The organism is Parahoeflea olei (genome assembly GCF_001703635.1).
GTDB lineage: Bacteria > Pseudomonadota > Alphaproteobacteria > Rhizobiales > Rhizobiaceae > Hoeflea > Hoeflea olei.
Window position 1 is genome coordinate 416163 of the sequence record NZ_LQZT01000001.1, and the last position, 57671, is coordinate 473833.

A 57671-nucleotide genomic window follows, 5' to 3' on the forward strand; every position below is an offset into this window, starting at 1 on the left:
CAATGACGGCGATCAGCCGCTTTTCCTCACCGCGCCGGAATTCGGATTGATAGAGCGTCTTGCAGTGACCGCCGGTGGCGGCCTCCTCGCCCGGCAACAGGCTGGCCGGTGCGAACATCAGGGCGGCGGTTCCCGAAGCACCGAGCACGAGCAGGAATCCGCCCGACAGAAGCGCGAGCTTGCGGGAAAATCTGAACGCATGGAACAACCGGCGCTTTGCAGCGGCCATACTCGAAACACCTTGTACGCATAACTACTCCACGCATCCTACACCTGCGCGCTTTCACAATCGTTAACCCGCTCACAGGCCGACCGGCGGCCCCGCGTGTCAAGTTGGTGCAGGTACCCTGAAACGGCGATCGATCTCGCCTTCCCGGCCCGGCAGATCGAGCCGCATCGGCGAGCGCATGCGCCGGGCGATCACCCTGCCCCGCGCCATGACCAGGAGCCGGTCCGCCCTCAGGCGAATGGCTTCGACCGGATCGCCAGCATCGAGCACCACCAGATCCGCGCGCTTGCCGGTCTCGAGCCCGTACTCCTCAAGCCCCATGATCGCCGCACTCTGGCTCGTGACCATCTCGTAGCAGCGGCGCATCTGAGCAGGGCTCGTCATCTGCGCCACGTGCAGGCCCATGAAGGCCACGTCCAGCATGTCGGCGGTGCCGAGCGAATACCACGGGTCGAGCACGCAGTCCTGCCCGAAGCCGACGCGGATGCCGTGGCTCAGCATTTCCGGCACCCGTGTCATGCCGCGCCGCTTGGGATAGGTGTCATGGCGGCCCTGCAGCGTGATGTTGATCAGCGGATTGGGGATCGCCGCAACTTCGGCCTCGGCGATCAGCGGCAGCAGCTTGGAGACGTAGTAATTGTCCATCGAATGCATCGAGGTCAGGTGCGAGCCCGCCACGCGCCCCTGAAGCCCGAGCCGCTGGGTCTCGTAGGCCAGTTGCTCGATATGGCGCGACAGCGGATCGTCGGTCTCGTCGCAATGCATGTCGACCATCAGCCCGCGCTCTGCCGCGATCTCGCAGAGGTCGGTGACCGAGGCACGGCCGTCGGCCATGGTGCGCTCGAAATGCGGAATGCCTCCGACCACGTCGACGCCGAGATCGAGCGCGCGAATGGTGTTCTCGCGCGCGCCCGCCGAGCGATAGAGCCCGTCCTGCGGGAAGGCGACCAGTTGCAGGTCGATATAAGAGGCGATCTCCTTCCTGACCTCGAGCAGCGCCTCGACCGCGAGCAACCGGTCGTCGCAGACATCGACATGGGTGCGGATCGCGAGCAACCCCATGGAGGCCGCCCAGTCGCAATAGGCGAGCGCCCGCTGCTTCACCGCCTCATGGGTCAGAAGCGGCTTGAGTTCGCCCCACAGCCCGATGCCTTCGAGCAGCGTGCCCGAGGCATTGATCCGCGGCAGGCCGTAGGACAACGTGGCATCCATGTGGAAATGCGGATCGACAAAGGGCGGCGACACGAGGTTGCCTGCAACATCGATGATCTCGCCCGCCTCACCTTCGAGCGAGGGCGCAATCGCGGCGATGCGGTCGCCCGAAATGCCGATATCGGCCGTGGTTCCGTCCGGCAGCATGCCGCCCTTGAGCAGGATATCGAAACTCATCTTTCGCCTTTCTGGTAGGGGGTCATCAGCGCCTTGGGGTAGCTTGCCCGCCGGGCAACGACCACAAGCGCCACGATCGAGAGCACGAACGGCATCATCAGGAAGATCTGGGAGGGAATGACCCCGCCGGTGATCTGCTGCAGCCGAACCTGATAGGCATCGAAAGCTGCAAACAGGATGGCGCCGAGCAGCGCCTTGCCCGGCCGCCAGGAGCCGAACACCACCAGCGCGATGGCGATCCAGCCGCGGCCGTTGATCATCTCGAAGAAAAACGAGTTGAAGGCGGACATGGTCAGGAACGCGCCACCGACGGCCATCAGCGCCGAGCCCGCCATCACTGCGCCCATGCGCACGGCGGTGACCGAGATGCCCTGCGCTTCCACCGCAGCGGGGTTTTCCCCCACCGCCCGCACCGCCACGCCGACGGGCGTGCGGTAGAGCACGAAGGCCACAGCCGCGACAGAGAGATAGGCGAGATAGGTGAGCGGGGTCTGGTTGAACAGCGCCGGACCCAGCACCGGAATGTCCGACAGCACCAGCACGGGGAGCGGCTGGAACGGCTCGATCTTCGGCGGCGAGGTCACTTCCGGCAGCAGGATCCGGTAGGTGAAATAGGTGAGGCTCGAGGCCAACAGCGTAATCCCGATGCCGGTCACGTGCTGCGACAGGCCGAGCGGTACGGTCAGGAACCCGTGCAGGAACCCGAAGGCGGCCCCAGTCAACGCCGCGACCAGCACGCCGGTCCACAGGTCTCCGCCCATATAGACGGTAAACCAGCCGGTAAACGCACCGGCCACCATGATCCCCTCGATGCCGAGATTGAGCACGCCCGCGCGCTCGCAGATCAGCTCCCCCATGGTGGCAAAGATCAGCGGCGAGGCGATGCGGATGGCGGCGACCCAGAAGCTGACGGTGAACAGGATGTCGAAGGCTTCGCTCATGTCACCTCCAGCGCACGCGGTAGCGCATCAGCATGATCGCCGCGACCATGGTCAGGAGCGAGGTCGCCACCATCACCTGGGCGATGTAGCTCGGCACATTGGCGCTGCGGCTCATGGCATCGGCGCCGACGAAGATGCCGGCCACGAAGATCGCAGCGGCCACCACCCCGAGCGGATTGAGCATCGCCAGCATCGCGACGACGATGCCGGTGTAGCCGTAGCCCGGCGACAGATCGAGCGTGAGATTGCCCTTGAGCCCTGCGACCTCCGAGAAGCCAGCGAGCGCCGCGAGCCCGCCCGACAGAAGCGCCGTCTTGACGATCACCCGGTTGACCGGGATGCCGGCGAAGCGGGCGGCTTCCGCGTTGTGGCCGACGGCGCGCATCTCGTAGCCGAGCACGGTCTTCTTCATGATCACCCAGACCACGATCGCGGAGGCCAGCGCGAGGACGAAGCCGAAATGCAGCCGCTTGCCCTTGATCAGACGCGGCAGCTGCGCATCCGCAATCACCCGCTGCGACTGCGGCCAGCCGAGCCCCATCGGGTCCTTGAGCGGGCCTTCAAGCAGCATCGAGACGAACAGGAGCACGATGAAATTGAGAAGCAGCGTCGTCACCACTTCGTCGACGCCGAACCGGGTCTTGAGCACCGCCGGGCCGAGCAGCGCCAGCGCGCCGGTGAGCATCGCGGCGATCATGATCAGCGGGATCAGGCCGGCAGACGGCATCGCGACCGCGCCGGTGCCGAGCACCACCGTCATCACCGCGCCGAGATAGAGTTGCGCCTCGGCGCCGATGTTCCAGAGCCGCGCGCGGAAGGCGACGGCCACCGCGAGCCCGGTGAAGATCAGCGGCGTGGCACGGGTCAGCGTTTCGAGAAGCGCAAACTGCGAGCCCGCCGCCCCCTTGAACACCAGCCAGAACACCGTGAGCGGCGAGGCGCCGGCGAGCATCACCAGCAACGAGGAGATGAGCAGCGTCGCCACGATCGCGCCCGCAGGCCACAGCAGGGTCGCGGCGGGCGAAGCCGATGCCCTCGGTTCAAGCCGCATGGGGCGCTCCCTCGTCAGGGCCGTGGCCGGCCATCAGTTCTCCGAGTTCCATGACGCTGAGTTCGCCCCGGGCGGAAGGTTTCGAGAGCTGCCCCCGATGCATCACCACGATCCGGTCGGACAGCGTCTGGATCTCGTCGAGATCCTCGGAAATCACCAGCACGGCCGCCCCCCGGTCGCGCGCCTCGATCAGCCGGGCATGCACATAGGCGACCGCGCCGACGTCGAGCCCGCGCGTAGGCTGGCTTGCGAGGATGATATCCGGATTGCCGTCGAACGCGCGGCCGAGGATCAGCTTCTGCATGTTGCCGCCGGAAAGGAGCCGCACCCGCGCATCCGCGGACGGGCATTTGACGTCATAGGCCCTGATGATCTCGTCGGCGAAGCCGGAGGCGGCTTTCCAGTTGAGAAAGCCGAAGCGGGAGAAGCGCGGGCTGCGATAGGCTTCGGAAATCACGTTCTCGGCCACGCTCATGTCGCCGATCATGCCGGTGGCGTGGCGGTCTTCGGGAATGCGGCCGAGCCCGTTGTCGAGCGCCGCGCGCGGCGACCACTCGCCCACATGTGTGCCGTGCACGACGATCTCGCCCTCGCGCGCGTCGAGCGTGCCGGAAATCAGCGCCGCGAGCGCCGCCTGGCCATTGCCCGAGATTCCGGCAAGACCGGTGATCTCGCCGCCGCGAAGGCTGAGCGAGACCTGTTTGAGCGCAGCGCCACCGAGGGCCGGCGTGGAAACACCCTTGAGTTCGAACAGAACGGCGCCAGGATGGGGCGGGCCGATCTCGTTGACCGGCAATTGTCCGCCGACCATCAGTTCCGCGAGTTCCCGGCGTGTCGCCTCGGAGGTCTTGCGTTCGCCGGCAAGCCTGCCGCCGCGCAGCACCACCACCCGGTCGGAGACCGCCTGCACCTCGCCGAGCTTGTGGGAAATGAAGATCACCGACAGGCCCGCCGCCACCAGCTTCTTGAGCGTGGCAAACAGCGCGTCGGTTTCCATCGGCGTCAGCACCGCCGTGGGTTCGTCGAGAATGAGGATGCGGGCTTCGCGGTAGAGCGCCTTCAGGATTTCCACCCGCTGGCGCTCGCCCACCGACAGATCCGTGATCATCCGGTCGGGCTCGACCTCAAGCCCGTAATCGGCCGCGAGCTTGCGGATCTTCGCCCGCGCCTGCGCCTTGCCGAGCGAGAGCGACCAGATCGGCCGGGTGCCGAGCACGATGTTTTCGAGCACGGTCATCTGGTCGGCGAGCGTGAAATGCTGGTGCACCATGCCGATGCCGGCGCCGAGCGCCGCATGCGGGTCGCCCGGCGGCAGCGGCTTGCCGAAGGCCTCGATTTCGCCCTCGTCGGCCGTGTAGTGCCCGAACAGGATGTTCATCAACGTGGTCTTGCCGGCGCCGTTTTCGCCAAGCAGCGCCACCACCTCGCCGCGCCGGAGCGTGAGCGAGATCGCGTCATTGGCGACGAGCGCGCCAAATCTCTTGGTGATGCCCGAGAGGCGGAGAACCGTCTCCGCCTCCGGGCTCTGACTGGTGTCCATCAGTTGGACTTGGGCTCTTCGTCGTTGATCTCGACCACGAAGGAGCCGTCCTTGATCGCGGCTTCCCGCTCGGCGACCAGCTTGAGCGCCTCTTCCGGCACCTTGCCCTCGAAGGTTCCGAGCGGAGCGAGCGAAGAGCCGCCTTCCTTCATGAAGGAATAGACGCCGTAGTTCTCGGCCTTGAACGTGCCGGCCTTGACCATCTCGATGGCGTGGTCGAGCGTCGGCTCGAAATGCCACAGGGCGGAGGCCACCACGGTGTCGGGATAATCGGACTGCGTGTCGATCACGTTGCCGATCGCCAGCACGCCCTTTTCCTTGGCCGCATCGGACACGCCGAAACGCTCCGCATAGAGGATGTCGGCACCACCGTCGATCTGGGCGAAAGCGGTTTCCTTGGCCTTTGGCGGATCGAACCAGGAACCGATGAAGGCCACCTGGAATTTGGCGTCCGGCGCTGTTTCCTTCACGCCGGCCATGAAGGCATGCATCAGGCGGTTGACTTCCGGGATCGGAAAGCCGCCGACCATGCCCATGTTCTTCGACTTGGACATGGCGCCGGCGATGATGCCGGACAGGTAGGAGGCATCCTGGATGTAGTTGTCGAACACCGAGAAGTTCGGCACATCGTCCCGCGGCATGAAGCTCGAGCCCATCAGAAACGCGGTCTCCGGATAGTCTGCGGCGACTTGCCGCGCGGCTTCCTCGACGCCGAAGACTTCGCCAATGATGAGATCATGGCCGGCCTCGGCATATTCGCGCATGACGCGCTCGTAATCGTTGTTGGAGGTGTTTTCGGAAAACACATACTCGATGTCGCCGCGCTCGACCGCGGCATTGGCGGCCTTGTGAATGCGGCTCACCCATTGCTGTTCGACCGGCACGGTGTAGATGGCGGCCACCTTGACCGGGCCTTCGGCGCGGGCCTTGGCGAGGCCTCCGGGCAATGCGAGGGCCGCAGCCCCCGCAGCCGTCCCGGCCAGCATCTGGCGGCGGGTAAGCGAAGGGAAACGGCTGGATCTGGGGAATGTGGTCATGGCTGACGCTCCTGTTGAACGGTGAGGTATCTGAACCCGCCTTGTTTTTTATCAAACGTTAAAACGCGCCAACCCGCTTTGGCAACAGGAGTCGCGGACACGGCGCACCGGAGCTGTGCACAAGTCGCCGGGCCGTCCGCCTGCCAGTGCCGGCCCCTGTGCCAGCCCTCGTGCCGGGCCCGGTTCCGGCCCGCGTTCCGCGCCTCGGGCAATCGTGTCCCGGCTGCCCGAACTTGCCCAGGTGATCGCGGCGGATTTGGTGGGCTGGTCGCTTCCAATCGGACGCATCAGACAGTAGACAACAGGGCGGGAGGGGCGGTGATCGTCCCCATGACCTTGGATGCCGGCGCAAAGCCGGCCACTGTGAGCAAAAAGGACGCGACACAGATGAGCGATAGCGCCTGCCCTGGCCTGCTGGCCCTCAACTGCGGTTCATCCTCGATCAAATACGCGGTTTTTGCGCCTGACATGCGGCGGACGCTTTCGGGGCTGGTCGAGGCCATCGGCAACGGTCAGGCGCCCAGGCTGGTGCGGCCCGGCGAACGGCCCGTGCCTTTCGGCGCTCCCGAACACACCCACAAGGACCTGCTCCCGAAACTGATCGAGGAGATCATCCTGCCGCAGGCCGGCACGATCGCCGGTGTCGGCCATCGCGTGGTGCATGGCGGCGATCGCTTCCACGCGCCTGTCGCCATCGATGACCGCAACCGGGCGGAGATCGCCGCGCTGTCGCCGCTGGCGCCGGGTCACCAGCCGCACAATCTGGCCGGGATCGACGCGGCCAAGGCGGCACTGCCCGGTGTGCTTCAGGTCGCCTGCTTCGACACGGCCTTCCATGCAAACGTGCCGGCGGTGCGCCGCGAGATGCCGCTGCCGCGCAGTTATGCCAAACAGGGCCTGATCCGCTACGGATTTCACGGCCTGTCCTACGAGCACGTCGCCGACACCCTGCCCCGCCTCGGCCTCGCCGAGGGGCGCGTCGTCGCCTGCCACCTGGGCAACGGCTCCTCGATCAGCGGCATGATCGACGGCGTCAGCCGCTGGACCTCGATGGGCTTCACCCCGCTCGACGGGCTGATGATGGGCCAGCGCCCTGGCAGGCTCGATCCCGGCGCCATGCTCTGGCTGCTCGAAGATTTCGCAGGCGACACCGCAAAGCTCAGTTCGCTGCTCTATCACAAATGCGGGCTTTCAGGCGTTTCCGGCATTTCCGGTGACATGCGCACCCTGCTTGCCAGCGCCGAAAGCGATGCCGCCTTTGCCGTCGAAATGTTCGTGGACCGGCTGGTCACGGAAATCGGCGGGGCGGCCGCCAGCCTGGGAGGGATCGATGCGCTGGTCTTCTCCGGCGGCATTGGCGAAAACGCAAGCCCGATACGCGCCATGGCGCTCTCGCGCCTGGCCTGGCTCGGCTTCACCCTCGATGCCGCAGCCAATGATGCCGGCGCCGAGCGTCTGACGACCGGCGACAGCCCCCGGCACGCCTATGTGGTCAAGGCCGACGAGGAAGTCGTGATCGCCACGGCCGTGGCCCAGATGCTGGGGCAGCACGTCGTGGCCTGAGCCCGGGCGCAGTCCTACGGATCCGAAAGTTCCGCCAAGTCCGACAAGGCCGCAACCTGCGGTCGGGAATCTGCATCTTGCGCTACCTGAATTTTCGGGGTCAAATCGCCCCATGAGCCACCGGCAGCCCAGCTTCACCCTTGGCGTCGAGGAGGAGTACCTGCTCGTCGACCGTGACACGCTTGAACTCGCCGCGGCGCCCGAGCGACTGATGGCCGATTGCGTGAAGGAGCTCGAGGACCAGGTCAGTCCGGAATTCCTGCAATGCCAGATCGAGGTCGGCACGCGCGTGTGCAGGACGGTGGCGGAAGCCGGGGCCGATCTCGCCCGGCTGCGCACCGTGATCGCGCGCATCGCCGGCGAGCACGGGCTGGCGCCGCTGGCGGTTTCCTGCCACCCCTTTGCCGACTGGCACACCCAGCATTTCACCGACAAGCAGCGCTACCGGGAGCTCGAACGCGACCTGGGCAGCGTCGCGCGCCGCATGCTGATCTGCGGCATGCATGTGCATGTGGGTCTCGACGACGACGAAACCCGCATCGACCTGATGGCGCAGTTTCCCTATTTCCTGCCGCATCTGCTCGCGCTGTCGACCTCCTCGCCCTACTGGAAAGGCGACGACACGGGTTTGAACTCCTACCGGCTGACCGTGTTCGACAACCTGCCCCGCACCGGGCTGCCGCCGCGCTTCAGTTCCTGGTAGGAGTACCAGCGCTCGGTCCAGGTGATCATCGACACCGGCCTGATCGAGGACAGTTCCAAGATCTGGTGGGACCTGCGCCCCTCGGCCCGGTTCCCGACGCTGGAATCGCGGATCTGCGATGTGTCGCCGCGGCTCGACGACGCGCTTGCGCTGGTGGCGCTCACGCAATCGATCATGCACATGCTCTGGCGGCTCAGCAGCATCAACCAACGTTGGCGCATCTACGACCGGTTCATGGTGGGGGAGAACCGCTGGCGCGCCCAGCGCTACGGCTGCTCCAACGGGCTCATAGACTTTGCCCGCGGCGAGGTCGTCGATTTCTCCATCCTGCTCGAGGAGCTCATCGATCTCGTCAAGCAGGACGCGGACGCGCTTGGCTGCTCGCGCGAATTGTTCGCGACCCGCCGGATCGTGGAATCGGGCACCAGCGCCGATCGGCAACGCTCGATCCATGCCCGCGCGATCGCCGCCGGCGCCAGCGCCAGCGAAGCCCGGAAAGAGGTGGTCCGCGCGCTGATCGCGGAATTCACCGAAGGCCTTCACGCCCACCTGCCGGGCGAGGCGAAACCGGCGCAGCCAGCCTGAAGGCGCCTCCGCCGCGCCTCAAGCCTTGACGGCGTCGCCCTCCGCGTCCGGCGCCTCGTCCACGGGCTTTTCGACCCGGAACACCGCCAGATACAGGGCCGGCGCGAAGAACAGCGTGATCAGCGTGCCGGCGATGATGCCGCCCATCATCGCATAGGCCATCGGGCCCCAGAAGATCTGCCGCGAGATCGGGATCAGCGCGAGGCTCGCCGCCGCGGCCGTCAGCAGGATCGGCCGCGAGCGGGCATCGGAGGCGTGGAACACCGCGTCCCAGGCCGAAAGCCCGCCGGCGCGCAGCACTTCGATCTCGTCGATCAGGATGATCGAGTTGCGGATCAGGATGCCGACCAGCGCCAGAACGCCGAGGATCGCCACGAAGCCGAGCGGGGCGCCCGAGGGAAGCAGCGCGGCCACCACCCCGATCAGCCCGAGCGGCGCCACGCAGACCACGACGAAGGCCAGCCGGAAGCTCTGCACCTGCATCATGATCAGCGTCAGCATGATCAGCAGCATCAGCGGTACCACCGCCACGATCGGCGCCTGGCTGTCGGCGCTTTCGGCCACCGATCCGCCGACCTCGATGCGGTAGCCGTCGGGAAGCCCTGCCGCGAAGGCGTTGACCTGATCGCGAAGCGCGGCAACCACTGTGGCGGGCTGGTCGTGCGTCGCAATCGCGGCCTTGACGGTGATGGTCGGCATGCGGCCGCGCTGGTTGATCACCGGCGGTTCGGTCTCGTAGCTGAAGGTCGCCACCGACCTGAGCGGAATCGTCACCGACCCGGACCCCGACAGCTGCAGCGTTTCGAGCGCCTGCACGGATTGCCGCGAGGCGGCATCGCCGCGCCCGACGATGTCGACGAGATAGGAGCCATCGCGCAGCTGGGTGATGGTGGCGCCGTCATAGATGGCGTTCAGCGCCGCGGCGATGTCGCGCTGGGTGACGCCGAGCTGGCGCGCCTTGTCCTGGAGCAGGTTGACCCGGACCACGCGCGCAGGCTCGTTCCAGTCCATGATGATGCCTTCGAGCCGCGTGTCGGAGGCGACGAGGGCGGTCAGCGCCCGCGCGTGATCGCGCAACTGCTCGATGTCGGGACCGGAAATCCGGTACTGAACCGGCCGTCCCACGGGCGGGCCGATTTCGAGCAGCTTGATGAACACGTCGACACCCGGAAACTCGGTGGCGGCGGCTTCGGTGAGGTCAGCCCTGAGCGCGTCCCGCGCTTCCACCGAAGGGGTCTGGATGACGATCTGGCCGATATTGGGCGCCGGCGTTTCCACGTCATAGGCAAGCAGGAACCGCGGCGCGCCACGCCCGATATAGGAGGCAAAGTGCAGCACCCGGTCGTCGCCATCCAGGCGCTTTTCCATCCGCGCCATCTCGGCCGCGGTATCGGAAATCGTCGAGGTCTGCGCGAGCGTGAAATCGAGGATCAGTTCCGGCCGGTCGGAACTCGGGAAGAACTGCTGCTCGACAAAACGCATCCCGAACACGGACACCGCAAACAGCGAAAGCGTGAGCCCGATGGTGATCCAGCGGTGCCCCATCGCGGCATCGAGCAGCGAGCGGAAGATCCGCCGCACGCGCCCGGGCTTGTCTGCGTGGTGCTGCATGGTCTTGGGCAGAAGGGTGACGCCCAGAAGCGGGGCGAACAGCACCGCGACGATCCAGGAAATGAGCAGCGACACCGCGATGACGACGAACAGCGAGAAGGTGAATTCGCCGGCCGCCGAACTGTTCAGGCCGATCGGAATGAAGCCCGCCACCGTCACAAGGGTACCGGTGAGCATCGGGAACGCGATCGAGGTCCAGGCATAGGAGGCGGATTTGGTGAGGGAATCCCCCTTTTCGAGCCGCGAGATCATGGTCTCGATCGCGATCATCGCGTCGTCGACGAGCAGCCCAAGTGCGATGATGAGCGCGCCGAGCGAAATCCGCTGCAGCGTGAAGCCGGAGTAATCCAGGATCACGAAGGTGATGGCGAGAACCAGCGGAATGGTAAGCGCCACCACCAGCCCGGCCCTAAGCCCGAGCGAGATGAAGCTGACCGCGAGCACGATCAGCACCGCTTCGAGCAGCGCGCGCAGGAAATGCCCGACGGCGTCGTCCACCACTGCGGGCTGGTCGGCGACCTGGTGGATCTCGAGGCCGATCGGCAGCTTGGCCTGGGCCTCGGCCATCACCGTCTCCAGCTCGGTGCCGAAATCAACGATGTTGGATCCCTGGCGCATGCCGACCGCAAGACCGACGGCCTCCTGGCCGTTGTAGCGGAACAGCGCGGCGGGGGGATCTTCATAGCCCTTGCGGACTTTGGCCACGTCGGTGAGGCGGAAGAACCGGTCGCCCACCCTCAGATTGATGTTTTCGAGGCTCTCGGAGCCCGAAAACTGGCCGCCGATCCGCACCATCACCCGCTCCGGGCCGGTATCGATGCCCCCGGAAGGCACGATCGCGTTCTGCGCCGACAGCGTCGCCTGCACTGCCTGCTGGTTGAGGCCAAGGGCGGCAAGCCGCTCGGTCGAGAATTCGAGATAGAGCACTTCGTCACGGGTTCCGAACAGCTCGACCTTGCCCGCATCCGGCAGCGCCTGGACCGAGCGGCGCACCGTCTCGGCATAGTCGCGCACCTCGCGCGGGGAAAACCCGTCGGAAGTGAACGCATAGAGATTGCCGAAGACGTCGCCGAAACTGTCGTTGAACTGGAAGCCCGAGAATTCCGAGGGAAAATCGCCGCGGATGTCATTCATCATGTTGCGCACCCGCTGCCAGATCAACGGCAGGTTGCGCGCCTTGGTCGAGGGCAGCAGATTGACATAGACGATGCTCTCCCCCGGACGCGTGACGGATTTGGTGTAGTCCAGCTCGTCGAGATCCTCGAGTTTCTTCTCGATCCGGTCGGTGACCTGCTCCAGCGTTTCGCGCGTATCCGCGCCCGGCAACGCGGCCGAGATGATCATGGTCTTGATCGCGAAATTCGGGTCTTCCTCGCGGCCGACCGAGAAATAGGACAGGGCCCCCGCCGTCAGCGAGACGATCATCAGGAACCAGACCAGCGACCGGTGCTTGAGTGCCCAGTCGGAGAGATTGAAAGTCTTCATGGCGTCACCCGCGGGCCCACGGCCTGCCCTTCCGTGAGCGAATGAACGCCCTTGATTACCACCTCGTCGCCATCGGACAGGCCGCTTTCGATCACCACCAGCTCCTGCGCGGCTCCGCCGACCCTGACCGGCGTCAGCGACACCGTGTTCGTGCTGCGGTCGACTGTCCAGACCGCGGGCGGCTCGAGCAGGGCCGATCTCGGCAACACCATGCCGGACGCGCCGTCGACAGCCGGGCGGACATGGGCGAGCGCGCCGAGCCGGAATCCGTCCGGCGGCTGATCCATGCGCAAATGCAGGCGGAAGGTGCGGGTGGCCTGCTCCGCCACAGGGTCGATGCGGATCAGCACGGCCGCCGTTTCGATATCGGGGCGGGCAAGCAGGCTCGCGGTGAAACGGTCGCCGGTCTCGCGCAGGCCGGCTTCCGCCTCGGACACATCGATGACGATCTCGCGTTCTCCGACACCCGACAGCTTGAGAACCGCCTGGCCGGCCGACAGCGTGGCGCCCGGCTCGGCATAGACGTCGGTCACCACCCCGTCATAGGGCGCGGTGAGCGTCGCCAGATCCAGATTGTCGGCGGCCCGCGCCCGCGAGGCCTGGGCCTGGTCGAGCTGCGCCTGCGCCGAAACCAGCGCGCGTTCCGCATCCTCGAGCCTGGTGGCGCTGCCGACGCCGCGATCGGCAAGGGTCTTGGCACGATCGCGGGCGTCGGTCGCCGAGCGCAACTGCGCCTCGGCCACCGTTACGCCGGCATCGGCGGCGCGCAGGTCCGCATTGAGGTCCTGGGTGTCGAGACGTGCCAGGACATCGCCCTTCGCCACCACCTCGCCGACCTTCACCGGTCGGGCGGCGATGGTTCCGATCATCGGAAAGCCGAGCGCGGTTTCGGTGCGGGCGACGACGGTGCCGGTATAGCTCAGCGCCATGTCGCTGTGGGGGCCGACCAGCACGGATACGACCGGGCGCAGCGCGGGCGCGGCGTCCCCATCCTGTCCTGCGGCGGCGGTCATGGTCAGGGCAAGGCCCACGAAAACGGCGAGAGCCCTCATTGTCCTGCCTCCACGCGCTGCACGACCCGTCCGGGATAGAGCAACTGCACGCCGGTGGTGACCACCAGGTCGCCCTCGGCGATGCCGCCATCAAGCAGGATCTGCTCGGTGGTGTAGCGCTCGATCTCGACCTCCTGAAGCGTGACCTTCATGGTCTCCGGATCGACGCGCCAGACGGCAGGGCCCTTTGCCGAGGCACTGATGGCGCTGTAGGGAAGGCTGATCCTGTCGGCCGCGGGCAGCGACACCGAGCCGCGAACGGGTTCGCCGAAATTCAGCCCCTCGGGCGGATTGAGAACATGCACGGTCACCTCGACTGTGCCGGTTTCCGCGTTGATCAGGGGCGAGAGTTCCGTCACCTTCCCCTCGAAGGTGCTTTGCGGCCTGTCCAGACGGGAAAGCGAGATCGGCAGATCCCCCGGAGCCTCGATCAGCATGGCTTCCGGCACCTCGAAAACGGCCTCATATCCCTTGTCGAGCGCGAGTTCGACTGCGGTTTGGGCTGCCCCGATGATCTGCCCGGGCTCAACCAGCCGTCCCGTCACGGTCGAGGCGGAAGGCGCGCGCAACACGGTATCGGCAAGCGCTTTCCTGGCGCGGTCGCGATCGGCCTCCGCCTGTTCGAGCGCCCCTTCGGCGCTGCGCAGCGCATCCTCCGCGGCATCGCGCACGGCGCGTGTGGTCGCCCCGCTCTTCAGCAACGCCTCGGCGCGCTCGAGATCTTCCACCGCCTGGACATGGTCGGCGCGCGCGGTGGTCAGTCCGGCCTCGGCGGTCCTGAGCGCCAGTTCCTGCTGGATCGAATCGAGCCGGGCCAGCGGCGCATCGGCCTCGACCTTCTGCCCGGCCTCCACCAGCACCTCGGTCACGCGCCCGCCGACGGGAAAGGCGGCAAGCACGGTTTCCTTCGGCCGGATCTCACCGGTCAGGGCATAGGATTGCTCCCCGGTGCTTTTCGCCGCGACCACGATGTCGACGATCAGCGGCTGCTCCGCATGCGCGGCGCTCGCCGTCATGGCCGACAGAAGCATTGACAAGAGGATGAGTGAAGCTCTCAAGGTGACATCCTGACCCGGTTCGACACGTAACCATTGCTACTACCTCGCTTCCTAAAGAAAAAGGTTAAATGTCCCGTAGCGGCGATGCCGACACGTCGTGGCAGGGCTTTCGCTTCCCTTGAGGGACGGCCGTGGCGGCGCGGGGCGGGGCATGCTATCGCTCGCGATGAACCGGAAAGGGACAAGACGCTGACACCCCCAACCCCAGAGCTGATCATCTTCGATTGCGATGGCGTGCTGATCGACAGCGAGGTCATCAGCGCGCGGGTGCTGATCGATGCGCTCGTAAGCGTCGGCGTGCATGTCGACACCGCCCATGTGCAAACCCATTTCCTCGGGCGGAGCTGGGCCAAGGTGGCAGCCGAGATCCGCCACTCCCACGGCTATCTGCCGGGAACGGATTTCGAGGAGAAGTACCGCAGCGAGCTGCTCGCCCGGTTCGAGCGCGAACTGAGCCCGACGCCGGGAATCAAGGCGCTGCTGCCGCGGCTTGCGGTCAAAAGCTGCGTCGCCACCTCCAGTTCCCCCAAGCGCGCGACACGGTCGCTGGAACTGAGCGGGCTCGACCGTTTCTTCGGCGCGCGCGTGTTCACCGCCTCCGAGGTCGAAAGGGGCAAGCCGGCGCCGGACCTGTTCCTGCACGCGGCGCGGAAAATGCAGGTCGACCCCGCAGCCTGCCTCGTCATCGAGGACTCCCTGCCCGGCATCGACGCCGCGTTCAATGCCGGCATGCAGGTCCTGCGGTTCACCGGCGGAAGCCACCTCAGCGGCATGAGCGACGAAGCGCTCACTCTCGGCGGCCGGGTCAAGTGCTTTGACAAATGGGATCATTTCTTTGCAATGATGCCCGATCTGGAGACCTCGGCCGAGCGCCGGTCGGATGAACGGATGGAAAAATGAGCAGTGCGGGCGATCAGGAAACCAGCCGTCTCGATGATGCGGCGCGCGCCGGCTGGCTCTATTACGTCGCCGGCAACACCCAGGACGAGATCGCCCGCAAGCTCGGTGTCTCGCGCCAGTCGGCCCAGCGGCTCGTCTCGCTGGCGGTCAGCGAAAAGCTCGTCAAGGTTTGGCTCGATCATCCCATCGCCCGCTGCATGGAACTGTCCCGGGATCTGGCCGACCGGTTCGGCCTCGCCTCCTGCCAGGTGGCGCCGAGCGATCCCGACGCCCCGGCGGCACTGACCGGGGTCGCACAGCTGGCGGCCGGCGATATCGAACGCATGCTCAAGTCCGACCACCCGAAGATCATTGCGCTCGGCACCGGACGTGCCCTGCGCGCCAGCGTCGAGCAGCTTCCGAAAATGGACTGCCCGCAGCACCGCATCGTCTCGCTGCTCGGCAACATGATGTCGGACGGCGCGGCCACGCCCTACAACGTCGTCATCCGCATGGCCGACCGGGTCAATGCACGTCATTACCCGATGCCGCTGCCGGTGTTCGCGCGATCGATGGAGGAAAAGCTGCTGCTGCAGCAGCAGGAGGCCGTGCACAACATTCTCGAACTCGCCCGCCAGGCCGACGTCACCTATGTCGGCATCGGCAATATCGGCGACACCGCACCGCTGCTCGTCGACGGTTTCGTCAGCCGCGAGGAGACCCGCGCGCTGATCAAGGCCGGCGCCGTGGGCGAGATCACCTCCTGGGTGTTCGACCGCTCGGGCCGGCTTATCGACGGCCTGACCAATGACAGGGTCGCGAGCGCGAACCTTGAGGTTTCACCGGCCAAACCGGTGATCGCGATCGCCGTGGGGATGCTCAAGGTCGATGCCATTCTTGCCGCCATGCGCGGCAGGCTGATCAACGGCCTGATCACCGACGAGGCCACTGCGGAGCATCTGCTCACGCACTGAGCAAATCGGCAACGACGTAAATCACTGTTATTTATAGCTTATTATTGGTGCCGGCTCTCCAATGAGCAGGTGCAGCATCGATTCTGCATTGACTCGGTGCCGACTCTGACTGAATATTTGCCCGTCTAATTGGCATTTGCCCAATAGGGGCACTGGGAGGAATTCATGAAGAGATTTGCACACGCACTTCTGTGCGCGTCGGCATTGTCGATGCTCGGCACGGCGGCCCTGGCCGAAACCCTGACGATCGCCACCGTCAACAACGGCGACATGATCAGGATGCAGGGCCTGACCGACGATTTCACGGCCAAGCACCCCGACATCGAGTTGAACTGGGTGACGCTTGAGGAGAACATCCTGCGCGAGCGCGTGACGACGGACATCGCCACCCAGGGCGGCCAGTACGACGTGATGACCATCGGCACCTATGAAGTGCCGATCTGGGCCAAGCAGGGTTGGCTGCTGCCGCTCGACGGCCTCGGCGACGACTATGACGTCGACGACATCATCCCGGCCATCGCCGGCGGCCTGTCCTACGAGGGCAAGCTCTATGCCGCACCCTTCTACGGCGAAAGCTCGTTCGTGATGTACCGCACCGACCTGATGGAAAAGGCGGGGCTGACCATGCCCGACGCCCCGACCTGGGACTTCATCGCCGATGCGGCGCGCAAGATGACGGACCGCGAAAACGGCATCAACGGCATCTGCCTGCGCGGCAAGGCCGGCTGGGGCGAGAACATGGCATTCCTGACGGCACTGTCGAACGCCTTCGGCGCCCGCTGGTTCGACATGGACTGGAAGCCGCAGTTCGACCAGCCCGCCTGGAAGAACACGCTGCAATCCTATGTCGACCTGATGAACGAGGCCGGCCCCACCGGCGCCTCCTCGAACGGCTTCAACGAGAACCTGGCGCTGTTCCAGCAGGGCAAGTGCGGCATGTGGATCGACGCCACGGTTGCGGCGTCCTTCGTCTCCAATCCCGCCGATTCCACAGTCGCCGACAAGGTGGGCTATGCGCTCGCACCCGACACCGGCCTCGGCAAACGCGGCAACTGGCTCTGGGCCTGGTCGCTGGCGGTCCCCGCCGGCACCAAGAAGGCCGAGGCGGCGCAGACTTTCGTTTCCTGGGCAACCTCCAAGGCCTATCTGGAACTGGTCGCCTCCAAGGAAGGCTGGGCCAACGTGCCGCCCGGCACCCGCACCTCGCTCTACGAGAATCCGGAATACGCCAAGGTGCCGTTCGCCAAGATGACGCTGGACTCGATCAACGCGGCGGACCCGAACAAGCCGACCGTCGATGAGGTGCCTTACGTCGGCGTGCAGTTCGTGGCCATTCCCGAGTTCCAGGGACTTGGCACCACGGTCGGCCAGCTGTTCTCCGCAGCGCTCGCAGGCCAGATGTCGGTTGACGACGCCCTGGCCCAGGCCCAGTCGGTGGCAACGCGCGAGATGACGCGCGCCGGCTACATCAAGTAGCAGCACCCCTCCCGGGGCACCTGGCCGCCCGCCTGATGACGGGCGGCCCATTTCCCCCACGCATCCTGGCCCGAAGGCCGAAACGGCAGGGAGACACGTCATGGCCACCCGTCAAACCCAAAGCCTTGCCACCCTGATGCGGGCGCCGGCGATTATCCTGCTGCTGATCTGGATGGTCGTGCCGCTGGGGATGACGCTCTACTTCTCCTTCCTGAACTACAACCTGTTGAACCCGGCCAACACGAGCTGGGCCGGGTGGTTCAACTACCGCTATTTCTACACCGATCCCGCCTTTTTCGAATCGATCTGGAACACGCTGGTCCTGGTGCTCGGCGTTCTGCTGATCACGGTCGTGGGCGGCATCGCCATCGCGCTGCTGATCGACCAGCCGATGTTCGGCCAGGGCATGGTGCGCATCCTGGTGATCTCACCCTTCTTCGTCATGCCGCCGGTCGCGGCACTGGTGTGGAAGAACATGATCATGAGCCCGAGTTACGGCGTGTTCGCGGACATCGCCCATTTCCTCGGCGTCGCCCCGGTCGACTGGTTCGCACAATATCCGCTGTTCTCGATCATCGTCATCGTCGCCTGGCAATGGCTGCCCTTCGCCACCCTGATCCTGCTCACCTCGCTGCAGTCGCTCGACGGCGAGCAGAAGGAGGCCGCCGAAATGGACGGCGCCGGCGTCGTCAGCCGCTTCATCTACCTCACCCTGCCGCACATGGCCCGCGCCATCACCGTGGTGATCCTGATCCAGACGATCTTCCTCTTGGGCGTCTATGCCGAGATCCTGGTCACCACCAATGGCGGTCCCGGTTATTCGTCCACCAACCTGGTGTTCCTGATCTACCGCGCGGCCCGGCTCAATTTCGACATCGGCGGGGGCGCCGCCGGCGGCATCATCGCCGTGGTGCTGGCCAACATCGTCGCCATCTTCCTGATGCGCGCCGTCGGCAAGAACCTGGATTAGGAGGCCACCATGGCGCGCGCAGTCACCACCCGCACGAAAGCCATCAACACCGCGGTCGCCTGGACCGTGGCGCTGGTGATCTTCTTCCCGATCCTCTACACGCTCATCACAAGCCTCAAGACCGAGGCCGAGGCGATCGCCGGCTTCGACCTGATCCCCTCCTTCACCTTCGAAAGCTATGTCGCGGTCCAGACCCAGAACGACTATTTCAAGCCGTTCATGAATTCGGTGATCCTGGCGCTTGGCTCGACCCTCCTCGCGCTGATCGTCGCCATTCCCGCCGCCTGGGCGATGGCCTTCTCCCCGACCAAGCGCACCAAGGACATCCTGATGTGGATGCTCTCGACCAAGATGATGCCGGCCGTCGCGGTGCTGGTGCCGATCTATCTCATCTTCCTGCGCACCGGGCTGATGGACACGCGCATCGGTCTGACCGTGATGCTGATGCTGATCAACCTGCCGATCGTCATCTGGATGCTCTACACCTATTTCCGTGAGATCCCGGGCGAGATCCTCGAGGCCGCGCGTATGGACGGCGCGTCGCTGTGGAACGAGATCCTCTACATCCTGACCCCGATGGCGGTGCCCGGCATCGCCTCGACGATGCTGTTGAACATCATCCTCGCCTGGAACGAATCCTTCTGGACCATCCAGCTCACCACCACCAACGCGGCCCCGCTCACCGCCTTCATCGCCTCGTTTTCGAGCCCGCAGGGCCTGTTCTGGGCGAAGCTCTCGGCCGCTTCGACGCTCGCCATCGCGCCGATCCTTATCATGGGCTGGTTCAGCCAGAAGCAACTTGTCCGCGGCCTCACCTTCGGCGCCGTGAAGTAACCCCGGAGAAGACCATCATGGGCAACATCACACTTCGGAACGTCAGGAAGGCCTTCGGCAATGTGGTCATCATTCCCGACATCAATCTCGACATCGAGGACGGCGAATTCGTGGTCTTTGTCGGCCCCTCGGGCTGCGGCAAGTCCACGCTGCTTCGCCTGATCGCGGGCCTTGAGGACACCACCTCCGGCACGATCTCGATCGACGGGCGCGACGTGACCGGCGAGGCGCCGGCCAAGCGCAAGCTCGCGATGGTGTTCCAGTCCTATGCGCTTTATCCGCACATGACGGTCGCCAAGAACATCGCCTTTCCGCTGAAGATGGCCGGCGAGGACAAGGCCACAATCGAGCGCAAGGTGGCGGACGCCGCGCGCGTCCTCAACCTCACCGACTATCTCGAACGCCGCCCCGGCCAGCTCTCCGGCGGCCAGCGCCAGCGCGTCGCCATCGGCCGCGCCATCGTGCGCCAGCCCTCGGCCTTCCTGTTCGACGAACCGCTCTCCAATCTCGACGCCGCGCTCCGCGGCACCATGCGGCTCGAAATCAGCGAACTGCATTTCCAGCTCAAGACCACGATGATCTACGTGACCCACGACCAGATCGAGGCCATGACCATGGCCGACAAGATCGTGGTGCTGAACGCCGGCAATATCGAGCAGGTCGGCTCGCCGATGGAGCTCTACAACGCACCGCGCAACCTGTTCGTCGCGGGCTTCATCGGTTCGCCGAAGATGAACCTGATCGACGGCCCGCCAGCGGAAAAATTCGGCGCCCACACCGTCGGCTTTCGCCCCGAGCACATCGCGATTTCCACCACCGAAGGCACCTGGAAGGGCACCGTCGGCGTGGCCGAACACCTGGGCTCCGACACCTTCCTGCATGTCCACACCGACGATCTCGGCACGGTCAATGTCCGCGCCAGCGGCGAGATGAAGATCAACCACGGCGACACGGTCTGGCTCACGCCGGACCCGGCCCGGATCTACCGTTTCGACGCAGCGGGGCTGGCAATCTGATGGCACGGCTTTCGGGCAAGACCGCACTGATCACCGGCGCCGCACGCGGCATCGGCGCAATCTTCGCCGAGCGTTACGTGGCCGAAGGCGCCACCGTCGCCATCGCCGATCTCGATCTCGATCGGGCAGAGGCCACCGCCGCCCGGCTCGGACCGCAGGCCTTTGCGGTGCGTCTCGACGTCACCGACCAAAGCTCGATCGACAGGGCCGTCGAAACCGTGACCGCGCGCTGCGGCGGCATCGACATCCTGATCAACAACGCGGCCCTGTTCGATCTGGCGCCAATCGTGGAGATCACCCGGGCAAGCTACGACCGGCTGTTCGCGGTCAATGTGGCGGGCAGCCTGTTCACGCTTCAGGCGGTGGCGAAAGCCATGATCGCCCGCGGCAAGGGCGGCAAGATCATCAACATGGCAAGCCAGGCGGGCCGGCGCGGGGAAGCTCTGGTGGGGGTCTATTGCGCCACCAAGGCCGCCATCGTCAGCCTCACCCAGTCCGCGGGCCTCGACCTGATCCGCCACGGCATCAACGTCAACGCGATCGCGCCCGGCGTGGTCGAGGGCGAGCACTGGGACCATGTCGACGCGCTGTTCGCGCGCCACGAAGGTCTCGCACCCGGCGAGAAGAAGCGCCGCGTGGGCGAAGCCGTCCCCTATGGCCGCATGGGCAAAGCCGAAGATCTGACCGGAATGGCCGTGTTCCTCGCCACGTCCGACGCCGATTACATCGTCGCCCAGACATACAATGTCGACGGCGGGAACTGGATGAACTGATGCGCGATACCCTGCCCCCCGACCAGCCGAACCACCCTGTCACCGCCGTGCGCGCCGACACCCTCTCAAGCCTGCCGGCCGGCGTCGGCGCCCCGACCTATGACCGGACGCGCCTGACGCCCGGCATCCTGCATGTCGGCGTGGGCAATTTCCACCGCGCCCATCAGGCAAGCTACTTTCACCGCCTGTTCGAGCTTGGCGAGGATCATGACTGGGCCATCATCGGCGCGGGCATCATGCCTTTCGACAGGATCATGCGCGACAAGCTCGCGCCCCAGGACTGGCTGACCACGGTGGTGGAGCTCGACCCCGAAGGCTACCGGGCAAACGTGATCGGCTCGATGATCGGCTTTGTCGACACCGACCCCGCGGCCCTCTGCGCGGCGATGCAGGATCCGGCCATCCGCATCGTCTCATTGACCGTCACCGAAGGCGGCTATTTCCTCAGTGCCGAAACCGGCGGGTTCGACCCGACCCACCCGGCGATTGTCGCGGATGCGGCCCAGGGCGCGGAGCCCAAAACGGTGTTCGGCATCGTCATCGCAGCCCTCAAGGCCCGTCGCGACAACGGCGTTGCCCCCTTCACCGTCATGTCCTGCGACAACCTGCCGGAAAACGGCCATGTGGCGCGCGCCACCGTGCTGGGCCTGGCGCGGCTGGTCGATTCCGGACTGGCCGACTGGATCTCGGCCAATGTCGCCTTCCCGAATTCCATGGTCGACTGCATCACCCCCGCGACCGGGCCGCGCGAGATCGACCTGGTGCGGCGCGAATTCGGCATCGAGGATGCAGCCCCGGTGGTCTGCGAACCTTTCCGGCAATGGGTGATGGAGGACACTTTTCCGCAAGGGCGCCCGGCGCTCGAAAAGGTCGGCGTCGAATTCGTGGCCGACGTCGCCCCTTATGAGCTGATGAAGCTGCGGCTGCTCAATGGCGGCCATGCGGCGATTGCCTATGCCTCCGGGCTGATGGGGCACCACTTCGTCCATGACGCCATGGCCGATCCGCTGGTCGCGGGCTTCCTCGACAAGCTCACGCATGAAGAGATCCTGCCCACGGTGCCCGAGATCGAGGGCGTGAGCCTCACCGATTACATCAGGGTGGTCGCGAAGCGCTTTGCCAACCTGGCGCTCGGCGACACCATTCCGCGGCTGTGCCTCGACGGCTCCAACCGCCAGCCGAAATTCATCCTGCCGACGATCACGGCACGGCTCGAAGCAGGTCAGCCGATCCCGGGGCTCGCGCTGGAAGTGGCGCTTTGGGCGCATTATTGCGCCGGCAAGCGCGACGACGGCTCGACAATCGAGATTGACGACCCCAATGCCGCGCGGCTCAACGAACGCGCGCTGGCGGCCCGGACCGATCCGGCCGAGTTTCTCGCCATGCCCGACATCTTCGGCGCGCTCGCGCACAATTCCGATTTCGTGGAAAAATTCTCCGAGGCCCTGCGGCGGCTGCAGACGACGTCCACCCGCGCGGTTCTGGAGGCATATCTGGCCGGCTGAAACTCCGGCCCTGCAGTGTTCGGCCGGCGACCCTAGCCGGCCACGACCAGCCGTGTGCCGTGCGCGGCGAGCACCGCCGACAACTCGTCCTCGACGGCGGCATCCGTGACCAGGTGGCCGATCGCATCGAAGCCCGCCACCGAGACCAGGCCGCGGCGGCCGAACTTGGTGTGGTCGGTGACCACGTAGCTGCGTTCGCCGCGCGAAATCATCATCCGGGCGAACTCCGCTTCCTCGAGATCGAAATCCATCACGCCCGCTGCCGCATCGATCGCGCCGGCGGAAATGATCGCATGCGTGACGGAAAACTTCGAAATGAACTCGATTGCCGAGACCCCGAAAGCCGCGCCGGAATCGCTGCGGAGTTCGCCGCCGGCCATGTAGACCTTGTTGCCGTTCACGGTCGCGAGCGTGCGGGCGATGTCGGACGAATTCGTGACCACGGTCAGCCGGCGATGGCCGAGCAGTTCGCGCGCGACGAAACTCGTGGTGGTGCCGGTGTCGAGCATCACCGAATCCCCGTCCTGGATCAGACCCGCCATTTCGCGGGCGATCCGACGCTTGGCCTCGGCATTCTCGCGCATCCGCCGCTGGAACGGGGCCTCGCCGACCTGGCCCGCAAGGCCGACCGCGCCATGGATCTTCAAAACCGAGCCGCTGTCGGTGAGCGGCCGCACGTCGCGGCGCACGGTTTCGAGCGACACCCCGAGCCGCGCCGCGAGGTCGGCGATGGTAACGGTGCCCTCGTCGGCGAGAATTCGCATGATTTCGGCATGACGCTTCGAAAGCATCGGCGGACACCTTTGTTGCTGCCTGTTTTCTAGGCGAGTAACGCCCGAATATCAATCAAAACAAACCTAACCGGGCATCAAAACGAAAAATAACCACAGAATTGATTGACAAGGATCAGGTCGTGGTGTGGGATTGCCGCGCTAACAAAACCGCGCACAAGGGTGTCGCAGCGGGTGTCTTGTCACCGCGTTGGAACGCCGGAAAGCGGATCAAACAGGGTGAACAGGAGGCTCGACATGCATTCAGCCAATCTCATTTCCGGCCGCACTTTCAGACAATTGACCGCAGCGCTCGTTCTTACGGGCGCTTCGTGCCTCGGTCTGTCTGCCCAGGCGGGCGCGCAGGACTCCACCGATCCGATCAAGCTCACGCTCCACGACTGGACCGGCCAGCTGATCACCACCGAAATCATGGGCGAAGTGCTCAAGAAGGCGGGCTATTCGGTCGAATATGTGCAGGCCGATTATCTCGCGCAGTTCGCGGGCCTCGAGACCGGCGACCTGCATGTCGCCATGGAAATGTGGGAAACCACCGGCCGCGAGGCCATGGACGCCGCCACCGCCACCGGCAAGGTCGAAAATTTTGGCCCCACCGGCATGAAGGCCAAGGAAGAGTGGTGGTACCCCTCCTACATGGCCGAGAAATGCCCGGGCCTGCCGAACTGGGAAGCCCTGAAGGACGAGGCCTGCGCCGAGGCCTTCTCGACTGCGGAAACCGCACCCAAGGGTCGCTATCTCGGCGGACCGGTCACTTGGGGCGGCTTCGACGACGAGCGCGTGGAAGCGCTCGACCTGCCGTTCGAAGTCATCCACGCCGGCACCGACGCCGCGCTGTTTGCCGAGCTCGAAAGCGCCTACCAGCGCCAGGCCCCGATCATGCTCTGGATCTATGCCCCGCACTGGGCGCCGGCCAAGTACAAGGGCGAATGGGTGGAGTTCCCCGAATATTCGCCCGAGTGCTACAATGACCCCTCCGTCGGCATCAACCCGGATGCCGCCTATGACTGCGGCAAGCCGTTCGGCGAAATCTGGAAGGTCGGCTGGGCCGGCGTGAAGGACAAGTGGCCGGGCGCCTATGAGGCGATCAAGGCCTTCACCATCGACAATGACGAGATGGGCAAGATGATCACCGAGGTCGATCTCGACGGCAAGACCGTCTCCGACGTCGTCGGCGAATGGATGACCGCCAACGAAGACCGCTGGTCGGGCTGGATCAAGAAATAATCCCGCACCCGGACCCGGGCGGGGCCGCCCCGCCCGGGTCCGGACTGGCGCGGCCGGAAGACCATCCGGCCTTCAAGCTGCCGCCTGCACGATCAGGTGCCCGAGCGCCGTTCGGGCAGCGATTGATCCACCGCCCTTTCCTTCGTCTCCGATCGAGTTGTCCATGACCTCTGCCGAAGCCAAACTCGTCTGCCGCAATGTGTGGAAACTGTTCGGTCCGGGCGCCGCCGAATTGCTGGCGCAGCACAACGGCCATCCCGGCGCCGACGCCATTGCCGAGGCCGGCCTTGTCGGCGCGGTGCGCCAGGTCGATCTCGACGTCAATGAGGGCGAGATCTTCGTCATCATGGGCCTGTCCGGATCGGGCAAGTCGACGCTGGTCCGGCTGATGTCGCGGCTGATCGAGCCGTCGGGCGGCGACGTGCTGTTCAAGGGCGAGAACCTGCTCAAGGCCTCTCAGGCCCGCATGATCGAGATCCGCCGCCACCAGATGGGCATGGTGTTCCAGCATTTCGCGCTGTTGCCGCATCTCACCGTTCTCGACAATGTCGCGTTCCCTCTCGACATCCAGGGCATGGCGCGCGCGCCACGGGAAGCCCGCGCCCGCGAGATGATCGAGCTCGTCGGCCTCGCGGGCAAGGAGGGCGCTTTCCCGCGCCAGCTCTCGGGCGGCCAGCAGCAGCGCGTGGGCATCGCCCGTTCGCTCGCGGTCGAACCGGAGATCTGGTTCCTCGACGAACCCTTCTCCGCGCTCGATCCGCTGATCCGCCGCGAGATGCAGGACGAGTTCATGCGGCTGCAGACGGTGCTGCACAAGACCATCGTCTTCATCACCCATGATTTCGACGAGGCCATTCGCCTGGCCGATCGGATCGCCATCATGAAGGACGGCGAGATCGTCCAGGCCGGCACGCCCGAAGAGATCGTGCTCACGCCCGCCACCTCCTATGTGGCCGAGTTCACCCGCAATGTCGCCCGCGCCAAGGTGATCCGCGCGCAGAGCCTGATGGTCGCCGACACCACGCCCGATCCTGACGGTCCGAGCGTGTCGGCGCGCAGCAACATCGCCCAGGCAGCACCGCTGTTTCTCGATGGCGTCGCCCACATCGCCGTGACCGATGACGCCACCGGCGCAGTCATCGGCCGCCTCGACCGCGAGGCCGTCGTCTCGCTGATGCTGCAGGGCTGAGAATGGCGACACCCCGGCCTCCCGCGCTCGACGCCACAGGTTTTCAGGCCCCGTCGCAGGGCCTGAAGCTTCCCTATGCGTGGATCGTTGCCGTCACCGCTTTCGTGGTCCTCTGGCTCTACGGCGAGCCGATTGCAAAATCTGCCTTCGACTACCCCAAGGCCTATACCGTGCCGCTCGCCAAGTGGATCAGCGCGGCGATGAAGTGGCTGCTCAACGACGCAAGCTTCGGCCTGTTCTCGTTCACCGAGCTGACGCGCTTCATCTCGGCGGTTCTCGACGTCCCCTACACCATCGCCGCCAGCCTGCTCTCCACCGGCGTGCTCGAAGGCAGCGGCTCCTCGGCAATCCAGATCCTGCCGCCCTTGTCCTGGGTGGCGGTGATCGGGCTTGCGATGCTGCTCGGCCACTGGCTCGGCGGCATGCGGCTTGCGCTGCTTGCCGGCGGCTGCTTCCTGTTTCTAGCCGTCTTCGGGCAGTGGAGCAGCGCCATGATCACGCTCGCCTCGATCCTGGTGGCAGCCCCGCTCGGCGTCGGGCTCGGCCTGCTGTTCGGGGTGGCCGCCTGGCGCTGGCGCTGGCTGGAACGCGCGATCACGCCCATCCTCGACCTGATGCAAACCATTCCCGTGTTCGCCTATCTGGTGCCGGTGCTGTTCCTGTTCGGTTTCGGCCCCACGGCGGCCGTGATTGCCACACTGATCTTTGCCACGCCGCCTATGACGCGCATTGCCATCCTTGCGCTTCGTGCGGTTCCCGGAGAGATCACCGATCTCGGCCACATGGTCGGCTGCACCGACCGGCAGATGACCTGGCGGGTGATGGTGCCCGCCGCGCGCGAGAGCCTGATGGTGGGCATGAACCAGGTGATCATGCTCTCGCTCAACATGGTCATCATCGCCTCGATGATCGGCGCCGGCGGCCTGGGGTTTGACGTGCTGGCGGCGCTCAGGCGGCTCGATTTCGGCGCAGGCCTCGAAGCCGGCTTCGCCATCGTCGCGCTCGCCATCGCGCTCGACCGGCTGAGCCAGGCGGCGGCCGACAAGCTCTCGATGCCCTCGCCCGAGCCGCGGACGCAAAGCGCCTTCGCGCGTCATCCCTATCTGGTCGCCGGCGCAGCGCTCGTGATCGGCACCACGCTGCTGGGCTTCGTGGTGCCGGGCATCCACACCTATCCCGAGACGCTCGAGCTTTCGACCGGCACGTTCTGGTCCGAGGTCGTCGCCTGGATCAACGTCAACTATTTCGACACGCTCGAAGCCATCAAGAACGCGATGCTGCTCAATGTGCTGATCCCGTTCAAGCGGCTGCTCGGCTCATTGCCCTGGTTCGGGGTCACCGCCTTCCTCGCCTTTGCGGGCTACCGCCTGGGCGGCATCCGGCTGGCGTTGCTCACCGCCGCCCTGTCGCTGTTCATTGCCGCCACCGGACAGTGGGAAAAGGCGATGATCACCGTCTATCTGTGCGGCATCTCGGCGGTGCTGGCCTCGCTGATCGGCGTGCCGATCGGCATTGTCGCGGCCACCCGCGACCGGCTCTGGTCCTGGGTGCAGGTCGCCATCGACACGCTGCAGACGCTGCCGAGCTTCGTCTACCTGATGCCGGCGGTCATGCTGTTCCGGGTCGGCGATTTCACGGCCATGATCGCGGTCGTGGCCTTCGCGGTGGCACCCGCGATCCGCTACACCGCGCTCGGCATCCGCCGGGTCGACCCGAGGCTGATCGAGGCCGGGCGCGCCATGGGCTGCACCGAGTGGCAGATCCTGACCCGCATCCGGCTCAAGCTCGCGCTGCCCGAAATCATGCTGGGCCTCAACCAGACCATCATGTTCGCGCTGTCGATGCTGGTGATCACCGCACTGGTCGGCACCCGCGATCTCGGCCAGGAAGTCTATATCGCGCTCACCAAGGCCGACACCGGCCGCGGACTGGTGGCGGGCCTGTCAATCGCCGCCATCGCCATCATCGCCGACCGGCTGATCTCCGCCGGCGCCATCCACGCCAAACGCCGCCTGGGCCTGGAGTAACCCATGACCGACCAAGCGTCGCCCGACCGCATCCGCGCCCTGCCCTGCTTCTCCGGCCCGATCGAGATCGCGCCGCTGAGCGGCGGCCTGAGCAACGAGAGCTGGCTGGTGACGGACAGCGCAGGCCGGCATGTGGTGCGCATGGGCCGCGACTTTCCGTTCCACCATGTCGACCGCGCCCGCGAGCTGATGACCGCCCGCGCTGCCCAAGAGGCAGGCTTCGCCCCGCGCGTCGAATATGCCGAGCCGGGCATCATGGTCTCGGCCTTTCTCGATGCCAAAACCTTTGAGGCCGCCGATGTGCGGGCCAATGCCGAGCGCATCGGCAAGCTGATCCGTGATTTCCACGCGGTGATGCCGCGCCATGTGGCTGGCGCAGGCTTCATGTTCTGGGTGTTTCACGTCATCCGCGACTATGCCCGCACGCTGCGCGACGGGGGTTCGCGCATGACTGAGCGCCTGCCTGCATGGCTCGCGCTGTCGGACCGGCTCGAAGCCGCGCAATGCCCGCTGCCGATCGTGTTCGGCCACAACGACCTGCTGCCCGCCAATTTCCTCGATGACGGCAAGCGGCTGTGGCTCATCGATTTCGAATATGCGGGATTCTCCACTGCCATGTTCGACATCGCCGGCACCGCGGCCAATGCCGAAATGAGTTCAGACGAAGCCGCCCACCTCCTCGAGGCGACCCTCGGCACCCGAGCCGAGCCAGCGGTTACCCGCGCGCTTCACGCCATGCAGTGCGCGGCGCTCCTGCGCGAGACGCTCTGGAGCCTGGTGTCCGAACTTCACCTTGACGCGCCCGGCGTCGACTACCGGGCCTACACCGCCGAGAACCTCGCCCGCCTGGACGCGGCGCTCGACACCTACCATTCGACCTATGGAAAGACCTCTCCATGACCCTTCCCGACAGAGCCCAGATCGTCGTCATCGGCGGCGGCATCATCGGTTGTTCGACGGCCTATCACCTTGCCCGCGACCACAAGGCCGATGTGATCCTGCTCGAACAGGGCAAGCTCACCTCCGGCTCGACCTGGCATGCCGCAGGCCTCGTGGGCCAGTTGCGCTCCTCGGCCTCGATCACCAAGGTGCTCAAATACTCGGTCGATCTCTACAAGCGCCTGGACCAGGAAACGGGGCTCGAGACCGGCTGGAAGATGTCGGGCTGCCTCCGGCTTGCCACCAACCAGGACCGCTGGCTCGAATACCGCAGGCTTGCGACCACCGCGCAAAGCTTCGGGATGGAGATGCACCTTCTGTCTCCGCAGGAAGCCAAGGCCATGTTCCCGCTGATGCAGGTCGACGATCTGGTGGGCGCCAGCTGGCTGCCCACCGACGGGCAGGCGAGCCCCTCCGACATCACCCAGTCGCTCGCCAAGGGCGCGCGCATGCATGGCGCGCGGATCGTCGAGAATGTCCGCGTCACCGGCTTCGACATCGAGCAGGGGCGCATCAAGGCGGTCAGGACCAGCCTCGGCGACATCGCCTGCGAGAAGGTGGTCAACTGCGCCGGCCAGTGGGCGCGCCAGGTTGGCGAGATGGCCGGCATCAACGTGCCGCTGCAGCCGGTCAAGCACCAGTATGTCATCACCGAACCGATCGAGGGCCTGTCGCCCGACGCACCGACCATCCGCGACCCCGACCGCCGCACCTATTTCAAGGAAGAGGTCGGCGGCCTGAGCTTCGGCGGCTATGAGCCAGACCCGCAGGGCTGGACCATGGGCGACGTGCCGAACCAATGGGAATTCCAGCTGTTCGACGACGACTACGACCATTTCGAACAGCACATGATGCAGGCGATCGAGCGCGTGCCAGCGCTCGGCTCCGTCGGCGTCAAGCAGATGATCAACGGGCCGGAGAGCTTCACCCCGGACGGCAACTTCATCCTCGGCGCGGCGCCGGAATGCTCCAACATGTATGTGGGCGCCGGCTTCAACGCCTTCGGCATCGCCGCCGGCGGCGGCGCCGGCTGGGTGCTCGCGCAATGGGTGATCGATGGCGAGGCACCGCTCGATCTCTGGGTGGTCGACATCCGCCGCTTCTCCGAGATGCACCGCGACCGGCAATGGGTCAACGACCGCACGCTCGAAGCCTATGGCAAGCACTACGCCATCGGCTTTCCGCATGTCGAATACGAGTCCGGCCGGCCCCGGATCGTCTCGCCGCTCTACGAGCGGCTCAAGGCGCACCGCGCCGTGTTCGGCTCAAAGCTCGGCTGGGAGCGGCCGAACTGGTTCGCGCCCGAAGGCATGGAGCCACGCGACATTCCCACCATGGGCAAGCCGAACTGGTTCGATGCGGTCGGCGACGAGCACCGCCATGTGCGCGAGAAGGTGGGCGTGTTCGACCAGTCCTCCTTCGCCAAATATGAGGTGAGCGGCGCCGACGCGCTTGGCACGCTCAACCGGATCTGCGCCAACGACGTGACCAAGCCGGCTGGGCGGCTCACCTATACGCAGTTGCTCAACACCCGCGGTGGCATCGAGGCCGACCTCACCGTGGCGCGGCTGTCGGACGACCGCTTTTACATCGTCACCGGCACCGGCTTCCGCACCCATGATCTCGCCTGGATCCGCGAACATGTGCCCGCGGGCGCCGATGTCCGGATCGATGACATCACCGAAGACTGCGGCACGCTGTCGCTGATGGGCCCGCATGCCCGCGACGTGCTCGCGGCGGTCACTTCCGCGGATGTCTCCAACGCCGCCTTCCCCTTCGGCCATGTCCGCGAGATCGACATCGCCGGCGCCACCGTACGGGCGCTGCGCGTGACTTATGTCGGCGAACTCGGCTGGGAGCTGCATATCCCGATCGCGGCCATCGGCGAGGTGTTCGACGCGCTGATGCAGGCCGGCAAGCCCTGGCAGATCCGCCCGATCGGCTACCGCGCTCTGGAATCGCTGAGACTCGAGAAGGGCTACCGCGCCTGGGGCTCCGACATCACCCCCAACGACACGCCGCACGAGGCAGGCCTCGGCTGGGCGGTCAAGCGCAACTCCAATTCGGGCTTCATCGGCGAAAAGGCGCTCGCCGCCGTGTCGGGGCAGCCGCTCGCCAAGCGCTTTGCGGGCTTCACCATCGACGATCCCGACGCGCTTCTGGTCGGCCGCGAAACCATTTTGCGCAATGGGGAACCGGTGGGCTACCTGACCTCCGGCGGTTACGGCTACACCATCGGCAAGAGCATCGGCTATGGCTATGTCCGCAACGCCGAAGGGGTATCGACCGAATTCCTGGAAGAGGGCGACTACGAGCTGGTGGTCGCGGCCGAACGCATCCCCGCGAAGATCGGACTGAAACCGTTCTACGATCCGGCCAATGCCAGGGTGAAGGCCTGAGGCTTAGGGCCTCAGGCGACTGTCAGCGCGATGCAGCGGCTCGGCGTGGTGCCTTCCTCGCCGGGCATCGACACATAGGGGCCGGTGTCGTCGACGAGCGCGCAGACCCCTTCGGTCTCAAGATCGGCAATGCGCGCGCGAAAACTCTGCTGCCACAGCACATCCTTGACGGTGAGCACGATGGTGCCGCCGGGCACGCAAATGCGCAGCAGATCGTCGAGCCCTTCTGTGCCGACATGGCCGGTGGTGAACACGCCGGCCGAGACGATTGCGACAAAGTGGTTATCATCGAACGGCAGCCGCGTGCCGAGCGCCGCCTGGTGCAGGCTGCGATACACGCCCTTGCGCCGGGCCACCTCCAGCATGCCGGCGGAGATATCGAGCGCATCGACCTCGTTGTAGCCGGCAATCGCCAGCCATTCGCCGATCAGGCCGGTGCCGGCGCCGGCGTCGAGCACGGGCGCCGCGCCCTTGGGCACATGACGGGCGAAAATGGCGAGGCTTATCGCCGGATGCCGGTATCCGGCAAGCGACATGTCCGCATCGTATTTCTCCGCCCAGGAGTCATAGGCACGCGCAACATCCTCGGAACTTCTTGCCGTATACACTGCTCCGAGCCGCGCCGTCTTGTCGTGTTCTGCCATCGGAGCTCCATTGACCTTGCTTTGGCTGTTAGCATAGCCTTTTCAATGGCTTTGTGAAACAGTGCCGCAAACCTTCGAACAGAAAAAAGGGAGCCGCATCACCATGCCAGACGAAATCGAAGCCCGCCTTCGCGAAAGCCTTTCGGGCATTCCCGGACTGGCGGGCTACACCGGCCCGGTCGAGAGACTGGGAGGACTGACCAATCTCGTCTTCCGCGTCGGCGACACCTGCGTGCGCCTGCCGGGCGCGGGCACCGAGGAATACATCAACCGCGCCCACGAGGCCGAAGCCGCACGCGCCGCGGCCGATGCCGGGGTCAGCCCCGACCTGATCCATGTCGACCCCGACAGCGGCATCATGGCGACGAAATTCATCGAGGGCGCTCTCACCATGACGCCCGAAGGCTTCCGCGCCGATATCGGCTCGGTCCGGCGCGCAGGCGAGGCCTTCCGGCAGTTGCACACGTCCGGTGCGATCTTTCCTTTCACCTTCGAGCTGTTCGCCATGATCGACGAGTATCTCGGCATCCTGTCGACCAAGCACGTGGCCCTGCCCGACGGCTATCACGACGTGGTCGCCGAGGCGCAGACGGTGCGCGAAGCGCTTGCCCGCCATCCGGTCGAGCTCGTTGCCTGCCATTGCGATCCGCTGTGCGAGAATTTTCTCGACACCGGCGAGCGCATCTTCATCGTCGACTGGGAGTATTCCGGCATGAACGATCCGATGTGGGATCTGGGCGATCTCTCGGTCGAGGGCGGATTCGGCGCCGAGGAGGACCGTGTCCTGCTCGAAGCCTATTTCGGAAACGTGCCGGCCGTCACGGACCGCGCCCGGATGGTGATCTACAAGGCCATGTGCGACCTTTTGTGGACCCTGTGGGGGCTGATTCAGCTTGCCAACGGCAATCCGGCGGATGATTTTCGCGCCTATGCCGACGGCCGCTTTGCCCGGTGCAGGACCCTGATGGCGAGCGACGAGTTCGGCGCCGCGCTCAAGACCCTGCAATCCGCCTGAGCCCCCGTCGCCTAACCCATGCAGGACAGGCCCATGCGCATTCTCGTGATCCAGCATTCGGACAAGGAACATGCCGGCGCGTTCCGGGCGCTGTTCGCGCGCGACGGCCACGAGATCGTCACCTGCACCGCGCCCGACGCGATCGGCGATGCGGATTTGGACGGAATCGACGGGCTCTGGGTTCTGGGCGGCCCGATGCAGGTCTGGCAGAGCGATGAGCTGCCGTGGCTGGCGCGGGAAATCGAGCTGATCCGCCATGCGGTGATCGACCGGCGCATGCCCTATTTCGGCATCTGCCTGGGGCACCAGTTGCTCGCGCATGCGCTCGGCGGAACGGTCAGTCAGGCAACTGAATCAGAAGTCGGCCTGTGGCATGTCGACAAGTGCGGAAACCCACCGCTGCTCACAGGCGTCGGCGAAAGGTTCCCGTGCTTTCAGTGGCACAGTGCCGAGATCAGCCGCCTGCCGGAGGGGGCGGACGTGCTCGCCGCTTCGCCCCGCTGCGGCATCCAGGCCATGCAATGGGGACCGCAGGTGGCCTCGGTCCAGTTCCATGCCGAGATGGATGCCGCCACGCTCCGAGACTGGTACGAGATCGAGGATTGCGAGGCCGCGCTTCGCCGCGAGATCGGGGACGAGCCCGTCGACCGGATCTTCGATGACATGGCGGCGCTACATGCCGAACTCTCGGCACTGCAGGCAAGCCTTTATTCCAACTGGATCGCCGGAATTCCGCGATGAAACGGCAAAGGGGCGCCGGCCGGGCGCCCCTTCCCACTGTTGCGACAGGGATCGCAGCCAGCCCTGGGTGGCGGGGCTACTTGATCGAGTCCTTGACCTCGGCGACGGCTTCGGCGGTCATTTCGCCGGCGGTGACGACTTCGCCGCCCTTGATCTGCCACAGCCGGAACGGACCGGAAATGTCACCATATTGGTCGAAGGACACGTTGCCGATCACGCCCTGATAGTTGACCGGCTTGCCCTCGGCGATCAGCGCCAGCGCCTTCTTGAACTGTTCCGGCCCGGCATGGATCACCTCGCCTTCGGGATCGACCACCGAGCGGATCGCATCGCGGATCGCGTCCGCTTCGGCCTTGCCTGCCTTGGCGACGGCCAGGCCGACGATTGCGCCCGCGTCATAGGAGCGGTCGGCCGCCGGTGCCGACGGCGCGATGCCGCCCGAGAAGGCTTCGTAATTGGCGTAGAAATATTTGGTCGATTCCGTCTCGGTCGTACCCGACGACGTGCCATAGGCGCCTTCGAGATAGTCTCCGCCCACGGCTTCGATGAAGTCCGACGAGTTCATGCCGTCGTTGAGCAGGAACTTCTGCGGCCCGCCCTGGCTGATCCAGGCGCGCGCGATGGTGGCGCCATCGACCGGATAGCTGATCAGGTAAAGCGCTTCCGGCGCGCCGTCCATCGCCGCGGTCACTTCGGCCGAGTAGTTCGGCTGGTTCTCGTTGTAGGGCGTGGCCGAGGTTATTTCGCCGCCGAGCGCCTCGTAGGACGCGGTGAACTCGCGCATCATGTTGAGGCCGAAATCATTGTTGACGTGAATGATCGCGAGCTTCTTCAAGCCGGAATCGATCGCGTATTTCGCCGCCGCGATCCCCTGCAGCGCGTCCGACGTGATGGTGCGGAAGAAATAGCCGCCGGTCTTGCCATCACGGCTGAGTTGCGTGAGCGTCGGGCTCGACGAGGCGGGCGAGACCTGCACCACGCCCGCAGGCGCGGTGACCGAGGTCAGGATCGGGATCGACACCGAGGAGATGATGCCGCCGATCACCACCGGCACATTCTTGATGTTGACGAGCTGGGTGGCCTGGTCGACCGCGACGTTGCCCTGGCTCTGGCTGTCGCGCGTGTCGGTCACAAGCTGGCAGCCGAGCACGCCACCGGCCTCGTTGATGTCGCGGAAGGCCATTTCCACCGACTTGGCGCCGGCCTGGCCATAGGCGCCGGCGGGACCCGTGAGTTCCATCACCATGCCGATGGTGATGTCGCAGGCCTGCGCGCCGAGAGCCGAGGCGCACAGAAGGGCCATCGCAAGGCCGGATTTCCTGATCATGTTCATGCGCGTTCTCCTTGTTATGGGGCCTCTCTCGCCCGCTTTATGCACCGGGTATCCATGTTTCCTGCAGCTGCCGCCAGACCACCCCTTCGGGCGCGTCCGCATCGGCGCTGAAGACGGCTGACGAGCGGCGGGCGGATTTCTCGCCATCGATCACCTGATGCTCGTCGTAAATCACGATCACGGTGTCTTCAGCGACCATCCGCGCCGACACCAGATCCACACGAATGCTGAAATCGTGGGGGCGCTTGCCCCGCGCGGCGCGGATCATCGCGCAAATCTCCGCCTGGCCGATCGTGCTGGCGTCGGGCTCGATCATCACCATGTCGGGCGCAAAGGCCCTGAGCGACGTGTCCAGCTCGGCTTCGCTGGCGCGGCCCGTGAACCATTCGACAAAGAACGCGTGGCGATTGACGACTTCAGCCTCGGCACGCGCGATCAGGTCCACGGCTCAGTGCCCTTCCGTGTTGAGATTGTATTTCATCACCGCGCCATGCTTGCCGGTGCGGTCGCGCTCGAGCGTGTAGATGTCGCCGGGCACCGGATTGGCGCGAGAAAGCACCGCATCGATCGCGGCAAAATCCTCGGTACTCAGCGCGATCTCCGGAATGGCGAGATTGCGCTCGAGGTGATTGCGGTTGCGCGCGCCGACGATCACTGCTGCCACGCCCGGCCGCTCAAGGATGGCACGGCTGGCAATCGAGGCGATGTCAGAGGTGTGACGGGCGGCGATCCCGGCAAGCGCGGACAGCAGGTCCTGGAACAGCGCCCAGCCGCCGAATTCGTCGACGATCAGCTTGTATTTGGTGAGCGACCGGTTCTCGAACGGGGCCTCGGGCTCCGGCGCGCCGAGCCAGCGCTCGGAGAACAGCCCGCCGGCAACCGATCCGTAGCACAACAGGCTCACCCCCGCTGCCATCGCCGCTTCCACCATCGCGCGCGACGGCCGGTCGTCGATCAGCGAATACTGCACCTGCATCGAGACCAGCGGCACACCGGCATCGAGGATGCGGCTCATCTGCACCGTGTCGAAATTGGTGCCGCCGATATTGGCGATCTTTCCCTCGCGCCTCAAATCGGCAAGCCAAGTGGCGACCTCGACCTGCCGGTCGATCTCGTAATCCCACCAGTGGAACTGCACGAGGTTCAACTGCTCGAGCCCCAACCGCGACAGCGAGGTTTCGATCCCCTTGGCCACGTCCGCCTTGCTGAGGGTCGCGAGATTGCCAAGATCCGGCACGAATTTGGTATGCACCTTGATCTTCGACAGCGCTTCAGTGCCGCGCAGTCTGCCGTATTCGGCGCGGAATTCGCCGATCAACGCCTCGACGCCGGTGTAGATGTCGGCGCAGTCGAAAGTGGTGATGCCGGCATCGGCAAAGGCGATCATGTCCTCGATGCCGGTGCGGCGATCGATCTCCCCGTGGCCGCCGGCAAGCTGCCAGCCACCCTTGATGACGCGGGAAATCCGGTGGCCGGGCGCCAGGTCATAAGTTTGCATCAGTGTCTCCAAGCGGCACCGCCGTGGTGTCGGAATGGTTGAAACGGCGGAGCTTCGTGCGGGTAATCTTGAGCCGCGACGGGCAGTTCGGGTCCGGGCAGGCGATTTCGGCGTCCGTCGACATCCAGTCGTTGGGATGGGTCGGCCTCTGCTTGGCCGCAAGCAGCGGCAGCACCGAGGCAAGCGAATAGATCGAGATCCCCTGGCCGGGCGGCAGATGCAGCATCTCGCCACGCAGTTCGAAATAGTCGCCGGGCTTGGCGCCGCACCAGATCCTGGCCCCTTCCGGCGCCACCACCTCGACCTTCAGGTCCCAAAGCTCGAAGCTCTCGTCGCCGCTCATGCTGCACCTCCATTGTCCGTGTCCCAGACGGCCGGGTCCGCCCGTTCGAGGATGGCGAAGGCCTGGTTGATGTCGGCCTTGAGCTCGCGCACCGCCCATTCCTTGTCGCCCGCCGCGATCGCCGAGAGGATGCCGCGGTGGTGCAGCGTCGCCGCCGAGTCCGTCAGCGGACGGTGCAGCTTCGCCGCGGCGCGGACATAGGGGCCGGCCTGCATCCACAGGCTTTCGATCACCGGCATCAACACCGACGAGCCCGCCGCCTGGTAGAGATGGAAGTGAAAGGCATGGTTGAGCGAGGCGATGTCGCCGCTCTCTCGGGTTTCCTCATATTCCACAGTCAGCGCTTCGAGCCGTTCGATATCCGCCGGCGTCAGCATGTCCATCGCCCGCGCGGCCAGTTCGCCTTCGATCAGCGAGCGTGCCTGGGCAATGTCTCGGGCCCGTTCGAGCGTCAGCAGCGGCACCCGCACCCGCCGGTTCGGCATGGCTTCGAGCGCGCGTTCCGAGACAAGCCGCGCCAGCGCCTCGCGCACGGGCATGGAACTCACAGACATTCTTTGCGCCACGTCACCGGCGAGAAAGATCTCGCCGGCTTCGAAGCGGCAACGGATCAGCGCGTCGCGCAACTGCCTGTAAATGCGGTCCTGCACCGTCTCCCGGCCGACAGGCGCGAGCCGGTCGAGGCCGGGTCCGTCCATCGGAGAAGAGGTCTGCACGTTCATTTTGCCGCTGCCCGCCCTGTCTGGTCGGACTTTACTTTAGGCATCAAGCGTGATCCTGTAAATGATGAATGATAGTTGATCAACTTGGCCGAAACGATGTCGACCTCCAGCCAGCCCCCGATCCTCACAGCCGACAGCCTCACAAAGTCGTTCGGCGGCTTCCGCGCGGTCAATGACATCTCGCTCACCCTCGGTGCCCGCGAAATTCTCGGCGTTATCGGCCCCAACGGCGCGGGCAAATCCACCCTTTTCAACCTTTTGGCAGGAGCAATTCCGCTCGATGCGGGCCGGATCGGCCTCGATGGCGTTGATCTGAGCCACGCCCGCCCGGAGGCCCGCATTCGCGCAGGCCTCGGGCGCACCTTCCAGATCCCGCGGCCGTTCGCGCGCATGACGGTTCTCGAAAACGTCATGGCCTCGGCCCAGGGCCAGCGCGGCGAGCGTCTGTTGCCGGCCCTCATCGCCCCGCGCCGGGTCGCCGAGCAGGAACGCGCCAATGCCGTGCGCGCGCGCGAGATCCTGGATTTCGTGGCGCTGTCGCATCTCGAGGACCAACCGGCCTCGGTGCTCTCGGGCGGGCAGCGCAAGCTCCTCGAACTCGCCCGGGTGCTGATGGCCGAGCCGCGCGTGATCCTGCTCGACGAACCGGCAGCCGGCGTCAATCCCGCGCTGCTGGACATGATCATCGACCGGATCATCGCCATCAACCAGCTCGGCATCGCCGTGCTGCTGATCGAGCACAACATGGAAATGATAGCCCGGCTGTGCCCGCGCGTGATCGTCATGGCGGCCGGCAAGGCGCTGGCCGAGGGCGCGCCCTCCGAGGTCACCAAGCGCGCCGACGTGATCGACGTCTATCTCGAAGGCATGCCGGCATGACCACGCTTGCGCTCCGCGACCTGAAAGCCGGCTACGACCGCGACCTGCCGATTGTCAAGGGCGTGAGCTTCGAGGTCGAAGAGGGCGAGTGCCTCTGCATCCTCGGTCCCAACGGCGCCGGCAAGTCGACCATGATCAAGGCGGTGGCGGGTCTGGTCCCCACCTTCGGCGGCACGGTGCATCTCAACGGCGCCGACATCACCGGCCTTGCCTCGCACCAACTGGTGCGCAAGGGCATGGGCTTCGTGCCGCAGACCGAAAACATCTTCACGAGCCTCACCATTCTTGAAAACCTGCAGATCGCCGCGCAGTTGCTGCCGGCAGCCGAGCGAGCCAACCGGATTGCCGCGATGTTCGACATGTTCCCCGATCTCGGCAGCCGCCCGCGTACGGAGGCCGGCGCGCTGTCGGGCGGCCAGCGGCAGATGCTGGCCGCGGCGCGTGCGCTGCTGACGGAGCCCAAGGTGCTCATTCTCGACGAACCCTCCGCGGGCCTCTCGCCGAAACTTGTGGGCCAGGTGTTCGACACGCTCCGGCGCATTTCCGCCGCCGGCGTGACGCTGGTGCTGGTCGAGCAGAATGTGCGGGCGGCGCTCGCCCTGACCGAGCGCGCTTTGGTTCTGGTCGACGGCCGTCTCGCCCATGACGGGCCGGCGGATGACTTGCACGACGGCAAGCTGCTGGGCGAGCTGTTTCTCGGCCACCGCAGCGCGGAGGCCAGCGCATGAACCCGCAGGCCCTGATCGACGGCCTCGTGGCCGGCTCCACCATCGGGCTCGGCGCCATCGGCCTGACGCTCACCTATTCGATCCTCCGCTTCGCGAACTTCACCCATGGCGATTTCCTGGCCTGGGGCGCCTATCTGACGCTCACCGTCGCGGGCGTGCTCGGCGGACTCGCGGCCGGGCTCGGCGCGCCGGTCTATCCGTTCAGCTTCGGCTGGGGCCTGCCGCTCGCCATGCTCGGCGGCGTTTGCCTCACGATCGTGCTTGCGCTCGGTCTCGACCGGGTGTTGTTCGGACGCCTGCGGGCACGCGGTGCCGACACCATCATCATCGTCATGGCGAGCTTCGGCGCCTCGATGGCGCTGCGCTCGCTTCTGGAATTCATCTTCACGGCGAAACCCGTCTATTTCACCAAGGCGCTGCAGATCGCCAATCCGCTGGGTTTCGGCATGCGCGCCACGCCCGACCAGCTTTTGGTGATCGGCCTGACGCTTCTGCTGGTGGTGGCGCTGCATCTCATCGTCACGTTCAGCGCGACCGGCCGCGCCATGCGCGCGGTGGCCGAAAACCCGAGCCTCGCCGGCGTCTACGGCATCGATGTGGCACGCGTTGTCCGCGTAACCTGGATCATCGGCGCGGGCATGGCCTGCATCGCCGGCGTGATGGCCGGCCTGCTCGTCCAGATCCGACCCTATATGGGCTTCGACCTGCTGCTGCCGCTGTTCGCCGCCGCCATTCTCGGCGGCATCGGCTCGATCCCGGGCGCGATGATCGGAGGCCTTGTCATCGGCCTCGCGGAGGCCTTCGCGGTCCAGATCGTCGGCGCCGAATGGCGTGCGGCCGTGGCCTTCGTCATTCTGGTGTTGGTGCTGATGCTGCGGCCGCAGGGCATTTTCGGTCGGAAGGGCGCGTAGATGGAACTCCTTGCCTATGCCGCCTTCTTTCTCACCATCGCGCTCACCTATGCGATCATGTGCCTGGGGCTCAATGTGCAATGGGGCCAGACCGGGCTCTTCAATGTCGGCGTCGCGGGCTTCGTCGGCCTGGGCGCCTATGTCTCGGCGGCGCTGACGACCCCGGACGCGGCCGAGCGCATCGGCGGCTTCGGCCTGCCGATCGCTGTCGGCTGGATCGCGGCGATGGCAGCCGGCGGCGTGCTGGCGCTGGCCGTCGGCCTCCTGACCCTGCGGATGCGCTCGGATTATCTGGCGATCACCACCTTCGGCATCGCGGTGGCGCTGCAGCTCGTGTTCCAGAACGCCGAGGTTCTCACCGGCGGCGCCTTCGGCATGGCCTTCATCCCGCGGCCCTTTGCCGGATTGCAGGGGCAGTCCTTCGCCTTCAACATGGTCAATCTGGCGCTGACGGCGGCCGTCGTCGCGGGTGTCTACCTGCTGCTCGAACACCTGTTGCGCAGCCCCTGGGGCCGTGCGCTCCGCGCGGTGCGCGAGGACGAGATCGCGGCCCAGGCGCTCGGCAAGAACCCGGTTCTTTTGCGCATCCAGGCCTTCGCGCTCGGCGGCGCGATCATGGCGCTCGCAGGCGCGGTGCAGGCCCATTTCATCGGCTTCATCGCACCGGGCAACTACCTGCCGATGATGACCTTCCAGGTCTGGGCCATGCTGATCGTCGGCGGCTCGGGCAACAATCGCGGCGCGGTTCTTGGCGCGGTGCTGGTCTGGGCGATCTGGGCCCTGTCGGGCGCGGCGATCTCCGAGATCTTCCCCGCCGCACAGCAGGCGCGCGCCGCCTCGCTGCAGATCGTCATCATCGGCGTGATGCTCTGCATCATTCTTCTCTGGCGGCCACAGGGCATCCTGCCCGAGGTCCGCTCCGTCTCGCGCCATCTGGGCATTCGCAACAAGGACAGTTGATTCCATGAAACCTGAACGAAAGAACCTCACTCCCACCCTTTCGATCAGCCGCGTTCTCACGGGCCTCTGGCAGGTTGCCGACCAGGAAAAGGACGGCGTTTTGCTCGATCGCGCTGCCGGCGCCAAATCCCTGGCCGAATATGTCGAGGATGGGTTCGACACCTTCGACATGGCCGACCACTACGGCACCTCGGAACTCATCACGGGTGAGTTGCTGCGCACCCATAAAGGCGCGCCGCGCCCGCTCGCCTTCACCAAATGGTGCCCCGAACCCGGGCCGATGACGGAGGACGTGGTGCGCGCGGGCATCCAGGAACGGCTCGACCGCCTCGGCGTCGACCGGATCGATCTTCTCCAGTTCCACTGGTGGAGCTTCGAACATCCCGCCTGGATCGATGCGCTGCACGAGATCAGGAAGCTCAAGGACGAGGGCCTGATCGGCGAGATCGGGGTCACCAATTTCGATGCTGCGCATCTGAACCTGGCTCTGGCCGAAGGCATTCCGCTGGTCTCCAATCAGATCTCGTTCTCGCTGATCGACCGCCGCGCCGCGGGCCATCTTGCGGAGACCTGCCGCAAGCACGATGTGCAGCTTCTCTGCTACGGCACACTCTGCGGCGGCTTCCTGTCGGCGCGCTGGCTCGGCAAGCCCGAACCCGATGCGGTGGGCGACTGGAGCGGCGCCAAATATCTGCGCTTCATCCATGCAGCCGGCGGCTGGGACGCCTATCAGGGCATCCTGCGCGCGGCCGATACGATCGGCCGCAAGCATGGTGTGTCGATCTCCAATGTGGCCACGCGCTGGGTGCTGGAGCACGAGCATGTGGCAGGTGTCATCATCGGCGCGCGGCTTGGCGAAAACCAGCACCGCGCGGACAATCTCAAGCTCTTCGCCTTCGCGCTCGACGCCGAAGACCACGCGCTGCTCGACGAGGCCTTCGCCGCGACCAAGCCGCTGCCGGGCGATTGCGGCGACGAATACCGCCAGCCGCCGTTCCTCACCGCCTCGGGGGATCTCAGCCACCACCTGGCCGAAATGCCGAGCGCGATGACGGCGGTCCAGGACCCCGATAACCCCAACCGTTCGCGGGTGTTCTCCGGCTCGCGCTGGGAGCCGATCGCCGGCTATTGCCGCGCGGTGCGCGACGGTGACCGGATCCTGGTGTCGGGCACCACCGCCACCCACGGCGTCGACCAGACCATCGCGCTCGGCGATGCCGGCGCGCAGACCACCTATATCCTCGACAAGATCGCAGCCGCCGTGCGCGCGCTTGGCGGCGACCCGAAGGATATCCTGCGCACGCGCCTTTATCTGCGCGGCGAGGAAGACATCGAACCCGCCTCCCGCGCCCACGGCATGCGCTTTGCCGCCAACCCGCCGGCCAACACCGCGTTTCTGGTCGGCAACCTGATCGGCGATTTCCGCGTGGAAATCGAAGCCGAGGCGGTGGTCAGCACGGCCCGCGGGAGACGGTGAACCGCGCCCCGCAAGCCCGGTTTCTGCGGCCGCCCCATGGCGGCCGGGAAGCCGGAGCGGGTCTGCGGCAGTCTCGCGCGTTTCGAACGCGATCCGCCTGACGGGCGGAGGCGCGCCCGAGATTTGATGAGCGAGCGGTACCGGCAAGCTTCGCATCAGGCCAACAGAACGGCTATGCTCCGTTCCGACTCCGGCAGGGAAACGCGCGACATGAAAATTGCCCATATCGAAACATTCGCCAATGAATTCGTCTGCTTCGTCAAGGTGACAACCGACACCGGCGACACCGGCTGGGGTCAGGTGGCCCCCTATCACGCCGATATCACCGCCCAGGTGCTCCACCGCCAGGTAGCCCCCCATGCGCTCGGACAGTCCGCGCTCGACATCGATCACCTGGTCGATCTCATCCCCGAGAAGGAACACAAGTTTCCGGGCTCCTACCTCAAGCGTGCGCTGGGCGGCCTCGACACCGCGCTGTGGGACCTGCGCGGCAAGCTTGAAGGCAAGCCCGTTTGCGAGCTGATCGGCGGCACGTCCGGAACGATACGTGCCTACGCTTCCTCGATGAAGCGCGACATCACGCCCAAGGACGAGGCCGAGAGGCTCAGCCGCCTGCGCGACCGGTTCGGTTTCGACGCCTTCAAGTTTCGCATCGGAGCCGAATGCGGCCGCGGCCGGGACGAATGGCCGGGCCGCACCGAGGAGATCGTTCCGACCATGCGCAAGGCAATGGGCGACGGCGTGGCGCTGCTGGTCGATGCCAATTCGTGCTATGCGCCCGATCAGGCGATCGAGATCGGCAAGATGCTCGAACAGCACGGCATCAGCCATTTCGAGGAGCCCTGCCCTTATTGGGAATACGAGCAGACCAAGCAGGTGACGGAAGCGCTCGCGATCGACGTGAGCGGCGGCGAGCAGGATTGCGAATTGCCGAACTGGCGCTGGATGATCGACATGAAGGCGGTCGATATCGTCCAGCCCGACATCTGCTATCTCGGCGGCCTGACCCGCACATTGAGGGTCGCCGCCATGGCGCACACGGCCGGCCTGCCCTGCACGCCGCATTGCGCCAACTGGTCGATGGTCACCCTGTTCACCATGCACCTGTTGCGCGCCATCCCGAATGCGGGAAAATATCTCGAATTCTCGATCGAGGGCGGGGACTACTATCCCTGGCAGGACGGCCTGTTCGTCGCCTCGCCCTATGACATTGTCGATGGCAAGACGACCGTTACCGATGCGCCCGGCTGGGGCGTGGAGGTGAGCCCCGCCTGGCTCGACCAGTCGTCACACCGGATCAGCTCCTTCGAGGCATGAGCCACGCCACCGGTGCCCGGCCCGGCAAGCCTAGCCCGCGCTGAACAGCGGGAAGGTCACGCCGAGCGCCCAGGCGAGGCAGAGCCCGAGCCCGATGCCGGCCGACAGCGGGCCGGCACGCTGCGCCACCCAGCGCCCCATCAGCCCGTGCACGCAGAAGAACAGCACCAGCACAGGCAGGATGATGAACAAGAACATCAGCCGCTCCGGATCGATCATCGCCGCCGCGCCGAGCGAGACGAGGATTCCGACGCGCGCAGCGATCCGCCGCCACCAGACGCCGCGTCCCGCGCCGCTCGCCAGGCTGTCGGCGATCATGAACGGCACCGTGCCGACGGCAAGGACGGCGATGATCGGCAGCCGTTCGGCATGGGGCATGAAGCTTGCCGCATAGCGGTCCATGGCACCGCCGAAGACACCGACGCCCCACAGGATGAGCAGGCCCACGGCGAGAAGCGAGAACCGCCACTCGCCCTGGCTCGCCCCGCGCATCAGCAAGAGTTGCCCCCCGCCGTAAAGCGCCAGATGGATCATCAGGTAATCGGCCACCAGCACCGGCAGGAACGGCACGTAGAAAGTCGTGGCCACCAGCGGCGTGAGCACCGCCGGGGCGATGACCGAGACCCAGAACCGGCTGGCGGAGAGACCCGCGCCGGCGCTCGCCTGGGCGGGCAGAAGTCCGACCAACGGGCGCAACAACAGGACGATGCCCCCCATCAGGAGCAGGATCCAGAGCCCGGGCGTGACGAGGGATGGCAGCTGTGCTTTTCCTGTCGAACGCCATGTCGAGCCAGTCGCGCGCGGCCTCAAGCGCATGCGGACTGTAGAGCACGCCAACATGCTCGACATGGGGCGCCACTTCGGCGCGGCGCACCACGCTTCCGGCCGAGACTGTTTCCCCCTCCTCCGCCGCCGGATCGACCAGCCGGGCGGCTTCAAGCGCCGCCTCGCGCAGCCGGCTCTCCCATTCGCCGCTGATCGCCAGAAGCCGCTGAGGCTGCTCCGCCGTCACGGCCTGCGAAAACATCGAGATCGCCACCACCGCATCGACAGGCTGGCCGGCCTCGGCCTCCTCGATCGCCGCGCGCACCAGAATGTCGGTCGCCATCGAGTGGCCGAGCAGCGCGATTCCCTCGCCTGCGCCCGGCAAGCCGCGTCCATGGGCGATCACCCGTCGGAGTTCGGCAACCAGCAGCCGGGTGGTGCCGTCGATCGCGGTCACGTCCCCCGACATAGGCACCGGATTGCGCCCGTGGCCTTCGGAATCATAGGCCAGCACCGCATAACCCGCCTGCGCCAAGGTCAGCGAATAGGCCTGCATCAACTGCCGCGATCCGGCGAAGCCGTGGGCGATCACCACCAGCGGGCCCTGGCTTTTCCCAGGGCTGTAGAGCGTGGCGGGAATGGTGCCGATCTGCACCGGCGTGATGCCAAGGCCGGCGCGCCCGCGTTCGAGCGCAACCAGCGAGACGAGGATCGCCAGCATCGCCAGCAGACCAATCCCCTCAGTCCAACCCGATCGCATCGACATCATTCATTCCCTCATCGCGCCGCCGCCCGGCTCTCGCCGGATCGCAAGCTCCGGTGCGGCCCGAGCGCACAGACAGTAAACACGGGCGGCCGCCGATGGGAAACAGGCGCCGGTCATCCGGAAACGATGGAAGAGCTGGATCCCCGGTTTATTTCCACTCGCGGCTTGCCATGACGGGCAATGCTGCTAAAAATTTAGCCATGGAGAATTTTTATGCAGATTCATCCACGCAGGTAACCCCTCCTCCGATACGGGTTCCCAAAAGGCTGCGCGACGGATTGCGATTGTTGCTGCAGTCGGTCTATCCCGATCACGATTCCGAAACGCTACTTGAGCAGACGATAACGGCCTTCTGGCCCGGTGAGGAACAGCCCAGGCGGCGCGGCCGGGCGCCCGGCAACACGCTGTGGAACGAGCGCGACAGCTACGTCATCACCTATGGCAACAGCTTCACCAATGGCGAGCACAAGCCGCTCGACCTGCTTTCCGACTTCCTCGAGACCAGGCTCAAGGGCGTGGTGACGGGCGTGCATATCCTCCCCTACTTCCCCTACACCTCCGACGACGGCTTTGCCGTGACCGACTATTACGCCGTCGACAGCGGGCTTGGCGCCTGGGAGGACATCGGCCGCATCGCAGAAAACTTCCGGCTGATGTCGGACCTGGTGATCAACCACTGCTCGAGCCAGAGCGGGTTTTTTACGAACTACCTTCTCGGCCATCCGCCCCATGACCGGTTCTTCTTCGAGGCCGCGCCCGACGCGGACCTGAGCATGGTGGTCCGGCCCCGCGCACATCCGCTGCTGCGCGAGGTCGAAACCGCAAACGGCATCAGGCATGTCTGGTGCACCTTCAGCCATGACCAGGTCGATTTCGATTTCTCCAATCCCGAGGTTCTATTCGAGTTCCTGCGGATCCTGCGGTTCCACATCGCGAAAGGCGTCCGCACCGTCCGCCTCGATGCGATCGCGTTTCTCTGGAAGGAGCCCGGCACCCCCTCGATCCACATGCGCCAGACCCATGAGATCGTCCGGCTGATCCGGCTTCTGGCCGATTACACGACAGAGCCGGTGGTGCTGCTCACTGAAACCAATGTGCCCAACACGGAGAACCTCAGTTATTTCGGCAATCGCAACGAAGCCCACATGATCTACAATTTCTCGCTGCCGCCACTGTTGCTGCACGGATTGCTCACCGGAACCTCGAAACATCTCAATGCCTGGCAGATGTCGATGCCGCCGGCGCAGCTGGGTTGCGCCTATTTCAATTTCACCGCCTCCCATGACGGCATCGGCATGCGCCCGGCGGAGGGCCTCCTCAGCGAAGACGACATCGCCCGGGTGCTCGACACCGTGCAGGGCTTCGGCGGGCGGCTGTCGATGCGCCAGATGCCCGATGGCAGCACCCGCACGTATGAGCTCAATGTCGCCCTGTTCGATGCGCTCAAGGGCACGGTGGAGGGCGAGGACGAGTGGAACATCGAGCGGTTCCTGTGCAGCCAGATCATCGCCATGGGACTCGAAGGCATTCCCGGCTTCTACATCCATTCGCTGCTCGGCACCCACAACGATCAGGAAGGCGTCGAGAAATCGGGACACAACCGGGCGATCAACCGCCATCGCTGGCACTACCCCGACCTGCTCGACCATCTCGACGACGGGCAGAGCAGCCACGCCATCGTGTTCGAGGCAATGACGCGGATTCTCAGGATCAGGACCGCGCAACCGACGTTTCACCCCAATGCCACGCAATTCACGCTGCAGCTCGGCGACCAGCTGTTCGGCTTCTGGCGCCAGAGCCTCGACCGTTCGAAGAGCCTGTTCGCGATCCACAATCTCACCAACACCGAGGTGTCGATCCCGGCGATGTCGCTCAATCTCATCGGCGGCGAGAGCTGGAGCGATCTTCTGTCCGGCGAGGACATTCGCGAGCGCGGCGGAGAAATCCTGTTCGCGCCCTACCAATGCCGCTGGATCACCAACTGAGACAGGACACCGTGAGCGCACCAGGCCTCCAGCACTTGATCATCTTCACCGATCTCGACGGCACGCTTCTCGACCACCACACCTATTCGCATGCCCAAGCCACCCCAGCGCTCGAACGCCTGCGCCGGCACGACATTCCACTGATCCTGGCCTCGAGCAAGACCGCCGCCGAAATCGCGCCGCTGCGCGAGGCCCTGGGTTTCGCCCATTGTCCGGCGATCGTCGAAAACGGCGCCGGCATGCTCGAACCCGGGCGGGAGCTTGAAGACACGGCCGAGCGCCACGGGGAAATCCGGCAGATCCTGGATCAGCTGCCCGCGAAGCTGCGCAAGCATTTCCAGGGGTTTTCCGACTGGAGTGTCGATCAGCTGGCCGAGCGTACCGGCCTCACGCGTGCCGATGCCGAAAATGCCAGGAACAGGCAGTTTTCAGAGCCCGGTCTCTGGCTCGGAAACGAGGCGGACCGGGCGGAGTTCGTGGCCGAAGTCAGCGTCCGCGGCCTTCAGATCACGCAAGGCGGTCGCTTCCTGACGCCCAGCTTCGGCGGCAGCAAGGCCCGGTGCATGCGCGAAATCGCGGTTCGTCACGCCACAGATCGCGGACAGGCCTTCGCGGTGGCGCTCGGCGACGCGGAAAACGACGTGGACATGATCGAACAGGCCGACCTCGGCGTCATCATCCCCAATCCCGCCCACCGGGGGATCCCACCGCTTGCGGGTGAGGCCACAGGCAGCGTCATCAGGGCCGGAAACCCAGGGCCTGCCGGATGGAACAGCGTGATGATGGGCCTGATGGATCACTGGGAACTGGATTAGGAGCGAGCAAGTGGCCGATTTTCATCAGAATGGCAGCGTGGCAACCCTTCACAACCTGTCGAAAATGCCGTTCGATGTTCTGGAGGGCCAGCTTCGGCAATTTGCGAGCACCCGCAAGATCACCCTGATCCTGCCCTCGCTGTTTTCCGAACTGGGCCGCGATGCGCTGTCGCGCATTCTCGACGAGTTGAGCGGTGCGAGCTATATCAACCACGTCATTATCGGCCTCGACCAGGCCACCGAAGAGCAATACCGCTTCGCCAAATCCTATTTCGCGCGGCTGCCGCAAAAGCACGACATTCTCTGGAACGACGGGCCGCGGCTGCAGGAAATCCACTCGAAGCTCGCGCTCGCCGGCCTCGCCCCGGCGGAAGCCGGCAAGGGCCGCAATGTCTGGTACTGCATCGGTTATGCGCTTGCTTCCCAGAATGCCGATGTGGTGGCGCTGCATGATTGCGACATCACCACCTATTCGCGCGAAATGCTGGCGCGGCTGGTCTATCCGGTCTCGAACCCCGCCTTTCCCTACCAGTTCTGCAAGGGCTACTACCCGCGCATCGCCGGCGGCAAGCTCAATGGCCGGGTCTCGCGGCTGCTGGTTTCGCCGCTGCTCTTGTCGATCCAGAAGGTCTGCGGCCATGTCGATTACATCGAGTATCTCAAGGGCTTCCGCTATCCGCTCGCCGGCGAATTCGCCATGCGCGTGAGCATGCTGCCGGACATGCGCATTCCCTCGGACTGGGGGCTTGAGATCGGCGTTTTGTCGGAGGTCTGGCGCAACCTGTCGAGCCGCGCGGTGTGCCAGGTCGACATCTCCGATGCCTATGACCACAAGCATCAGCAGCTGTCGAAAGCCGACGCCAGCCAGGGGCTGTCGCGCATGTCGGTCGACATTTCCAAAGCGCTGTTCCGCAAGCTTGCCACCGACGGGGTGGTGTTTTCCCAGGAGACCTTCCGCACCATCAAGGCCACCTACTATCGCACCGCGCTCGACCTGATCGAGATGTACCACCACGATGCGCTGATGAACGGGCTCTACACCGACAGGCACCAGGAAGAGGAAGCGGTGGAGCTGTTCGCGGCCAACATCGTCACCGCCGGCCAGCTGTTCCTGGAAAACCCGATGGAAACCCCGTTCATCCCCAACTGGAGCCGTATCCAGTCGGCAGACCCGGACCTGCTGCGCACGCTGCACGAGGCGGTCGCCGCCGACAGCGCCGAGGCGTGAAGCCCGCACAAAAGAACCGGGCGCGGAACATGAAGCTCCGCGCCCGGTCTGTATTCCGCCATCTCACAGTGTGAGACGTCTGCCTCGCCTCAGGCGCGCAGGTCGAAGCGGTCGGCGTTCATCACCTTGGTCCAGGCCGCCACGAAATCGCGGACGAACTTGTCCTCGGCATCGTCCTGGGCATAGACCTCGGCAATGGCGCGCAGCTGCGAGTTCGAGCCGAACACCAGGTCGACGCGGGTGGCGGTCCATTTCAGCTCGCCGCTGGCGCGATCACGGCCTTCGAACTCTTCCTCATCCTCGTCGACGGCCGACCACTTGGTGTCCATGCTCATCAGGTTGACGAAGAAATCGTTGGTCAGCGCGCCCGGCTTGTCGGTCAGCATGCCATGCTTGACGTCGCGATGGTTGACGCCGATCACCCGAAGCCCGCCGAGAAGCGCGGTCATTTCCGGGGCGGTCAGCGTCAGCAGCTGCGCCTTGTCGATCAGCAGTTCCTCGGCCGAGGTCGTGTAGCGGGCCTTGAGGAAGTTGCGGAAGCCGTCGGCGGCCGGTTCGAGCATGGCGTAGGATTCGACATCGGTCTGCTCCTGGCTGGCATCCATGCGGCCCGGCGTGAACGGAACCTCGATCTGCTTGCCGGCAGCCTTGGCGGCCTGCTCGATGCCGACCGAGCCGGCGAGCACGATCAGGTCTGCCATCGACACCTTCTTGCCGTCGGTGCGGCTGGCGTTGAACTCGGCCTTCACCTTCTCGAGCGCATCGAGAGCCTTGGCGAGCTTTTCCGGCTCGTTCGAAGCCCAGTTGCGTGCGGGCTCCAGCCGGACACGCGCGCCATTGGCACCACCGCGCTTGTCGGATCCGCGGAAGCTCGAAGCCGAGGACCAGGCGGTCGCGACCAGCTGAGCTGTCGACAGGCCGGACGCCGCGATGCGGATCTTGAGATCCGCGATATCCGAGGCCTCGACCAGCGGATGATCGACGGCCGGGATCGGATCCTGCCACAAAAGATCCTCTTCCGGCACTTCCGGGCCGAAATAGCAGCTCTTCGGGCCCATGTCGCGGTGCGTGAGCTTGAACCAGGCGCGGGCGAAGGCGTCGGCGAACTCCTCCGGATTCTGGTGGAAATGGCGCGAGATCTTCTCGTAGGCCGGGTCGAAGCGGAGCGCCAGGTCGGAGGTCAGCATCGCCGGCGCCACGCGCTTGGAGGAATCATGCGCATGCGGAACCGTGCCCGCGCCGGCGCCGTCCTTGGGCTGCCACTGCCAGGCGCCCGCCGGGCTCTTGGTCAGCTCCCACTCGAAGCCGAACAGGTTTTCGAAGAAATTGTTGCTCCAGGCGGTGGGCGTCTGCGTCCAGGTGACTTCGAGGCCGCTGCCGATCGCGTCGGCGCCCATGCCGGTGCCGTGCTTGCTGGTCCAGCCCAGGCCCTGCTCGGCAATGCCGGCGGCTTCCGGGTCCGCGCCCACCAGACCGGCATCGCCGGCGCCATGGGTCTTGCCGAAGGTGTGGCCGCCGGCGATCAGCGCCACGGTTTCGTAATCGTCCATGGCCATGCGGCCGAAAGTGTCGCGGATGTCGCGGGCAGAGGCCAGCGGGTCCGGCTTGCCGCCCGGGCCTTCCGGGTTGACGTAGATCAGGCCCATCTGCACGGCGGCCAGCGGGTTTTCGAGCTCGCGTTCCGGACGATCGGGATCATAGCGGTGCTTGTCGTCGAGCCAGCTGTCTTCGGCGCCCCAGTAGATGTCCTGTTCGGGCTCCCAGATATCGCGGCGGCCGCCGGCAAAACCGAAGGTCTTGAAGCCCATCGATTCCAGCGCCACGTTGCCGGTCAGGATCATCAGGTCGGCCCAGGAGATCTTGTTGCCGTATTTCTGCTTGATCGGCCAGATCAGGCGCCGCGCCTTGTCGAGGTTGACGTTGTCGGGCCAGCTGTTGAGCGGCGCGAAGCGCTGCGAGCCCGAGGTCGAGCCGCCACGGCCGTCTGCGGTGCGGTAGGTGCCGGCGCTGTGCCAGGCCATGCGGATGAAGAACGGGCCGTAATGACCGAAATCGGCCGGCCACCAGTCCTTCGAATCCGTCATCAGCGCGTGAAGATCCTGCTTGACCGCGTTGAGATCGAGCGTCTTGAACGCTTCGATATAGTCGAAATCCTTGTCCATCGGGCTTGCCGCGGGCGAGTTCTGGTGCAGCATGCTCACATTGAGCTGGTTCGGCCACCAGTCGCGGTTCTGCCGCATGCTCATATTGGTGGCGCCGTGCGCCACAGGGCATTTGCCGACTTTAGCGACTACGTTCATCGATCTCTCCAATCCTGCCTGTTCAATCTCTTCGGTTTCGGGGAGAGCCAGGACATCGCAAGGCCCGATGCCGGGCCGCCCGGGCTGGCCTTTTGCAACCGGCCCGGGACTTCAACGCAGTGCCGCATGCCGCAAGGGCACGAAGCCGAAAACCGGATGCTCTCCCAATCCGCGCGGATCATATCAAAGCAGAACGATTTATATAAGTTGTTTTTGCTGATCATATTGATAGGCTCAGATTATGAAGAACCTGACCCTCAAACAGCTTCGCTATTTCGAGGCCCTGGCGCAGCACGGCCATTTCGGACGCGCTGCCAGTGCCTGCGCCATCTCGCAGCCGGCCTTGTCGGTGCAGATCCAGGAACTGGAGAAGACACTCGGCACCGAACTGTTCGAACGCGGCAACAGGCAGGTGCGGCTCACCAGTTTCGGCGAGGAATTCGCCACACGGGCCCGCTCGATCCTGCAGTCGACCGAGGAACTGGGCGAACTGGCGCGCGCCGCAGGTCACCGCCTGGTGGGACGCCTCAGGCTCGGCATCATTCCCACGATCGCACCCTATCTCCTGCCCGCGATCATCACCAACCTCACCCGGATGAACAGCGGCATGGACATCCAGGTGCGCGAGACCGTGACGCCCAGGCTGGTGGAGGAGCTCTCGGAGGGCCGCCTCGACGCCGCCATCCTCGCGCTCCCGGTCTCCGAGCCGGCGCTCACCGAGATCGCGCTGTTCGAGGAGCATTTCGTTCTCGTTCGCCCTCGGCAGGACGAGGGAAAACCGGTGCCCAACCACGAAGACCTGCGCGAGATGAAACTGCTGCTGCTCGAGGAAGGTCACTGCTTCCGCGACCAGGCACTATCATTCTGCAAGATCCAGTCCTCCCGCCCGCGCGAGATCCTGGACGCAAGCTCGCTTGCGACGCTGGTGCAGATGGTGGGCGCGGGCATGGGCGTGACCCTGATTCCGGAAATGGCGATCGGGGTGGAGACGCGCTCGGCGCCGGTGTCGATCGCGCGCTTCGCCGCCCCCGAGCCCGCCCGCACCATCGGCATGATCTGGCGCAAGACCAGCCCACTCGGCAAACAGCTTCTCGAAATCTCCGACGTGGTACGTCAGGCGGCGCAACACCACGCCCCATCCCGATGACCTGACACCGGGGCCCGCCCCCGTGATTGAACAATCGGCCGCCCGCTGCATTGACCCTGCAACCGGAGCCCACGCCTCATGCCTTTGGACAACCTGTCGCTTCCCTTTCTGCTTGCGATTTTCCTGGCCGCGAGCCTGATCATCCTCGCCTGTGGCGTGCGCATGACCGGGCTTGCCGACCGCATCGCCGATCGCACCGGCCTGGGAGAGGCGCTGGTGGGCGGCGTGCTTCTGGGGGCCGCGACGTCGCTGTCTGGAACCGTGGTTTCCCTCACCGCCGCGCTCGACGACCGCGCCTCGCTCGCCTTTTCCAACAGTGTCGGTGGCATTGCCGCCCAAACCGCGTTCCTGGCCCTCGCCGACGTGCTGTATCGCCGTGCCAATCTCGAGCACGCGGCCGCCGAACTCGCCAATGTGTTCCAGGGCGCGCTGTTGATGCTGATGCTGGTAATTCCGGTGCTGGCCTATGCGGGGCCGGACGTGACGCTGCTCGGCATCCATCCCGCCTCCTATGTGCTGGTGATCGTCTATACGGTGGGGGTCGTGGCCTCGAGGCGCGTCCGCGAACAGCCGATGTGGCGACCGGTCGGCACCTCCGAGACCAAGAATGACGAGCCCGAGGAAGCAGAACAGGATTCGGACGGAAACCTGTCGCTGTTTGCCATTTTCGGAGCGCTGATGCTGGTCATGGCCGTTTGCGGCTGGGCGATCGCGCAAGTGGCGAGCGAATTGACCGATCGATACGCGCTTTCGGCATCCCTTGTCGGAGCGTTGATGACGGCTGTGGCAACCTCGCTGCCCGAACTGGTGACAACGCTGGCGGCGGTGCGACGGGGCGCGCTGCAGCTGGCCGTCGGCGGCATCATCGGCGGCAACACCTTCGACACGCTGTTCCTGACGCTGTCCGACATCGGCTACCGCGACGGCTCGCTCTATCACGCGCTCACACGGGGCGATTTCTTCTGGCTAGCGACCGGCCTGGTGATGACCGCCACCCTGCTGCTCGGCCTGATCGTGCGCCAGCGCACAGGACCCGGCGGCATCGGCTTCGAAAGCGCCGGCATTCTCGCCGTCTATGGCGGCGCCATTGCCGTGCAGGCTCTCGCATAGGCCATCCGAAGCGCGCGCCGATGCCCGCTGCCGCAGCGAAGCAAGGTGACGGAGCCAATATCCTGTTCAAGGGCCATGGCGCGGCCGGTGATACATCCGCAAGTCGATTGACACGCCGTCATCTGCTCGCAACTATAGTTGCCAGAAATCAATTTGAAGACTTCGCTGCCGCGCACGACACCTACGAAATTTCCTATAGTTTGGCGATCTTTTGACAGGAACGGCCACAATGATTGCCAGACTTGTGTTCCTTCTGCTCTTGCTGCTGCCGGTTGCGGGGCCTGTCCAGGCCCTTGAGATCTATCGCAACAGCGTCCGTTACGACATCGTCGCCCGGCTGCCCGGCGGTGCCCAGTATATCGTCGATGGCGTCGACCGGAAATTCTCGCTCCCCGGCGTTTCCGGCAATCTCCGCCTGATCCAGGACGATTATGCCTCCTGCGCACAACTTGTGGACGAGCGCCGGCAGAACTGGGTCAAATACGGATTCACCCTTTCCTACGGCCGCTATGTCAGCCGCAGCGAATGCTCGATCACCATCGAAAGTCCGGACGAGAACCGCGCCATCTCCTCCTACTACATCCGGGTCGACCGCTGCGGCTGCTTTGCGGCGCTGCATCTGAGCTATGCCGCCGACGACCGCGGCCGCTTCATGCAAGCCGCACCAGAGATCCTGGGGTCACTTCGCGCCAACAACTCCGGCGCGGCCGGCCCGGACTACCCCGAACCACCGGACACGCCTGTTGCCGACACTGAGGAAATGGCCCCGGCCGAAGCTGCGCAGACCGCAGCCGCGCCTGCCACGGTTGCCGCCGACAGCCCCGCCTCCGCGCCGCTTGCGACCCGTGAATTGCCGCCCGGGGAAGGCCTCAAGCGAATGACCAAGGCGCTCGCCTCGTTCTCCTGCCATCAGCCGGGTTCCACCGACGACCAGCGACAGGCGGCGATCATCGCGCTGTCCGGCTGGGCCGGAAAATCGATCCGAACCCTCGGCCGTGAAGCAGGCCTTGCCGGCTTTGCAGACATGCTGGAGCAGAATTACGATTTCGCCAGCCTCGGCCCGCGCGGCGCGGAGGCGATCGATGGCGTGCTCGCCGCCCACCCCGACCTGATCGACGCGGTCGAGCGGGACGCTGCGGCCTATGGCGACCGGCTGTGCCAGATCCTGGGCGTGAGCCTTCAGGACAACCTGCCCGATCTTGCCCGCCGCCAGGCGGAATTCCGCTCCGTCTATCACGGTTCGCTGATCGCCGCGCAACGGCTGATGGCGTTGCATCGCTGCGCCGACGGAGAAATCGACGGCGCCTTCGGCCCGGGAAGCCGGGCGAACTGGAACCGCATGCTTGCGGGTCTCGGCCTGCCGCCCCGCGACGACAGCTACACGCCCGGCATTGGCGATCTTGCCCGGGTCGCTGACATCAAGGTGACGGCGGGGGCCTGCGAAGCCGATAGCGGCGCCTACAAGCTCGCGGTCAGCCCGCTGCGCTTTCTCGCCGATCCCGGCCTCGACCAGCGAAGCACCTGGCTCGAAATCCGCGACGCCGATCTCGCGTCCAGCATCAATGCCATGGCGCAGGCGGGCGAATGGAGCCCGTGGCAAACCAGGCTCGCGCTGCGGCTCTTCCCGCATGGTTACGGGGACAACGACGACGAACCGCAGCGCATGCTGGCCGCCCTTTTCGCGAACGGCGTCGGCGTCGATGCCGATCCCGCCGCCGCCGCGCATTGGCGGGCCAAGGCCAATCAGGGGCAATCCGCCTATTCCCTCTATCTTGCCGCCTTGGCGGATCCGGCGCGGGTGCCCGACGCGGTTCGCGCGCTCCTTGCCGATGCCAATTTCGCCGACACCGACTACGGCGAACAGGTCCCCGCGGGGCCGCTATCGGTCCCCTACGGTGCCCAGATCAGCCTTCTGGAATATCCCGCACTCGCGCGGCTCTCGACACTGGTGATGCGCGCACCGGCGGCGCTCGACCAGGTCGCGCGCACCGCCAAACCGGCCCTGCTCTACAAGCTGGCCGAGCGGCTGCTCGAAGGTGCGAGCATCGACGGCAAAGGCAGCCCGCAGGCCGTGGCGCTGCTCGAAGCGGCCGCCGACCGGGGCGCCGCCTATGCCGCCTCGCGCCTTGCCTTCATGGTCCAGCACGGGCTCGGGACCAAGCCGGATCCCGACAGGGCGCGGACGCTCGCGCAAACCGCCGCACGCGACGGCGACACCTTCGCCCTCTATCAACTGGCGCGGCAAGCCGATGACCGCTCCGCGGAGGATGCGGGCGCGGCGCTTGCGGCCTATGAGCGGCTGCTCAAGGCGCTGGCGGCGAAGAGCAACTTCGCCCTGAGCGGGCTTCTGAGCAACCGGATCATGGAAGGCAGCATCGCGCTGACCTCTGTCGACGGCGAGAAGCTTCTCGGCAAATACGGGCTCAACGACGGCTCGATCTACATGTGCACCGATTGCGGCGGGGTGGTCGATCTGGCCGAGGCCGCCCGGCTGTTGCGGCAGACGCATCCCGACGTGGTCGAGTTCGATCGCAAGGACAAGAATTTCGATCTGTTCCGGCTGATCAGCGATCATCCGGAGCTGGCGAAATCGAAGGACGAGCCCGAACGATTGCTTGCGGCGGGCATCCTGCCCGCGGAAGACTGGATTGACGCGCCCTTCGGCTCGCAAAGCGACGTCCGCTCGATCCTGGCTGCCGCCATCCTCACCGCCAGGCGGATGGGGAGGGAAGCCGACCTGCCCGAAGCGATGACGGCCCTGCTCGACCAGATCTGCGGCAACCAATCGATCCGGGAGTATTTCTGCACCGATGCCGCACGGCGGCTCGCGTCAGGACAGTTCGGCGCCGCACTGGTGGGGCCCGGCATCGCGCGACTGCAAGCCGAGAATTCCTTCTTCCTGATCGACGTGCTCGCCGCCTTCGGGGATTTCCGCGGCGCGCTCGACCGCGGCCTGAAGGACGAGAAGGAACAGGGCTTCGAGTTCCGGGCAAGCCTGCTGACCCGCGCCGCAGCCCCGGTATTCCGCCGCGTTATGGCACAGCGCTCACGCGCCGACATGGCCACTCTCCCGGAAGGCTTCGAGGATCTGCTCCGGTTCCACGCCCGCCACAACGATATCGCTGCACGCCAGTATCTCGAACTCTTGGAAGATCCGGGCACGGCCAAGGGAGCGACGCCCAAGCGCGACCTCGGCGAGACATCCGCCGCCTTCGAGCGCGCGGCCGCCCGCGGCGGCCTGAGCCGCGCGCTGGTCAACGCCGCGCGCGAATACTCCGCGGCGCTCGAGGAGACCGGAGACCGAGCAGCCGCGCTGCGGCTCGAACTGACCGCGCTTGCGGCCGAACTTCAACTCGACGACCTCGACGCGCTCGGTCGCAAAGCCTATGGCGCGGCCCCGCTCGACGCCACGCTCACGGCCGTCTGCCATCTGTCGAAGGCGAGCGAGCGGGCCTTCGCGCTCGGTGCCGACAGGCTGGCGCTGGTGCTCGCCAAGGACACGATCAACCAATTGCAGACCTTGCGGGGTGGCCTTTCGGGCATGCCGGAAAGGCTGCAGGGCTGCTTCCGCGATCTCGTCTCCGACAATTACCGCTGGCTCGCCGATCTGCTGGTGAGCCAGAACCGGCTCGGCGAGGCCCAGGTCGTGCTCGGCCTGCTCAAGGACTACGAGACCTTCCAGTTCACCGGCCGCGACGGGGAATTCGCCGGCCAGGCCTTCGCGCAATTGCCCTATTCGCCCGAGGA

Annotated in this window: 47 protein-coding genes and 2 pseudogenes (2 of these 49 cut by a window edge); 30 read left to right on the forward strand and 19 right to left on the reverse strand. The window is 65.6% G+C overall.

The genetic code is table 11. From position 1 onward, the window contains the following. From AWJ14_RS01940 to AWJ14_RS01965, 6 genes are all read right to left on the reverse strand, one after another. Window positions 1-229: the 5' end (the start) of a hypothetical protein gene (locus tag AWJ14_RS01940; protein ID WP_066174179.1), read on the reverse strand. The gene continues 467 nt to the left of window position 1, outside the view; the window shows 229 of its 696 coding nt (coding positions 1-229); its start codon is at window positions 227-229; its stop codon lies off the left edge, out of view. Window positions 230-328: 99 nt separating this feature from the next. Further along, complete coding sequence (locus AWJ14_RS01945; protein ID WP_066174182.1) at window positions 329-1618, reverse strand: amidohydrolase family protein; 1290 nt, start codon at window positions 1616-1618, stop codon at window positions 329-331. Beyond that, complete coding sequence (locus AWJ14_RS01950; protein WP_066174185.1) at window positions 1615-2559, reverse strand: ABC transporter permease; 945 nt, start codon at window positions 2557-2559, stop codon at window positions 1615-1617. The genes AWJ14_RS01945 and AWJ14_RS01950 overlap by 4 nt, the downstream gene beginning before the upstream one ends. Before the next feature lies 1 nt (window position 2560). Beyond that, entirely contained in the window at window positions 2561-3610 is a 1050-nt protein-coding gene (locus tag AWJ14_RS01955) for an ABC transporter permease (RefSeq protein ID WP_066174188.1), read from the reverse strand. Further along, on the reverse strand, window positions 3600-5150 hold the full coding sequence (locus tag AWJ14_RS01960; protein ID WP_066174192.1) for an ABC transporter ATP-binding protein: 1551 nt from the start codon (window positions 5148-5150) through the stop codon (window positions 3600-3602). The genes AWJ14_RS01955 and AWJ14_RS01960 overlap by 11 nt, the downstream gene beginning before the upstream one ends. Beyond that, window positions 5150-6187, reverse strand: coding sequence for a BMP family protein (locus AWJ14_RS01965; protein ID WP_066174195.1), 1038 nt, complete (start codon window positions 6185-6187; stop codon window positions 5150-5152). The genes AWJ14_RS01960 and AWJ14_RS01965 overlap by 1 nt, the downstream gene beginning before the upstream one ends. A gap of 387 nt (window positions 6188-6574) precedes the next feature. Between AWJ14_RS01965 and AWJ14_RS01970 the strand changes: the two genes are divergently transcribed. After that, window positions 6575-7750, forward strand: a complete 1176-nt coding sequence (locus AWJ14_RS01970; RefSeq protein WP_066174810.1) for an acetate/propionate family kinase — start codon at window positions 6575-6577, stop codon at window positions 7748-7750. 112 nt (window positions 7751-7862) lie between these two features. Beyond that, window positions 7863-9038: pseudogene (locus tag AWJ14_RS01975) on the forward strand (carboxylate-amine ligase). 18 nt (window positions 9039-9056) lie between these two features. Here AWJ14_RS01975 and AWJ14_RS01980 read toward each other — a convergent pair. Genes AWJ14_RS01980 through AWJ14_RS01990 form a run of 3 tightly spaced genes read right to left on the reverse strand, consistent with a single transcriptional unit; the run spans window position 9057 to window position 14244 of the window. Further along, window positions 9057-12134, reverse strand: coding sequence for an efflux RND transporter permease subunit (locus AWJ14_RS01980; protein WP_066174197.1), 3078 nt, complete (start codon window positions 12132-12134; stop codon window positions 9057-9059). Then, window positions 12131-13186 (reverse strand): efflux RND transporter periplasmic adaptor subunit, encoded by a 1056-nt coding sequence (locus tag AWJ14_RS01985; RefSeq protein WP_066174199.1) that lies wholly within the window; start codon window positions 13184-13186, stop codon window positions 12131-12133. Before AWJ14_RS01985 ends, AWJ14_RS01980 begins: the two co-directional genes overlap by 4 nt. Continuing rightward, the gene (locus tag AWJ14_RS01990; RefSeq protein ID WP_139112496.1) at window positions 13183-14244 is read right to left on the reverse strand and encodes an efflux RND transporter periplasmic adaptor subunit; all 1062 of its coding nucleotides are present in this window, start codon (window positions 14242-14244) and stop codon (window positions 13183-13185) included. The genes AWJ14_RS01985 and AWJ14_RS01990 overlap by 4 nt, the downstream gene beginning before the upstream one ends. 216 nt (window positions 14245-14460) lie before the next feature. On the opposite strand from AWJ14_RS01990, the gene AWJ14_RS01995 reads away from it, so the two are divergent. From AWJ14_RS01995 to AWJ14_RS02030, 8 genes are all read left to right on the forward strand, one after another. Further along, entirely contained in the window at window positions 14461-15144 is a 684-nt protein-coding gene (locus AWJ14_RS01995; protein WP_425349605.1) for an HAD family hydrolase, read from the forward strand. Beyond that, the gene (locus tag AWJ14_RS02000) at window positions 15141-16097 is read left to right on the forward strand and encodes a sugar-binding transcriptional regulator (RefSeq protein WP_066174207.1); all 957 of its coding nucleotides are present in this window, start codon (window positions 15141-15143) and stop codon (window positions 16095-16097) included. The genes AWJ14_RS01995 and AWJ14_RS02000 overlap by 4 nt, the downstream gene beginning before the upstream one ends. Before the next feature lie 165 nt (window positions 16098-16262). After that, window positions 16263-17573, forward strand: a complete 1311-nt coding sequence (locus AWJ14_RS02005; RefSeq protein ID WP_066174212.1) for an ABC transporter substrate-binding protein — start codon at window positions 16263-16265, stop codon at window positions 17571-17573. A 100-nt stretch (window positions 17574-17673) separates the two neighbouring features. Then, window positions 17674-18543, forward strand: a complete 870-nt coding sequence (locus AWJ14_RS02010) for a carbohydrate ABC transporter permease (protein ID WP_066174215.1) — start codon at window positions 17674-17676, stop codon at window positions 18541-18543. 9 nt (window positions 18544-18552) lie between these two features. Further along, on the forward strand, window positions 18553-19377 hold the full coding sequence (locus tag AWJ14_RS02015) for a carbohydrate ABC transporter permease (RefSeq protein ID WP_066174217.1): 825 nt from the start codon (window positions 18553-18555) through the stop codon (window positions 19375-19377). 17 nt (window positions 19378-19394) lie between these two features. Beyond that, window positions 19395-20393 carry an ABC transporter ATP-binding protein gene (locus tag AWJ14_RS02020; protein WP_066174221.1) on the forward strand — a complete coding sequence of 333 codons (999 nt, stop codon included), beginning with the start codon at window positions 19395-19397 and terminating at the stop codon, window positions 20391-20393. Further along, window positions 20393-21166, forward strand: coding sequence for an L-iditol 2-dehydrogenase (locus AWJ14_RS02025; protein WP_066174223.1), 774 nt, complete (start codon window positions 20393-20395; stop codon window positions 21164-21166). The genes AWJ14_RS02020 and AWJ14_RS02025 overlap by 1 nt, the downstream gene beginning before the upstream one ends. Next, a complete protein-coding gene (locus AWJ14_RS02030) occupies window positions 21166-22671 on the forward strand; it encodes a mannitol dehydrogenase family protein (RefSeq protein WP_066174225.1) in 1506 nt (501 codons plus the stop codon). Before AWJ14_RS02025 ends, AWJ14_RS02030 begins: the two co-directional genes overlap by 1 nt. Window positions 22672-22703: 32 nt before the next feature. Here AWJ14_RS02030 and AWJ14_RS02035 read toward each other — a convergent pair whose 3' ends face one another. Next, window positions 22704-23462 (reverse strand): DeoR/GlpR family DNA-binding transcription regulator, encoded by a 759-nt coding sequence (locus AWJ14_RS02035; protein ID WP_066174227.1) that lies wholly within the window; start codon window positions 23460-23462, stop codon window positions 22704-22706. Window positions 23463-23699: 237 nt separating this feature from the next. Here AWJ14_RS02035 and AWJ14_RS02040 point away from each other — a divergent pair, with 237 nt between their 5' ends. The 5 genes from AWJ14_RS02040 (at window position 23700) to AWJ14_RS02060 (ending at window position 31240) form a co-directional block, all read left to right on the forward strand. Further along, the gene (locus AWJ14_RS02040) at window positions 23700-24686 is read left to right on the forward strand and encodes an ABC transporter substrate-binding protein (RefSeq protein WP_066174230.1); all 987 of its coding nucleotides are present in this window, start codon (window positions 23700-23702) and stop codon (window positions 24684-24686) included. 163 nt (window positions 24687-24849) lie between these two features. After that, complete coding sequence (locus AWJ14_RS02045; protein ID WP_066174233.1) at window positions 24850-25875, forward strand: quaternary amine ABC transporter ATP-binding protein; 1026 nt, start codon at window positions 24850-24852, stop codon at window positions 25873-25875. Between the two features lie 2 nt (window positions 25876-25877). Next, complete coding sequence (locus AWJ14_RS02050) at window positions 25878-27902, forward strand: ABC transporter permease (RefSeq protein ID WP_066174237.1); 2025 nt, start codon at window positions 25878-25880, stop codon at window positions 27900-27902. Between the two features lie 3 nt (window positions 27903-27905). Continuing rightward, the gene (locus AWJ14_RS02055; protein WP_066174242.1) at window positions 27906-28802 is read left to right on the forward strand and encodes a choline/ethanolamine kinase family protein; all 897 of its coding nucleotides are present in this window, start codon (window positions 27906-27908) and stop codon (window positions 28800-28802) included. Next, window positions 28799-31240, forward strand: coding sequence for a GcvT family protein (locus AWJ14_RS02060; protein WP_066174246.1), 2442 nt, complete (start codon window positions 28799-28801; stop codon window positions 31238-31240). The genes AWJ14_RS02055 and AWJ14_RS02060 overlap by 4 nt, the downstream gene beginning before the upstream one ends. 11 nt (window positions 31241-31251) lie before the next feature. Here AWJ14_RS02060 and AWJ14_RS02065 read toward each other — a convergent pair whose 3' ends face one another. Beyond that, a complete protein-coding gene (locus AWJ14_RS02065; protein ID WP_066174248.1) occupies window positions 31252-31884 on the reverse strand; it encodes a class I SAM-dependent DNA methyltransferase in 633 nt (210 codons plus the stop codon). 103 nt (window positions 31885-31987) lie between these two features. On the opposite strand from AWJ14_RS02065, the gene AWJ14_RS02070 reads away from it, so the two are divergent. Next, window positions 31988-32899: a phosphotransferase family protein gene (locus tag AWJ14_RS02070; protein ID WP_066174813.1), complete on the forward strand. Its 912-nt coding sequence runs from the start codon at window positions 31988-31990 to the stop codon at window positions 32897-32899. A gap of 33 nt (window positions 32900-32932) precedes the next feature. Then, on the forward strand, window positions 32933-33640 hold the full coding sequence (locus AWJ14_RS02075; RefSeq protein ID WP_066174251.1) for a type 1 glutamine amidotransferase: 708 nt from the start codon (window positions 32933-32935) through the stop codon (window positions 33638-33640). A 76-nt stretch (window positions 33641-33716) separates the two neighbouring features. On the opposite strand, the gene AWJ14_RS02080 is transcribed toward AWJ14_RS02075, so the two are convergent. The 5 genes from AWJ14_RS02080 to AWJ14_RS02100 are packed head-to-tail and all read right to left on the reverse strand — an operon-like array spanning window position 33717 to window position 37536. Beyond that, on the reverse strand, window positions 33717-34973 hold the full coding sequence (locus AWJ14_RS02080; RefSeq protein ID WP_245304092.1) for an ABC transporter substrate-binding protein: 1257 nt from the start codon (window positions 34971-34973) through the stop codon (window positions 33717-33719). 37 nt (window positions 34974-35010) lie between these two features. Then, entirely contained in the window at window positions 35011-35418 is a 408-nt protein-coding gene (locus tag AWJ14_RS02085) for a DUF4440 domain-containing protein (protein WP_066174254.1), read from the reverse strand. Window positions 35419-35421: 3 nt separating this feature from the next. After that, window positions 35422-36471, reverse strand: a complete 1050-nt coding sequence (locus AWJ14_RS02090) for an aldo/keto reductase (protein WP_066174257.1) — start codon at window positions 36469-36471, stop codon at window positions 35422-35424. Continuing rightward, window positions 36458-36814, reverse strand: a complete 357-nt coding sequence (locus tag AWJ14_RS02095) for a TIGR04076 family protein (protein ID WP_066174260.1) — start codon at window positions 36812-36814, stop codon at window positions 36458-36460. The genes AWJ14_RS02090 and AWJ14_RS02095 overlap by 14 nt, the downstream gene beginning before the upstream one ends. Next, on the reverse strand, window positions 36811-37536 hold the full coding sequence (locus AWJ14_RS02100; RefSeq protein WP_066174263.1) for a GntR family transcriptional regulator: 726 nt from the start codon (window positions 37534-37536) through the stop codon (window positions 36811-36813). Before AWJ14_RS02100 ends, AWJ14_RS02095 begins: the two co-directional genes overlap by 4 nt. A gap of 84 nt (window positions 37537-37620) precedes the next feature. Here AWJ14_RS02100 and AWJ14_RS02105 point away from each other — a divergent pair, with 84 nt between their 5' ends. From AWJ14_RS02105 to AWJ14_RS02130, 6 genes are all read left to right on the forward strand, one after another. Beyond that, the gene (locus AWJ14_RS02105; protein WP_342587235.1) at window positions 37621-38415 is read left to right on the forward strand and encodes an ABC transporter ATP-binding protein; all 795 of its coding nucleotides are present in this window, start codon (window positions 37621-37623) and stop codon (window positions 38413-38415) included. Then, window positions 38412-39143, forward strand: coding sequence for an ABC transporter ATP-binding protein (locus tag AWJ14_RS02110; protein WP_066174266.1), 732 nt, complete (start codon window positions 38412-38414; stop codon window positions 39141-39143). Before AWJ14_RS02105 ends, AWJ14_RS02110 begins: the two co-directional genes overlap by 4 nt. After that, window positions 39140-40054: a branched-chain amino acid ABC transporter permease gene (locus tag AWJ14_RS02115; RefSeq protein WP_066174269.1), complete on the forward strand. Its 915-nt coding sequence runs from the start codon at window positions 39140-39142 to the stop codon at window positions 40052-40054. The genes AWJ14_RS02110 and AWJ14_RS02115 overlap by 4 nt, the downstream gene beginning before the upstream one ends. Beyond that, window positions 40055-41014, forward strand: a complete 960-nt coding sequence (locus tag AWJ14_RS02120; RefSeq protein ID WP_066174271.1) for a branched-chain amino acid ABC transporter permease — start codon at window positions 40055-40057, stop codon at window positions 41012-41014. Between the two features lie 4 nt (window positions 41015-41018). Further along, window positions 41019-42491 carry an aldo/keto reductase gene (locus AWJ14_RS02125; protein WP_066174274.1) on the forward strand — a complete coding sequence of 491 codons (1473 nt, stop codon included), beginning with the start codon at window positions 41019-41021 and terminating at the stop codon, window positions 42489-42491. A gap of 210 nt (window positions 42492-42701) precedes the next feature. Next, entirely contained in the window at window positions 42702-43808 is a 1107-nt protein-coding gene (locus AWJ14_RS02130) for a mandelate racemase/muconate lactonizing enzyme family protein (RefSeq protein WP_066174277.1), read from the forward strand. 30 nt (window positions 43809-43838) lie between these two features. On the opposite strand, the gene AWJ14_RS22640 is transcribed toward AWJ14_RS02130, so the two are convergent. Together AWJ14_RS22640 and AWJ14_RS23045 are read right to left on the reverse strand one after the other, a co-directional pair. Beyond that, window positions 43839-44525, reverse strand: a complete 687-nt coding sequence (locus AWJ14_RS22640; RefSeq protein ID WP_245304112.1) for a hypothetical protein — start codon at window positions 44523-44525, stop codon at window positions 43839-43841. 283 nt (window positions 44526-44808) lie between these two features. Further along, window positions 44809-45342, reverse strand: a pseudogene (locus AWJ14_RS23045) (alpha/beta hydrolase); the annotation flags it as partial. Between the two features lie 281 nt (window positions 45343-45623). Here AWJ14_RS23045 and AWJ14_RS02140 point away from each other — a divergent pair. Genes AWJ14_RS02140 through AWJ14_RS02150 form a run of 3 tightly spaced genes read left to right on the forward strand, consistent with a single transcriptional unit; the run spans window position 45624 to window position 49367 of the window. Then, window positions 45624-47324 (forward strand): sugar phosphorylase, encoded by a 1701-nt coding sequence (locus tag AWJ14_RS02140; protein WP_245304093.1) that lies wholly within the window; start codon window positions 45624-45626, stop codon window positions 47322-47324. Between the two features lie 11 nt (window positions 47325-47335). Continuing rightward, on the forward strand, window positions 47336-48139 hold the full coding sequence (locus AWJ14_RS02145) for an HAD-IIB family hydrolase (protein ID WP_245304094.1): 804 nt from the start codon (window positions 47336-47338) through the stop codon (window positions 48137-48139). Between the two features lie 10 nt (window positions 48140-48149). Continuing rightward, window positions 48150-49367, forward strand: coding sequence for a glycosyltransferase family protein (locus tag AWJ14_RS02150; protein WP_066174285.1), 1218 nt, complete (start codon window positions 48150-48152; stop codon window positions 49365-49367). Between the two features lie 89 nt (window positions 49368-49456). Here the strand turns inward: AWJ14_RS02150 and katG are convergent, their stop codons facing one another. Continuing rightward, the gene (katG, locus tag AWJ14_RS02155) at window positions 49457-51667 is read right to left on the reverse strand and encodes a catalase/peroxidase HPI (protein WP_066174288.1); all 2211 of its coding nucleotides are present in this window, start codon (window positions 51665-51667) and stop codon (window positions 49457-49459) included. 241 nt (window positions 51668-51908) lie between these two features. Here katG and AWJ14_RS02160 point away from each other — a divergent pair, with 241 nt between their 5' ends. The 4 genes from AWJ14_RS02160 to AWJ14_RS02170 form a co-directional block, all read left to right on the forward strand. Then, window positions 51909-52814 (forward strand): hydrogen peroxide-inducible genes activator, encoded by a 906-nt coding sequence (locus AWJ14_RS02160; RefSeq protein WP_066174291.1) that lies wholly within the window; start codon window positions 51909-51911, stop codon window positions 52812-52814. A 78-nt stretch (window positions 52815-52892) separates the two neighbouring features. Further along, window positions 52893-53924 (forward strand): sodium:calcium antiporter, encoded by a 1032-nt coding sequence (locus AWJ14_RS02165; RefSeq protein ID WP_066174293.1) that lies wholly within the window; start codon window positions 52893-52895, stop codon window positions 53922-53924. Window positions 53925-53944: 20 nt separating this feature from the next. Next, window positions 53945-54139 (forward strand): hypothetical protein, encoded by a 195-nt coding sequence (locus AWJ14_RS22110; RefSeq protein WP_139112497.1) that lies wholly within the window; start codon window positions 53945-53947, stop codon window positions 54137-54139. A 14-nt stretch (window positions 54140-54153) separates the two neighbouring features. Beyond that, window positions 54154-57671 carry the 5' portion of a CHAT domain-containing protein gene (locus AWJ14_RS02170; RefSeq protein WP_066174296.1) on the forward strand. It continues 1420 nt past the right edge of the window, so 3518 of the gene's 4938 nt are visible here — the first part of the coding sequence; its start codon is at window positions 54154-54156; the stop codon falls past the right edge of the window.

Bases quoted from the DNA above. Each gene is read 5' to 3' on its own strand.
- AWJ14_RS02040 (WP_066174230.1), top strand. From the start codon at position 23,700: ATGCATTCAGCCAATCTCATTTCCGGCCGCACTTTCAGACAATTGACC.
- AWJ14_RS02000 (WP_066174207.1), top strand. From the start codon at position 15,141: ATGAGCAGTGCGGGCGATCAGGAAACCAGCCGTCTCGATGATGCGGCG.
- AWJ14_RS02090 (WP_066174257.1), bottom strand. From the start codon at position 36,471: ATGCAAACTTATGACCTGGCGCCCGGCCACCGGATTTCCCGCGTCATC.
- AWJ14_RS01965 (WP_066174195.1), bottom strand. From the start codon at position 6,187: ATGACCACATTCCCCAGATCCAGCCGTTTCCCTTCGCTTACCCGCCGC.
- AWJ14_RS02110 (WP_066174266.1), top strand. From the start codon at position 38,412: ATGACCACGCTTGCGCTCCGCGACCTGAAAGCCGGCTACGACCGCGAC.
- AWJ14_RS02035 (WP_066174227.1), bottom strand. From the start codon at position 23,462: ATGCTTTCGAAGCGTCATGCCGAAATCATGCGAATTCTCGCCGACGAG.
- AWJ14_RS02055 (WP_066174242.1), top strand. From the start codon at position 27,906: ATGACCGACCAAGCGTCGCCCGACCGCATCCGCGCCCTGCCCTGCTTC.
- AWJ14_RS01970 (WP_066174810.1), top strand. From the start codon at position 6,575: ATGAGCGATAGCGCCTGCCCTGGCCTGCTGGCCCTCAACTGCGGTTCA.
- AWJ14_RS02050 (WP_066174237.1), top strand. From the start codon at position 25,878: ATGGCGACACCCCGGCCTCCCGCGCTCGACGCCACAGGTTTTCAGGCC.
- AWJ14_RS02010 (WP_066174215.1), top strand. From the start codon at position 17,674: ATGGCCACCCGTCAAACCCAAAGCCTTGCCACCCTGATGCGGGCGCCG.
- AWJ14_RS01985 (WP_066174199.1), bottom strand. From the start codon at position 13,186: ATGAGGGCTCTCGCCGTTTTCGTGGGCCTTGCCCTGACCATGACCGCC.
- AWJ14_RS01960 (WP_066174192.1), bottom strand. From the start codon at position 5,150: ATGGACACCAGTCAGAGCCCGGAGGCGGAGACGGTTCTCCGCCTCTCG.
- AWJ14_RS01950 (WP_066174185.1), bottom strand. From the start codon at position 2,559: ATGAGCGAAGCCTTCGACATCCTGTTCACCGTCAGCTTCTGGGTCGCC.
- AWJ14_RS02080 (WP_245304092.1), bottom strand. From the start codon at position 34,973: ATGAACATGATCAGGAAATCCGGCCTTGCGATGGCCCTTCTGTGCGCC.
- AWJ14_RS02005 (WP_066174212.1), top strand. From the start codon at position 16,263: ATGAAGAGATTTGCACACGCACTTCTGTGCGCGTCGGCATTGTCGATG.
- AWJ14_RS02160 (WP_066174291.1), top strand. From the start codon at position 51,909: ATGAAGAACCTGACCCTCAAACAGCTTCGCTATTTCGAGGCCCTGGCG.
- AWJ14_RS02125 (WP_066174274.1), top strand. From the start codon at position 41,019: ATGAAACCTGAACGAAAGAACCTCACTCCCACCCTTTCGATCAGCCGC.
- AWJ14_RS02115 (WP_066174269.1), top strand. From the start codon at position 39,140: ATGAACCCGCAGGCCCTGATCGACGGCCTCGTGGCCGGCTCCACCATC.
- AWJ14_RS02165 (WP_066174293.1), top strand. From the start codon at position 52,893: ATGCCTTTGGACAACCTGTCGCTTCCCTTTCTGCTTGCGATTTTCCTG.
- AWJ14_RS01955 (WP_066174188.1), bottom strand. From the start codon at position 3,610: ATGCGGCTTGAACCGAGGGCATCGGCTTCGCCCGCCGCGACCCTGCTG.
- AWJ14_RS02100 (WP_066174263.1), bottom strand. From the start codon at position 37,536: ATGAACGTGCAGACCTCTTCTCCGATGGACGGACCCGGCCTCGACCGG.
- AWJ14_RS22110 (WP_139112497.1), top strand. From the start codon at position 53,945: ATGCCCGCTGCCGCAGCGAAGCAAGGTGACGGAGCCAATATCCTGTTC.
- AWJ14_RS02075 (WP_066174251.1), top strand. From the start codon at position 32,933: ATGCGCATTCTCGTGATCCAGCATTCGGACAAGGAACATGCCGGCGCG.
- AWJ14_RS02045 (WP_066174233.1), top strand. From the start codon at position 24,850: ATGACCTCTGCCGAAGCCAAACTCGTCTGCCGCAATGTGTGGAAACTG.
- AWJ14_RS02060 (WP_066174246.1), top strand. From the start codon at position 28,799: ATGACCCTTCCCGACAGAGCCCAGATCGTCGTCATCGGCGGCGGCATC.
- AWJ14_RS02025 (WP_066174223.1), top strand. From the start codon at position 20,393: ATGGCACGGCTTTCGGGCAAGACCGCACTGATCACCGGCGCCGCACGC.
- AWJ14_RS01945 (WP_066174182.1), bottom strand. From the start codon at position 1,618: ATGAGTTTCGATATCCTGCTCAAGGGCGGCATGCTGCCGGACGGAACC.
- AWJ14_RS02095 (WP_066174260.1), bottom strand. From the start codon at position 36,814: ATGAGCGGCGACGAGAGCTTCGAGCTTTGGGACCTGAAGGTCGAGGTG.
- AWJ14_RS02120 (WP_066174271.1), top strand. From the start codon at position 40,055: ATGGAACTCCTTGCCTATGCCGCCTTCTTTCTCACCATCGCGCTCACC.
- AWJ14_RS02065 (WP_066174248.1), bottom strand. From the start codon at position 31,884: ATGGCAGAACACGACAAGACGGCGCGGCTCGGAGCAGTGTATACGGCA.
- AWJ14_RS22640 (WP_245304112.1), bottom strand. From the start codon at position 44,525: ATGGGGGGCATCGTCCTGTTGTTGCGCCCGTTGGTCGGACTTCTGCCC.
- AWJ14_RS02015 (WP_066174217.1), top strand. From the start codon at position 18,553: ATGGCGCGCGCAGTCACCACCCGCACGAAAGCCATCAACACCGCGGTC.
- AWJ14_RS01980 (WP_066174197.1), bottom strand. From the start codon at position 12,134: ATGAAGACTTTCAATCTCTCCGACTGGGCACTCAAGCACCGGTCGCTG.
- AWJ14_RS02130 (WP_066174277.1), top strand. From the start codon at position 42,702: ATGAAAATTGCCCATATCGAAACATTCGCCAATGAATTCGTCTGCTTC.
- AWJ14_RS02070 (WP_066174813.1), top strand. From the start codon at position 31,988: ATGCCAGACGAAATCGAAGCCCGCCTTCGCGAAAGCCTTTCGGGCATT.
- AWJ14_RS02030 (WP_066174225.1), top strand. From the start codon at position 21,166: ATGCGCGATACCCTGCCCCCCGACCAGCCGAACCACCCTGTCACCGCC.
- AWJ14_RS02020 (WP_066174221.1), top strand. From the start codon at position 19,395: ATGGGCAACATCACACTTCGGAACGTCAGGAAGGCCTTCGGCAATGTG.
- katG (WP_066174288.1), bottom strand. From the start codon at position 51,667: ATGAACGTAGTCGCTAAAGTCGGCAAATGCCCTGTGGCGCACGGCGCC.